35 protein-coding genes are annotated in these 44,740 nt (G+C 63.4%); 22 read left to right on the top strand and 13 right to left on the bottom strand.

What is annotated here, in order from left to right; all coding sequences use genetic code 11:
- Positions 1-184 precede the first annotated feature (184 nt).
- The gene (locus tag ACVOLV_RS11880) at positions 185-2,281 is read right to left on the bottom strand and encodes a M13 family metallopeptidase (RefSeq protein WP_481554580.1); all 2,097 of its coding nucleotides are present in this window, start codon (positions 2,279-2,281) and stop codon (positions 185-187) included.
- 169 nt (positions 2,282-2,450) lie between these two features.
- Between ACVOLV_RS11880 and ACVOLV_RS11875 the strand changes: the two genes are divergently transcribed.
- Positions 2,451-4,058 carry a phytoene desaturase family protein gene (locus ACVOLV_RS11875; RefSeq protein WP_481554578.1) on the top strand — a complete coding sequence of 536 codons (1,608 nt, stop codon included), beginning with the start codon at positions 2,451-2,453 and terminating at the stop codon, positions 4,056-4,058.
- A 22-nt stretch (positions 4,059-4,080) separates the two neighbouring features.
- Here ACVOLV_RS11875 and ACVOLV_RS11870 read toward each other — a convergent pair whose 3' ends face one another.
- From ACVOLV_RS11870 to ACVOLV_RS11860, 3 genes are all read right to left on the bottom strand, one after another.
- Entirely contained in the window at positions 4,081-4,890 is an 810-nt protein-coding gene (locus ACVOLV_RS11870) for a hypothetical protein (RefSeq protein WP_481554577.1), read from the bottom strand.
- 152 nt (positions 4,891-5,042) lie between these two features.
- Positions 5,043-7,049, bottom strand: a complete 2,007-nt coding sequence (locus ACVOLV_RS11865) for an alpha/beta hydrolase family protein (protein ID WP_481554576.1) — start codon at positions 7,047-7,049, stop codon at positions 5,043-5,045.
- An 87-nt stretch (positions 7,050-7,136) separates the two neighbouring features.
- Entirely contained in the window at positions 7,137-9,959 is a 2,823-nt protein-coding gene (locus ACVOLV_RS11860; RefSeq protein WP_481554575.1) for a TonB-dependent receptor domain-containing protein, read from the bottom strand.
- Between the two features lie 896 nt (positions 9,960-10,855).
- Between ACVOLV_RS11860 and apbC the strand changes: the two genes are divergently transcribed.
- Both apbC and dcd read left to right on the top strand, forming a co-directional pair.
- Positions 10,856-11,698 (top strand): iron-sulfur cluster carrier protein ApbC, encoded by an 843-nt coding sequence (apbC, locus tag ACVOLV_RS11855; protein ID WP_481554579.1) that lies wholly within the window; start codon positions 10,856-10,858, stop codon positions 11,696-11,698.
- Positions 11,699-11,875: 177 nt separating this feature from the next.
- Positions 11,876-12,448: a dCTP deaminase gene (dcd, locus tag ACVOLV_RS11850; protein WP_313173564.1), complete on the top strand. Its 573-nt coding sequence runs from the start codon at positions 11,876-11,878 to the stop codon at positions 12,446-12,448.
- Between the two features lie 72 nt (positions 12,449-12,520).
- Here dcd and ACVOLV_RS11845 read toward each other — a convergent pair whose 3' ends face one another.
- Genes ACVOLV_RS11845 through ACVOLV_RS11835 form a run of 3 tightly spaced genes read right to left on the bottom strand, consistent with a single transcriptional unit; the run spans position 12,521 to position 13,798 of the window.
- Positions 12,521-12,688: a LiaI-LiaF-like domain-containing protein gene (locus ACVOLV_RS11845; RefSeq protein ID WP_089153126.1), complete on the bottom strand. Its 168-nt coding sequence runs from the start codon at positions 12,686-12,688 to the stop codon at positions 12,521-12,523.
- Positions 12,689-12,719: 31 nt separating this feature from the next.
- Positions 12,720-13,142 (bottom strand): HIT domain-containing protein, encoded by a 423-nt coding sequence (locus tag ACVOLV_RS11840; protein WP_481554574.1) that lies wholly within the window; start codon positions 13,140-13,142, stop codon positions 12,720-12,722.
- On the bottom strand, positions 13,139-13,798 hold the full coding sequence (locus ACVOLV_RS11835) for a dienelactone hydrolase family protein (protein ID WP_481554573.1): 660 nt from the start codon (positions 13,796-13,798) through the stop codon (positions 13,139-13,141). The genes ACVOLV_RS11840 and ACVOLV_RS11835 overlap by 4 nt, the downstream gene beginning before the upstream one ends.
- Positions 13,799-14,124: 326 nt before the next feature.
- Here ACVOLV_RS11835 and rimO point away from each other — a divergent pair, with 326 nt between their 5' ends.
- Positions 14,125-15,486, top strand: a complete 1,362-nt coding sequence (rimO, locus tag ACVOLV_RS11830; RefSeq protein ID WP_481554572.1) for a 30S ribosomal protein S12 methylthiotransferase RimO — start codon at positions 14,125-14,127, stop codon at positions 15,484-15,486.
- The gene (locus tag ACVOLV_RS11825; protein WP_481554571.1) at positions 15,483-16,322 is read left to right on the top strand and encodes a DUF3025 domain-containing protein; all 840 of its coding nucleotides are present in this window, start codon (positions 15,483-15,485) and stop codon (positions 16,320-16,322) included. Before rimO ends, ACVOLV_RS11825 begins: the two co-directional genes overlap by 4 nt.
- Here the strand turns inward: ACVOLV_RS11825 and greB are convergent.
- From greB to ACVOLV_RS11810, 3 genes are read right to left on the bottom strand one after another with little or no spacing between them, the layout of a single operon-like run.
- Positions 16,303-16,809 carry a transcription elongation factor GreB gene (gene greB / locus ACVOLV_RS11820; RefSeq protein ID WP_481554570.1) on the bottom strand — a complete coding sequence of 169 codons (507 nt, stop codon included), beginning with the start codon at positions 16,807-16,809 and terminating at the stop codon, positions 16,303-16,305. The two genes, ACVOLV_RS11825 and greB, sit on opposite strands and share 20 nt — an antisense overlap.
- Positions 16,806-17,288, bottom strand: a complete 483-nt coding sequence (locus tag ACVOLV_RS11815; protein WP_481554569.1) for a hypothetical protein — start codon at positions 17,286-17,288, stop codon at positions 16,806-16,808. The genes greB and ACVOLV_RS11815 overlap by 4 nt, the downstream gene beginning before the upstream one ends.
- A complete protein-coding gene (locus ACVOLV_RS11810) occupies positions 17,285-18,790 on the bottom strand; it encodes a helicase HerA-like domain-containing protein (protein ID WP_481554568.1) in 1,506 nt (501 codons plus the stop codon). Before ACVOLV_RS11810 ends, ACVOLV_RS11815 begins: the two co-directional genes overlap by 4 nt.
- Positions 18,791-18,913: 123 nt before the next feature.
- Between ACVOLV_RS11810 and ACVOLV_RS11805 the strand changes: the two genes are divergently transcribed.
- Entirely contained in the window at positions 18,914-20,491 is a 1,578-nt protein-coding gene (locus ACVOLV_RS11805; RefSeq protein WP_481554567.1) for a transglycosylase SLT domain-containing protein, read from the top strand.
- A gap of 183 nt (positions 20,492-20,674) precedes the next feature.
- Here ACVOLV_RS11805 and asd read toward each other — a convergent pair whose 3' ends face one another.
- Positions 20,675-21,517: an archaetidylserine decarboxylase gene (gene asd / locus ACVOLV_RS11800; protein WP_481554566.1), complete on the bottom strand. Its 843-nt coding sequence runs from the start codon at positions 21,515-21,517 to the stop codon at positions 20,675-20,677.
- On the bottom strand, positions 21,514-22,161 hold the full coding sequence (locus ACVOLV_RS11795; RefSeq protein ID WP_296246047.1) for an SCO family protein: 648 nt from the start codon (positions 22,159-22,161) through the stop codon (positions 21,514-21,516). The genes asd and ACVOLV_RS11795 overlap by 4 nt, the downstream gene beginning before the upstream one ends.
- Positions 22,162-22,376: 215 nt before the next feature.
- Between ACVOLV_RS11795 and prmB the strand changes: the two genes are divergently transcribed.
- The 13 genes from prmB (at position 22,377) to ACVOLV_RS11730 (ending at position 40,737) form a co-directional block, all read left to right on the top strand.
- On the top strand, positions 22,377-23,306 hold the full coding sequence (gene prmB / locus ACVOLV_RS11790; RefSeq protein ID WP_481554565.1) for a 50S ribosomal protein L3 N(5)-glutamine methyltransferase: 930 nt from the start codon (positions 22,377-22,379) through the stop codon (positions 23,304-23,306).
- Between the two features lie 74 nt (positions 23,307-23,380).
- Positions 23,381-24,478 carry a chorismate synthase gene (aroC, locus tag ACVOLV_RS11785; protein ID WP_481554564.1) on the top strand — a complete coding sequence of 366 codons (1,098 nt, stop codon included), beginning with the start codon at positions 23,381-23,383 and terminating at the stop codon, positions 24,476-24,478.
- Positions 24,471-25,523, top strand: a complete 1,053-nt coding sequence (locus ACVOLV_RS11780) for a 2-hydroxyacid dehydrogenase (protein ID WP_481554563.1) — start codon at positions 24,471-24,473, stop codon at positions 25,521-25,523. The genes aroC and ACVOLV_RS11780 overlap by 8 nt, the downstream gene beginning before the upstream one ends.
- A gap of 81 nt (positions 25,524-25,604) precedes the next feature.
- The gene (locus tag ACVOLV_RS11775) at positions 25,605-26,630 is read left to right on the top strand and encodes an aspartate-semialdehyde dehydrogenase (RefSeq protein ID WP_481554562.1); all 1,026 of its coding nucleotides are present in this window, start codon (positions 25,605-25,607) and stop codon (positions 26,628-26,630) included.
- A gap of 116 nt (positions 26,631-26,746) precedes the next feature.
- Positions 26,747-28,615, top strand: coding sequence for a type IV pilus assembly protein FimV (locus ACVOLV_RS11770; protein ID WP_481554561.1), 1,869 nt, complete (start codon positions 26,747-26,749; stop codon positions 28,613-28,615).
- Positions 28,616-28,627: 12 nt separating this feature from the next.
- Complete coding sequence (locus tag ACVOLV_RS11765) at positions 28,628-28,987, top strand: VOC family protein (RefSeq protein ID WP_481554560.1); 360 nt, start codon at positions 28,628-28,630, stop codon at positions 28,985-28,987.
- 44 nt (positions 28,988-29,031) lie between these two features.
- Complete coding sequence (truA, locus tag ACVOLV_RS11760) at positions 29,032-29,805, top strand: tRNA pseudouridine(38-40) synthase TruA (protein ID WP_303749603.1); 774 nt, start codon at positions 29,032-29,034, stop codon at positions 29,803-29,805.
- The gene (locus ACVOLV_RS11755) at positions 29,802-30,461 is read left to right on the top strand and encodes a phosphoribosylanthranilate isomerase (protein ID WP_481554559.1); all 660 of its coding nucleotides are present in this window, start codon (positions 29,802-29,804) and stop codon (positions 30,459-30,461) included. Before truA ends, ACVOLV_RS11755 begins: the two co-directional genes overlap by 4 nt.
- 212 nt (positions 30,462-30,673) lie before the next feature.
- Complete coding sequence (locus ACVOLV_RS11750) at positions 30,674-31,363, top strand: hypothetical protein (protein ID WP_481554558.1); 690 nt, start codon at positions 30,674-30,676, stop codon at positions 31,361-31,363.
- Positions 31,363-33,363: a flotillin family protein gene (locus tag ACVOLV_RS11745; protein WP_481554557.1), complete on the top strand. Its 2,001-nt coding sequence runs from the start codon at positions 31,363-31,365 to the stop codon at positions 33,361-33,363. Before ACVOLV_RS11750 ends, ACVOLV_RS11745 begins: the two co-directional genes overlap by 1 nt.
- Positions 33,364-33,503: 140 nt before the next feature.
- Entirely contained in the window at positions 33,504-38,861 is a 5,358-nt protein-coding gene (locus tag ACVOLV_RS11740; RefSeq protein ID WP_481554556.1) for a DNA repair ATPase, read from the top strand.
- Positions 38,854-39,576 carry a hypothetical protein gene (locus ACVOLV_RS11735; RefSeq protein ID WP_481554555.1) on the top strand — a complete coding sequence of 241 codons (723 nt, stop codon included), beginning with the start codon at positions 38,854-38,856 and terminating at the stop codon, positions 39,574-39,576. Before ACVOLV_RS11740 ends, ACVOLV_RS11735 begins: the two co-directional genes overlap by 8 nt.
- Positions 39,577-39,639: 63 nt before the next feature.
- Positions 39,640-40,737 (top strand): toxic anion resistance protein, encoded by a 1,098-nt coding sequence (locus ACVOLV_RS11730; RefSeq protein ID WP_481554554.1) that lies wholly within the window; start codon positions 39,640-39,642, stop codon positions 40,735-40,737.
- 210 nt (positions 40,738-40,947) lie between these two features.
- Here ACVOLV_RS11730 and ACVOLV_RS11725 read toward each other — a convergent pair whose 3' ends face one another.
- On the bottom strand, positions 40,948-41,838 hold the full coding sequence (locus ACVOLV_RS11725; protein WP_481554553.1) for a LysR family transcriptional regulator: 891 nt from the start codon (positions 41,836-41,838) through the stop codon (positions 40,948-40,950).
- Between the two features lie 94 nt (positions 41,839-41,932).
- Between ACVOLV_RS11725 and trpB the strand changes: the two genes are divergently transcribed.
- The 3 genes from trpB to trpA are packed head-to-tail and all read left to right on the top strand — an operon-like array spanning position 41,933 to position 44,617.
- The gene (gene trpB / locus ACVOLV_RS11720; protein WP_303749611.1) at positions 41,933-43,150 is read left to right on the top strand and encodes a tryptophan synthase subunit beta; all 1,218 of its coding nucleotides are present in this window, start codon (positions 41,933-41,935) and stop codon (positions 43,148-43,150) included.
- The gene (locus tag ACVOLV_RS11715; RefSeq protein ID WP_481554552.1) at positions 43,147-43,815 is read left to right on the top strand and encodes a hypothetical protein; all 669 of its coding nucleotides are present in this window, start codon (positions 43,147-43,149) and stop codon (positions 43,813-43,815) included. Before trpB ends, ACVOLV_RS11715 begins: the two co-directional genes overlap by 4 nt.
- 1 nt (position 43,816) lies before the next feature.
- On the top strand, positions 43,817-44,617 hold the full coding sequence (gene trpA / locus ACVOLV_RS11710; protein ID WP_481554551.1) for a tryptophan synthase subunit alpha: 801 nt from the start codon (positions 43,817-43,819) through the stop codon (positions 44,615-44,617).
- Positions 44,618-44,740 lie beyond the last annotated feature (123 nt).

The following is a 44,740-nucleotide window of genomic DNA, read 5'->3' as shown; positions in this document are numbered from 1 at the left end:
AAGCCGACCAAACCCAAAGCGCCAAGAGCCAACGCAATCCAATCAATGCCAGCCGCATCATCTGCAGTGGCGTTGGGGGGGGACCCCCCCCCACAAAAAAGCACCCGGGGGGGGTTGGGGGGGGGGGGGGGGCCCCCGCCCCCCCCCCCCGGGGCCTTCTTCGGGTCTCACTGCAGGGCAGCGATTACCAGATCACTACCTGCTTGTCGCCAGCACGGACCATCGGTGAACCGGCCTTGCACTGGAACGCAGCAGCGAAGGTCGGCAGGTTCGACGGCGCACCCATGGCACGGAACTGCGCCGGGGCGTGTGGATCGGTAGCCAGACGAACCTTGGCGTTCTCGGCGGTGTACTTGGTGCGCCACACGGTTGCCCAGTTGAAGAAGAAGCGCTGGTCACGGGTGAAGCCGTCAACCTTGGCGTCTTCCTTGCCGGCCGAAGCCTTCTGCAGGGCGTCGTAAGCCGTGGCCAGACCACCCAGATCGGCGATGTTCTCGCCCAGGGTCAGCGAGCCGTTGACGCTCTGGTCGCCCACCTTGTACTCGTTGAACTGGTTGACCAGCTTGCCGGTCAGGCCTTCAAAGCCCTTGGCGTCAGCCGGGGTCCACCAGTTCTCGAAGTTGCCGGTCGGGCCGAAACGGCTGCCCTGGTCGTCATAGCCGTGGGTCATTTCGTGGCCGATGACGGCACCGATGCCGCCGTAGTTCAGCGCGTCGTCGGCGTTCGGATCGAAGAACGGCGGCTGCAGGATGGCGGCCGGGAACACGATCTCGTTCTGCAGCGGGTTGTAGTAGGCGTTGACGGTCTGCGGGGTCATGCCCCACTCGGTCTTGTCCACCGGCTGGCCGATCTTGGCCAGTGCCCACTTGTAGTTGAAGGCATTGGCAGCACGCACATTGCCCAGATAGTCATCGTGGGTGGTGCTCAGGCCGCTCCAATCACGCCACTTGTCCGGGTAGCCGATCTTCGGGGTAAAGGTTTCCCACTTGGCGATGGCCTTGGCCTTGGTTTCGTCGCTCATCCAGGCCAGGCCTTGGATGCGATCCTTCAGCGCGGCGGCCAGATTCTTGACCAGCTCTTCCATCTTGGCCTTGGACTCGGGCGAGAAGGCAACCTTGACGTACATCTGGCCGAAGGCATCGCCTGCGTCGCTTTCGATCGTGCCAAGCACCTGCTTCCAACGCGGCTTGATTTCCTTCTGGCCGTTCAGTTCCTTGCCGTAGAACGCGTAGTTCTCCTGCACGAACTCATTGCTCAGGTACGGTGCGGCGCCGTCCACGGTGTGGAAGCGCAGGTAAGCGCGCCAGGCTGCCGGGTCGGTGTCGGCCAGCATCTTGCTCACTTCCGCGTGGAAGGCCGGCATCGCCAGCGAGAACGTCGCCGGTGCGGCAATGCCCTGTGCCTGGAAGAACGCGCTCCAGCTGAAGTTCGGGGTCAGCTTGTCGGCGTCGGCCACGCTGACCGGGTTGTAGTACAGCGAGACGTCACGCGACAGCTCAACGCTGGACTTGGACGCCTTGGCAAGACGGGTCTCGAACTTGATCACTTCCTCGGCCTGCTTGGCGGCGTCGGCGGCGGCCACGCCGCTCAGCTCCAGCACCTTGGCCACATGGGCCTTGTAGGCGTTGAGCTTGTCGGCCTTGCTGGCATCGGTGTAGTACGTGGTGTCCGGCAGGCCCAGCCCGCCCTGGCTGGCGTAGGCCATGTTCATGGACGAATTCTTGAAGTCCGCTTCGGGACCGAAGCCGAACAGGAAGTTCTCGCCCTTGGCGGCGGTGGTGCGCAGGTAGTCAGCCAGTGCGGCGGTGTTCTGCAGGCCATCAATCGCAGCCAGATCGGCCTTCAGCGGGGTGATACCCAGCGAATTGATCTTGGCTTCGTCCATGCCGGCGGCCCAGAAGTCACCAACGATCTTTTCGATGCCGGTGGCGTCCTTCATTGCAGCCGCCTGCTCGGCCAACTGGTGCTGCACGGCAACCGAGCGCTCGTCGAGGATGGTGAAGGCGCCCCAGCTGGTGCGATCAGCCGGAATCTCATTGGCGTTGAGCCACTTCTCGTTCACGTAGCCGTTGAAGTCGGTACATGCGTCCTTGCTGGCGTCGAGGTCGGCAGCGGTGAAGGCGTTGTAGGCCGGCAGCTTGGACTCGTCCAGCTTCAGCTCATTGGCGGCCGGGGCGGCGGCGGTAGCGGCCGGCGGGGACTGCTCTTCCTGCTTGGGGCAGCCGGTCAGCACGGCGGCGACGGCCAGCGACAGCAGGAGAATCTGGGGTTTGCGAACGATCACGGGAAAGGCCTCCGGGCCGATTTCAGAGCATGAGTGAGGCCGCGGAGTCCGGGGCCGAAGCAGGAAGATACGCCTGAAACTGATCGCGCAGGGGTGTAGAAGGTAATGGGTGGTGGCCAGCGTATTCCTATGGGCGGCGATGGCTGGCCGATGCTATACAGCGGGAATGACCAAGACATCGAGCAGGCAGTGGGACGCGATCCTGATTGGCGGCGGCCATAACGGACTCGTATGTGCGGCGTACCTGGCCAAGGCCGGCAAACGCGTGTTGGTGCTGGAGCGACGTTCAGTGGTGGGCGGCGCTGCGGTCACCGAGGAGTTCCACCCCGGGTTCCGCAACTCGGTAGCTGCTTATACGGTGTCCTTGCTGCAGCCCAAGGTGATTGCCGAGCTGGAGCTGGAGCGGCACGGCCTACGGGTGGTCCCGCGCAAGCTCAATAACTTCCTGCCCTTGGGCAATGGCGAGTATCTGTTGGCAGGGGGCGGGCGCACTGCCGAACAGGTTGCGCGCTTCTCCGCCCGCGATGCGGCACGCTTGCCCGAGTACGAGCAGCGCTTGGAGATCTTTGCCGATGTGCTGCGTGCGCAGGCGCTGCAGGCACCGCCCAATATCAGTGGTGCCAGTTGGTTGCGTGCGGTGCCGGAGCTGTGGAAAGCGGGGCAGCTTGGCAGGCAGCTGCAGCGGCTGGATCCGGGCTTGCAGCAGGAGTTGATGGATCTGTTCACCATCTCTGCGGCCGAGTACCTGGAGCGTTGGTTCGAAAGCGCACCGATCAAAGCTTTGTTCGGCTTCGATGGCATCGTTGGCAACTACGCAAGCCCCTACGCCCCCGGTACCGCCTACGTGTTGTTGCACCATGTGTTTGGCGAGAGCAATGGCGTCAAAGGTGCCTGGGGGCATGCCATCGGCGGCATGGGTGCCATCACCCAGGCGATGGCGCGTTCGGCGATGGAAGCCGGTGTTGAAATCCGCACCGATGCCGCCGTGGAGAAGGTGTTGGTAGAGCAGGGGCGTGCAACAGGTGTTGTACTGGCCGGTGGCGAAGTGCTGCGCGGCGCGGCCATCGTTGCCAACGTCAATCCGAAGCTGCTGTACGAGCGGCTGTTCGATCCTGCGGATGTGCCGCCAGCCACGCTGGAACGCATGGCCAACTGGCGCTGCGGCTCCGGCACCTTCCGCATGAATGTGGCCTTGTCGAAACTGCCTGAGTTCAGTGTATTGCCAGGACAGGGCGACCACCTGACCGCTGGCATCATCATCGCGCCCAGTCTTGAGTACATGGATCGCGCCTATCTGGATGCACGCCAGTACGGCTGGTCACGCGAGCCCATCGTCGAGATGCTGGTTCCGAGCACCTTGGACGATTCACTGGCACCAGCGGGGCAGCATGTGGCCAGCCTGTTCTGCCAGCATGTGGCACCGCAGCTGCCAGGTGGTCGCAGCTGGGACGATCACCGCGAAGAAGTGGCGGATCTGATGATCGCCACCGTCGACAAGCATGCTCCGGGTTTCGCGGCATCGGTGCTCGGCAGGCAGATCATGAGCCCGCTGGATCTTGAGCGGACCTTCGGCTTGATCGGCGGCGATATCTTCCATGGCGCGCTGAGCTTGAACCAGCTGTTCAATGCGCGGCCGATGCTGGGCCAGGCGGGATACAGGGGGGCGTTGCCGGGACTCTATCTATGTGGCTCGGGGACGCATCCGGGTGGTGGGGTTACTGGAGCGCCTGGGCACAATGCAGCAAGGGTGATCGATGGCGACCTCGGTCGCTGAGTGCAACCGAGGTCCAAGTTGGTCAGGGTTTATCGCTTACGCCATCAACCCGTGGCATTTCGTCGCCGGCATCCGGTTCCGGGAGATCCAGTAAGGGGGCTGCTACAGGTATGCGGTTCGGGTTGGAGTCTTGCGGCAACTGCTGGGCAGAGCCGACATTGACTGTGCCTATACGAGGCTTCATCCATACCGAGTCCTGCCAGGCTTGGTATTTGTCCGGGTCCCAGTAGCGATCGTCATAGAACTTTGACCCGTCGATCTGGGTGGTGCCACTGGCGGTCGGGACGATGATCTTGAGGTTGCCGGCAAAACCGGTGCGACTACCGGTCAATGCACGCCGTTCGCGCCGCAGTTTGGTTGCCATGCGCGGCAATGCGGCCGCGTCGGCATAGCGGGCGTAGACATCCTGACCAAGGCTTACTGCCTGGGTGCGTTCGCTCTCTGAGAGCTCGTTCCAATAACGCTCACGCAGCCCCACAAAACCCTCATACCCTCGTTCGGCTGCGAGATCCATCCATGCATAAGCCAGTGGGCGATTTTGGGGTGTACCCACTCCCGTCCAAAGCATCTCAGCCACCATTCCCTGCGATGGCTTGTCTCCATAGAAAGAGGCAAATTGGAAGTGACGGAATGCTTTTTCCCGGTCGCCAGCCTTGTGCTTTTCAAGTCCCAGCAAGCGGAAGCGTAGGTCAGGATGTCCATTGAGAAAGCCAGCTGTAATCATCAGCTGGTCTTCGGTCGGATCAGCCGGAGCGGTACCTGCTTGGGCGGTCGCAACTCCAGTAAACGCCAATAGCAGGATGCTGAAGGCGATGGAATTCTTGCAGATCATGCGAGGTCCTCGTGCAATCCATGTCGGTATTACATGGTCGATGAAAGTGGCGCAGGTGCGGAAAGGCCAAAAGTCATTGGCCAAAACAATGGAGGCACTGGTGCCTCCATTGTGGTCTTACCTGGACGCAGCAACCGCGCCAATGTGACGGACTATTTATTGGTGGATACCGGCGATGCGTTGCCGACGTTGACCTTGCCGTCACCAATATGGCGCTGGAAGAAGTTCAGCATTTCGGTATAGAGGTTCACCCGCGCGTCTTCACCGTAAAAGCCGTGCATCTCACCTGACTGAATGATCATTCCTTCTGGTTTGTTGCCTGCAGCGATCAGCGCCTTGTTCATCAGCTCGGTCTGCTCGGGAACTGCGCGTTCATCGCGTGCACCTGCAGCGAGATAAACCGGGATTTTGACTTCGGCAGCACGCAGTGCGGGCGAGGTGCGGTTCCAGTCAGCGCGATCTGTGCCATGGGTGCGGCGCAGATAGCGCAAGCCCGAGTCGCGCTGTGGGATATCGCCTTTCTTGAACAGCATGTCCACGTCATAGACACCGACGTAACCGAAGGCGCATTGAAACAGGCCGGGTTCACGGATCGGTGCCATCAGCGAGGAATAGCCGCCGAAACTGCCACCATAGATGCAGATGCGATCGCGATTGACATAGCCGTTTTCGATGGCCCAGTGGGTCGCTTCCAGAATGTCGTTCTGGATGCCCTGATCCCACTGGCGGTGTCCTGCGTCCTGGAAGGCTTTGCCATAGCCACCTGAACCACGGAAGTTGACCTGCAAAGTCGCATAGCCACGGCTGGCAAACAACTGTGCCTCGGGGTTGAACCCCCAATTGTCACGTGGGCCGATGGGACCGCCATGCGGATTCACGATCAGGGGCAGGTTTCTGCCATCAGAACCATGCGGAATGGTCAGGTAACCGTAGACTCGCTTCCCGTCCTTGGTGGTGATGTTGAAGGTGCGGATGGAAGCCATCTCGTCCTTCTTGAGCTGCGGTCGACGCGACATGAGGAAGCGTGCTTTGCCCGTATCACGATCATATAGATAGAGTTCGCCCGGATTGTTGTCGCTGTAGACGCTGACGATGATCTTCTTGCCATCTTGGGTGTAGCTGGAGAAATCAACCATCTGGCCTTCGAAAGCCGAAGCCAGCGATCCATAGATCTCCGCATCGGGATGATCTTCGTTGAGCAACTTGACTGCGGGAGCGCCTGCCTCGGTGACAACGCCAATCAAGGTGTTGTCATCAGTGGACCAGATCATGTCCGAAACTTCGGCTACCGGATCTTGAAACAACTTGTTGAAGGTGCCTGTAGTCGTATCCAAAGTGCCGATGGCTGCAGGTGCCCTGTCATCGTCTTCGCTGGCATAAACGGTGCCTTCATGGGTGGTGCGAAGGACATCAATGTGCTTGCCAGCGGACTTGGACGAGTTGAGCAATGTCCAGTTGCCACCATCACGGCGATAAAGTTCGCTGCGCTCCTCGTACTCACCTTCCTCATTTTTGCTTGATGAGCAGACTGCGAAGCGTGGCATTTTTTCCGAATCGAGTGCGATGCTGCAGTTCTCCTTTGGTGCGCGGCCGAGTGAGGTGCGACGACCGGTCAAGGTATCCATCTTTACCACTTCGGTATTGCCGCCTTCTGCTGATCGATACGAGACCGACTGCATGATCACGTTCTGATCGTCGTCCTTAAGGGTGTCAAGCAGGGAAAAACCTTGATTGCCAACTGTCTTGCCGCGCTGGGTGGTGTCTTGGGCACCGTAGTGGATCAAGGGACGAGGCTGGCTACCGTCAGCATTGACCGCATACCACTCGCCGGTGGAGCTGGGTTGGGCGTAGCCACCCATCTTCTTCACGGCAGTAAACATCAGGCGATTGGGGCTGGTCCAATAAAACGCGCCGATACTCTTATTATCAGGCAGTTGGTTGACTTTGATGATCTGCAGGTCGCTGGTGCGCAGGACAGTTAATACGTCCTGGTCACCCTTGTCGACCGTGATCGCTAGGTATTCGCCGGTGGGGGAAATCTTGACGGTGCCATACGTGGCATGCCCAACAAAATCCTTGATTTGCGGCAGAGGAGCTGCCTGGACGGCAAAAACAGTGCCGGACATGGCGATTGCCAGCAAGGGCAGAATGCGTTTCAAGGGCGTTCTCCAGTTGAGGTGCTTGTGTCTAAGTGTTGGCAAAGGAAAGCCCGGCCGAGGCCGGGCTTTCCGATGCTGCAGTGCTTATCAGTTGAACTTGTAATCGAACTGGACAAACACCTCACGGCCAACCGGGCTGTAGGCGTAGAAGAAGTACGGATACTGGTTGTACGTATCGTCGCGCGGATGGATCTTGTCAAACACGTTGTTGACGTAGAAGCCAAGGGTTGCGTTGTTGGTGATCTTCTTGCGGACGTTGGTGTTCCAGATGGTATGCGCTCCGATACGGCCGGTCTCGGCCCAGTTCGGCAGAGAGCCCCAGCGGTAGCCATAGACGCTGGCAGCCCAGTCATCGCGCTCCCAGTTGAGTTCCCAGTTTACGCGGCTACGGAAGTTGAAGAACTGCTTGTTGTCGCGCTGGTTCTCAACTTGCTCGCCGGCGAAGCGCGTTATGTCGTACTTCAGCACGTGGGTCCAGGCAAGCTTGGCGCCGAACTTGCCCATGCGGTCGGTGGTGAACGTGTAATCGCCAGAGGCGTCGATGCCCGAAGTCTTGGTCTTGGCCTGATTCTGCGGGTAGGTCGCGATCTCGACGATGTCACCGTTGCTGTCACGCATCACGCGGTTGAGCACTTCGACACAGCGTTCGGACGTGCCGTCAACTGGCGCGCCATCGCGGGTGGTACCCAGACGACAGTCAGCCTCGTCACGATAGAGCCGCCCAGTCAAGTCACTGATAGCGCCGTCGAGCTCGATGTTGTAGTAGTCAACCGTCAGCGACAGGTCGTCCATGACATCCCAAACCACGCCAGCAGTGAAAGATTTGCCTTCTTCTGCTTTCAGGCGCGGATCGCCCTTGCGGGTGCCGAAGACCTGGGGGTGGTATGTAGAGCCACCACAGTCGGCGGTGCTGGTTGGGTTCAGGCCTGCTGCACGGCACGCGTACTCATCAAAAGCATAGGTGTAGAAGCCAGATTCACCTGCGTAGATGTAGTGCATGTCCGGCGCCTTGAAGCTGGTTGCATAGGAACCGCGCAGCAACAGGCTTTGGATCGGACGCCACTCCAGGCCCGAAGACCAGGTGAAGGCACCGTTGATGTCGCTGGCATCATCGAACTTGTCGTAACGACCAGCCAGATTTGCCTTCAGCGAAGAGAGCAAGGGAATGCTGAACTCGATGCCAGCGGAGTAGCGGTCGCGGTTACCCGAGCCGCCAGTCGAGGTCAGACCCATCGGTGCGTCGTTACCCGTGTAATCCAGGCGCGCGCGCGCGTCGGGGTTGACGTCGTACTTCTGGCCCGCCGCTTCGAGCACCGCAGCCATCGAGAGGCTGCCGGCTGGCATCTCGAACAAGTCACCGCTCAGCACCGCCGAACCTTGAGTGACCTGCGACGAAGACCTGTTCTTATACGAGGAGCTGATTGCCGCGACATCGCTCGAGGTCAGGGGGTTCAGCAGGCGGTCCATGTTCATCGCATAGATGCCGTAGCCGGTACCTGCATGAGTGCCGAGACGCTGACCGAAGAACAGGTCGCGGACCTTGGACTGCACCAGCCAGTTGTATTCTTCATCAGCCTGGTAGCGGGAGTGGGAGATCGTGGCATCCCAGTCAAAGCGCCCGTCGAAGATGGAACCGCGAAGACCCGCTGCGACGTCGAGGGATTGTTCCTTGTACTTGCTGGGTTGGCCGCCGCCGTTGCCGATTTCGCTCGGCGTGATGAATCGATAGACGTTGCCTACCACGGCCCCTACGTTGGGGTCGTAGAAGTTGTTCGCCCCCAGTACCGACGCGCTGCTGAAGAAGCGCGAAGAGGACGCAACCGTGGCTTGGCTGTTGCTGTAGGACAGCTGTGCCCATGCCTGGACCGAGTCATTTACCTCATAGGTACCATACAGATAGGCGTTATAGGTCTTGTCGGAGTTGCGGATCGACTGGCCAGCCGGATATCCGAAATAACCGCAGTAGGCTTGGCCGTTGACGGCGACTGGATCAAATTCGCTGAAGCGATCGCAGGTCGCATTCAGATTGTCCGCCATCAACCAGCCAAGCTTGCGGCCCGGAGCACTGGGATTGGCGGTGGGGTTGCCGTTGCCATCGACCCAGACGGTATAACGGATACCTGGGTAGGCGGTCGCATCCGCCGGATCAGTCAGTGAAGGATCGTCACGGGTGGAATCCATGAAATCACGCTGGCGAGCATAAATCGCTTCGCGACCCAGGAACTCAAAAGCGTATGTCAAGCTGGCACGCTCGGTGGTTTTGCCACCGGTCCACTGGAAGCGGCCGGTGTCACCGCCGCCGCGGGTGGTGGTGCCTGCGCGGACGCTGAGCAGGTCGCCATCGAAATTGGTCTTCATGATGACGTTGACCACGCCAGCGACTGCGTCGGAACCGTAAATTGCCGATGCGCTACCCGAAAGCACTTCAATGCGGTCGATTGCGGATGCCGGGATATTGGCAAGGTTCACCGCATTGGACTGACCGTTGTAGGGCAGCGGGTAGTCAGCAGCACGACGACCGTTGATCAGTACGAGCTGGTAGCCGGGGCCAAGGCCGCGCAGGTTCAGGAAGCTGCCGTTCGGAGTGAATCCATTTGCGTTGAGTTCGTTCTGAACCGAGCCGGTGAATTGGCTCAAGGTATTGAGGGCGTCGTATACGGTGCTGAAGCCCTGCTTCTCGATGTCTTGGGATGTAACGATGGTGACCGGCGCCGGGCCTTCCACTTCGGCGCGTTTGATACGCGAGCCGGTCACCGTCACTTTGTCTAACTCCGTCGTGGCGCGATGGCCTGCGGTGGGTGCTTGTTCAGCTGCTTCCTGCGCAAAAGCCGGTGCGGAAGCGGCGAGCGCCAGCGCGGAGGCCAATGCATAGCTCAGCGGATTGCGGCTGAGCGAGTTCCGATATGTCATTTGTATCCCCTAGGAGAAGAATCCAAAACCTGCCCCCCTTTTATCGGCGGTGTGGTCAGGCGGCCTTGGAATTGCGTATTTGTTACAGTTGCAACCGTTACAGTGCCGATGTGTTCTGATTAACACATGGTTAACCTTTGGCGTCAATCGTTCACGCTCCAGTCACGGGGGCCTTTTTTTGAGCTTGAAACTTGGCAATCGGCAAATGTTTTCGTAGTTATTCGCAAAATATGGCCGAATTTCTGTTATTTATTTTTTGTTCACATTTTGCGAGGGCAAGGTGGATCCATCATTCGAGCCAGTTCAAGGCAGTCCATGCGCGCCTGTACGGTTGAGAAATTTGCGCAGGCAGCGAGGTTGCGGATGCAGCCGCTGTTGGGCTGCACCGAACCTTCATCGCGAACATTGGTTCGAGGCCTTCGACATCGATATGTTGTATGAGTAGTCGGCTACGGTGAATCCTGCGGAGATTTATGGAGGCGCGTGGTGGCGAGTCAGGTGGTCTTGATGCCGTGGTAGCGTCACTGCGCAAGTGTTTTGGGCCTGAGCATTGGGGCGCGTTGCCGCTGTAAAGGCCAATACCACGAAGCAGATCGAACGTATGGGTCGGGACCGAGGGCCATAAGGTCCCGGGTTTAGGCATCGCCCCTCTCGCTTCGCTGGCTACGAGAGGGAAAAAGGGGGCGGCGCGCCAGGCGCTCGATCACCATCAACCGCCGCTTCACGAGCGTATTCAATGGCAAAGCCGGTGTTCATCATCGCGAGTACATCCAGTTGCCAACATGCGTGTATCGCGCGCCAACATTTCTGTTGAGAGCGAATGCTTGGGGTGCATTCGGCACCTCGCGTTATAGTTCGCGTCTGAGAAAAAGCAGAGGTTGCAAGTGAGTCGGTCGATTTCGCTGGGCGGTGCCCACAAAGTGCAGAAGGGGCTTTCCCCCCATTCACGTATCCGCAACGTCATTGCGGTTGGCTCGGGCAAAGGCGGAGTGGGCAAGTCCACGACTGCGGTGAACCTGGCATTGGCGCTGAAGGCGCTGGGTGCCAAGGTTGGCGTGCTGGACGCTGATATCTATGGTCCCAGCGTGCCGGCGATGCTTGGCCTGAGTGGGCGGCCGGAGAGCCCTGACAACAAGTCCATCGAGCCGCTGCGGGCGTTCGGGGTCGAGGCGATGTCGATCGGTTTTCTGATCGAGCCGGACTCCCCGATGATCTGGCGTGGGCCGATGGCCACCTCCGCGCTGACCCAGCTGTTCAACGACACGCTGTGGGGGGACCTGGATGTCCTGCTGATCGATCTGCCGCCTGGCACCGGCGACATCCAGCTGACCCTGTCGCAGAAGATTCCGGTGGCCGGAGCGGTCATCGTCACCACGCCGCAGGACATCGCGACGCTGGATGCGCGCAAGGCATTGAACATGTTTGAGAAGGTCGAGGTGCCGGTGCTGGGTATCGTCGAAAACATGGCCGTGCATACCTGCAGCAGCTGTGGTCACGTCGAGCATCTGTTCGGCGAGGGTGGCGGTCAGCGCATGGCCGAGCAGTACGGGGTGCCGTTGCTGGGTTCGCTGCCGCTGGACATCGGTATCCGTGAGCAGGGCGATGTGGGTGCGCCTATCGTGGTCGCGCAGCCGGAGTCGGGCGCGGCGAAGGCCTATGTGGCGGCGGCGCAGCGGATGATGGAAGAATTGGCCAAGCGCCCACGCGCCAGCATCCCGATCCTGTCCTCGCTGATCTGAGGCGGCTGCCCGGCGGGTAGCAGGAAAGGCCCGCTCTGCGGGCCTTCTCCATATATAGATAGCGTGAGTGGAACCGGTAGCAGGGCAATTGATTGCCGGCCCATTGCCGGCTCTAGGCTAGAATCGACCACCCCCGGCCGCAGGCATGCTGCGGCACAACGTGAACAGGATCATTGAATGAGCATCAAGAGCGACCGTTGGATCCGCCAAATGTCCGAACAGCAGGGCATGATCGCGCCGTACGAAGCCGGCCAGGTCAAGCAGGTGGATGGCCAGCGCATCGTCAGTTACGGCACATCGAGCTATGGCTACGACGTGCGTTGCTCGCGTGAGTTCAAGGTGTTCACCAACATCAACTCGACCATCGTCGACCCCAAGCACTTCGACCCGAAGAGCTTCGTCGATATCGAGGCCGATGAATGCATCATCCCGCCGAACTCGTTCGCGCTGGCACGCACGGTGGAGTTCTTCCGCATTCCGCGTGACACCCTGGTGGTGTGTCTGGGCAAGAGCACCTATGCGCGCTGCGGCATCATCGTCAACGTCACCCCGCTGGAACCGGAGTGGGAAGGTCATGTGACGCTGGAGTTCTCCAACACCACGCCGCTGCCGGCCCGCATCTACGCCAACGAAGGCGTGGCGCAGATGCTGTTCTTCCAGGCCGACAAGGACGATATCTGCGAAACCTCGTACAAGGATCGCGGTGGCAAGTACCAGGGCCAGACCGGGGTTACCCTGCCGCGCACCTGAGTGCGGTCTGGGCTGGAATGAAAAAGGCGCCTTTCGGCGCCTTTTTCTGTATGCAGGATCCGTTGGAGTGGCTTACTTGCCACGCCCGAACAACATGCCGATGCCAACGGCGACCAGGATGGCTGGCCACCAGGTGGCGAGCATGCTGCCGATGTTGCCGTTGATCCAGCCAAGGTTCTTGGCCAGGAAGAACAGGCCAACGATGATCAGGATCAGGGCGGCGATCAGATTGGAGCGCATCGGCTTGCGGAGTCCGTAAAGAGGAAGGTGCTTATCGTAGCCGCTGGCGCCAGATTTCGACACGTTCGGCCAGCACTTCCGGATCGAAACGCTGCGCCTTGCCGCTGCCCCAGACCGGGCCGGGCCAGGCGGCATCGTTCTCGTTGCGGCCGATCAGGTGCACATGCAGCTGGCGCACGATGTTGCCCAGCGCGCCGATATTGATCTTGCTGACATTGGGCTTGTGCTTCAGGTGCTGGGAGATCTGGTTGATCTCGGCCAGCAGCAGGCGCTGCTGGGCACCGTCCAGATCGATCCATTCGCTGGCATCAGGTACGCGTGGCACCAGCACGACCCACGGAAAGCGATCGTCGTTCATCAGGCGGATCTGCGACAGGGGGCCATCAGCAATCAATACGCTGTCGGCGGCAAGGCGGGTATCAAGGGCGAAATCGGACGTCACAGCTTCGGTCATCGCAGGTTCTCGCTGAAGAAGGCCAAGGTGCGTTCGCGCGCCAGGTCGGCGCTGGCTGGGTGGTAGTGCATACCGACCTCGCGGTTGAAGGCGTGGTCGGCTGGATAGACATATACAGGCAAGTCGGGTTGCTTTTCACGATGCGCTGCAACGGCTGCTGCCGGGATCGAGGCGTCCTGGTCGCCAAAGTGGAAGATGGCCGGGGCTTTGAACGCTGTATCCAGGAACGGCACATTGCGCGCGCCGTAGTAACTGGACGAGGGCAGGCCCAGCCGTTGCGCGGCCAACAGGGCGATGCTGCCGCCCCAGCAATAGCCAACCGTGCCGACCTTGCCGTACGGCGCCAACGCAGCTGCGGCGGCTTCGACCACAGTGACGGCGCGGTCCACGCCCAATTCGTCGACCAGTGCCTTGCCGCGGCTGACGCCAGCCGCGTCATAGTCCAGCTGCAGGTCCGGTTCGATCAGGTCGAAGAAGGACGGCGCCAGCACCGCATAGCCCTCGGCGGCGTACTGTTCGGCCACATGGCGGATGTGCGCGTTGGCGCCGAAGATTTCCTGTATCACCACCAGGCCGGCGCGCGGGGTGCCCAAGGGCAGGGCCTGCCAGGCGCGGACGGGGCCAAGTGGGGTGGGCAGGGTGATCCAGTTGGGCATGGGGGAGGCTCCGGATTGATGGGGCGAAAGGCGGTGTTCCTTCTCCCGCCAGCGGGAGAAGGTGCCCCGAAGGGGCGGATGAGGGGAGCTGTTAAAGCGACGGGTCTGCTTGCTAGAAGCTTCCCCTCACCCCAACCCCTCTCCCGCAAGCGGGAGAGGGGCTTAAGCAAGGCATTGCCGCGACAGTTCGGCACTGTCGCAATGAGACTGATTATCAGCTCTCCCACGTATTAAGCCAGCCGCAGGGCGTCGCGGCCGTGGCCCGGTATACTGCCCGGCTTTCCGGCCCCGCTGCCATTCCGGCCCGGCCCCAGGATTTCCAGATCATGTCCCAGCTGAACCCCAAAGTCGGCTTCGTCAGCCTTGGCTGCCCGAAGGCCCTAGTCGATTCCGAGCGCATCCTCACCCAGTTGCGGGTGGAGGGCTATAGCATCGTGCCGTCCTATGACTCGGCCGATGTGGTGGTGGTCAACACCTGCGGCTTCATCGACTCGGCCGTGGCTGAATCGCTGGATGCGATCGGCGAGGCGATGAACGAGAACGGCAAGGTCATCGTCACCGGCTGCCTTGGCAAGAAGGGCGACATGATCCGCGAGCATTACCCGGACGTGCTGTCGGTGTCTGGTCCGCAGGACTACACCACGGTGATGGAAGCGGTGCATGCCGCACTGCCGCCCAAGCACGATCCGTTCGTGGATCTGGTGCCGGATTACGGCATCAAGCTGACCCCACGCCACTACGCCTATCTGAAGATTTCCGAAGGCTGCAACCACCGTTGCAGCTTCTGCATCATTCCCTCGATGCGTGGCGACCTGGTGTCGCGCCCGGTCGATGAGGTGCTGCGTGAGGCCGAGCGCCTGGTCAAGGGCGGCGTGCGCGAGTTGTTGGTGGTGTCGCAGGACACCTCGGCTTATGGCGTTGATCGCAAGTACGCGCCGGGTACCTGGCGCGGCAAGGAATACGCCACGCGGATGAAGGCGCTGTGCGAAGGCCTGTCCGAGCTCGATGCCTGGACCCGCCTGCACTATGTCTATCCGTACCCGCACGTCGACGACGTGGTGCCGTTGATGGCCGAGGGCAAGATCCTGCCGTACCTGGACATCCCGTTCCAGCACGCCAGCCCGCGCATCCTCAAGCTGATGAAGCGTCCAGGTGCAGTCGACAAGACCCTGGAGCGCGTGCTGCGCTGGCGCGAGATCGCGCCGGACATCACCGTGCGTTCGACCTTCATTGTCGGCTTCCCGGGCGAAACCGATGCCGAGTTCGAGCAGCTGCTGGACTTCCTCGATACCGCTCAGCTCGACCGCGTCGGCGCCTTTGCCTATTCGCCGGTGGAAGGTGCAACGGCAAACGAGTTGCCGGATCCGGTGCCGGAAGAAGTGAAGCAGGAGCGTCTGGCCCGTTTCATGGAAAAGCAGGCGGCCATTTCCGCTGCCAAGCTCGAAGCCAAGGTCGGCAGCGTGCAGCAGTGCCTGGTCGATGGCATCGAAGACGGCATCGCCGTGGCGCGCTCCAAGGCCGATGCGCCGGAGATCGATGGTCTGGTACATATCCAGAATGCTGTTGAGGCCAAGCTGCGCGTCGGCGACTTCGTCAACGTCGAGATCACCGACAGCGATGAGCATGATCTGTTCGGCGACGCCCTGATCGAAACCAAGGCTGCGCCGTTCGATATCAAGGTGCTGTGACCGCAGCACCTGCCGCAGACGATGCCGGCACTGGCCGGCGTCGGTTTGTAGCGCCGTTGCGCGGACAGGTTGATCTGTGCGTTTTTGACCATCCGCTGTTCGCGGATTTCAGCGATTTTGCCACGTTGCTGCGTGCTCCCGGTTGGCCGGGTATCGATGTACTCAACGCGCAGTTGCCAGTGCAGGGAAAGCAATTCGTTGCTCAGGACGATGTCCTGCTCGGCGACGGCCTGCACTACGAACAGCGCATCGCACAGGGTGGCATCGCCACCCGCGCGCAGAACTGGCACGACCTGTTCAACGCGATGATCTGGGCGCGTCAGCCCGGCATCAAGCGCGCGCTCAATGCGCAGCAATGCCAGCATATCGCGGTGATGGGGGCGAGCCAGCGCAATCGCGCGCAGGCCGCGCTGACCCAGTTTGATGAGACCGGGCTTATCGTGCGTGTGCGCGATGCAGGCGTGTTGATCGCGTGGGACCAGCACGATTGGTCGGCGCTGTTCAATCCGGCCGGTTGGCGCGATGGTGATATCGCGGTGTCTGCGGTCATCGGCCACGCGCTGATGGAGCAGGCCTTGTTGATTGAACGCTTGCTGGTTGGCAAATGTGTGGTCGTCGTTGCTGAAGATGACACAGCCAGTGTTACGGAAGTCGCAGCTGCAATCGCGGAGGGGAGCTTGCTTTCGGATCCTGCCGAGCTGCGGCCACTGCCGCTGGCGGGTATTCCCGGCTGGTACCCGCATCAGGACCAGGCCTTCTACCAGCAGGCCGATTACTTCCGCCCGCTACGCGCGGGCCGAAGCTATCCGCCGCCGCTCAGCCTTCGCCGTAGCTGACGTCGATGATCGCGAAGCGGGTCATTCCGCTGGGCAGTTCAACCGCGAACTCATCGTCGATGCGCTTCTTCAACAGCGCCCGTGCCAAAGGCGAGTCGATGCTGATCCAACCAGCCGGCGCATCGGTTTCATCGGGGCCAACGATCCGGTAGGTCACAGTCTGCCCGGAATCCACGTTCTCCAGTTCCACCGTCGCGCCGAAGAACACGGCCTCCGGATCGCTGGGCGTGGTGTCGACCACGCGCAGGGCTTCCAGCCGTTTGCTGAGGTAGCGCACGCGGCGGTCGATCTCGCCCAGCTGCTTCTTGCGGTAGGTGTACTCGGCGTTCTCCGAGCGGTCGCCTTCGGCGGCGGCGGCGGCCAACGCCTTGACCACTTCCGGCCGTCGTTGCCGCCACAGTTCGTCCAGTTCGGCTTTCAGCCGGGCATGGCCCTGAGCGGTGATCAGGGCGGTGCTTTTCTCTGCAGGAGGGCGCCAGCGGCTCACTTCTTCACTCTGTCCAGGGTGCTGCGGAAGTTGGTTGGGCTGCCGTCGGCATTGAGCAGTACCAGGACATCTGCGGATTCAAGGCCGAACAACAGGTCTTCGGTCTGTTGGTGGTCGTGGTGCAGGCGCAGGTGTGTGCCGCCGTGTTCCAGCGACCATTTGCTCTCTACGAGGTCCCAGACCACACCGCCTTTCAATGCGTAGCGGCCGTCGGGACCGAGCTCGAGCGTGCGTGTTTCCACGCCACCGACGATGAAGGTCCCGGGCAGTGCTTCCGGGTCGACCGCGACGTAGGTCGGTGCGGGTGCGTTGGGCGCAGCATCGTTGCCACTGGCAGCATCTGGCGGCACAGCTTGCGTCGGTGCTGCGACTGCCGACTGGGCGGTTGCCGCCGGCTGCGATGCATTGCAGCCGGCCAGCAGGGCGGTCAACAGCACACTGCTGGCCAGTCCGACGTGGACAGTACCGTGCCTGCTCAACGCTTGCCGCCGAAGATGCTGCCGAGGATGCCGCGCACGATCTGATTGCCGAGCTTGGTGCCGACGGTGCGGGTGGTCTGCTTGGCCATGGTCTCGATCATGCCCTGGCGACGCTTGGTGCCGAAGATCGCGTCCTTGATGCTCTGGCCGAAGCCGCCTTCCTGTTCCTCATCCTGCTGGCGGGTGCGTGCGGCCGGGGCCTGCGCCTGTGCGGTCGCTTTCTCCGCGCGCTGTGCCAACAGCTCCGCTGCTGATTCGCGATTGACGGCGGTGTCGTAGCGGGTGCCGATCGGGCTGCCGGCGCGCACCTGCGCGCGTTCGGCGTCGGTGATCGAACCCATCCGGCAACGTGGCGGCGCGATCAGGGTTTTCTGCACCGGCGAGGGAATGCCCTTGTCCTGCAGCGTGGAGACCAGTGCTTCGCCGGTGCCCAGCTGCGACAGGGTTGCAACCACGTCGAGCTTGGGGTTCTGCACGAAGGTCTCAGCTGCGGTCTTGACTGCCTTCTGGTCACGCGGGGTGAAGGCGCGCAGCGCATGCTGCACGCGGTTGCCGAGCTGGCCGAGGATGTTGCCGGGCACGTCATCCGGGAACTGCGAGCAGAAGTAGACGCCAACGCCCTTGGAACGGATCAATCGCACCACCTGCTCGATGCGCTGCACCAGTGCTGGCGGGGCATCGTCGAACAACAGGTGGGCCTCGTCGAAGATGAAGACCAGCTTTGGTTTCTCCAGATCGCCTACTTCCGGCAGCTGTTCGAACAGCTCGGACAGCAGCCACAGCAGGAAGGTCGAATACAGGCGCGGCTTGAGGATCAGCTGCGCGGCGGCAAGGATGCCGACTACGCCACGGCCGTCATGGTTGACCCGCATGATGTCGGCCAGTTCCAGCGCCGGCTCGCCGAAGAAGGCTTCTCCGCCGTCCTGTGACAGGCGCAGCAGCGAACGCTGGATCGCTGCCACCGACTGCGCGCTGACCAGGCCATATTCGGTGGAGATGTCCTTGCGCTCCTCGGCAACCAGGCCGAGCAGGGCGCGCAGGTCATCCAGGTCCAGCAACAGCAGACCGCGGTCGTCGGCCAGCTTGAACACGATGTCGAGCACGCCGGACTGGGTGTCGTTGAGTTCGAGGATGCGGGCGAGCAGGGTAGGGCCCATCTCGCTGACGGTGGTGCGGACCGGGTGGCCGAGCTTGCCGTACAGGTCCCAGAACACCACCGGGCTGGCAGCCGGGGCAAAGCCGTCGACGCCGATCTCGGCGGCGCGCTGGGCCAGCTTCTCGCCGCCTTCGCCGGCAACCGCAAGGCCGGCCACATCGCCCTTCACATCGGCCATGAACACCGGCACGCCCAACCGCGAGAAACCCTCGGCCAGCGTCATCAAGGTCACCGTCTTGCCGGTGCCGGTAGCGCCGGCCACCAGTCCGTGGCGGTTGCCCAGGCGCGGGAGCAGGGTGACGGCGATGTCGTCGGTGACGCCTTTGCCGAGCAGGATCGGGTCCATGGAGGCACTCATTGATGAATGAAGGAAGGATTCTAACGGCCGACTGTATCGCTGCGGTGGCAATGTTGCCCCCGGGTCTGTCTGCCAGCTACCCTGCCTCACCTTTGTCATGCAGTGCTGCTGATGCCCGTATCCCTGTTATCTGCTCGTCGTTGGTCGCTGTTGCTGGCGACCTCGTTGTTGGCCGTGGTTCCTGCTGCCCAGGCGATCTCCGCCCGCGACAAGGTCAAGGTCGATGCCATCGAGGCGCGGATGACGGCGGCCGAGAAGCGTTACAGCGATGCGCTGGTGCTGGTTGCCAACGCCGACCCCAAGGGCACCACCGAGGGCGACGCTGCGCTGGAAGACATGGAAGACGTGATCAGCGCCTGCATCGCGCAGAAGGGCTGCCAGGTCAGTAATCTGCTGGCGACCTACAAGCGCCTGCTCAAGCAGCGCGCCGATGCCAGCGGTGAGGCGCAGGACGAGGATGGTGGCCCGCTGGAGGCTGATCCGGACCATATCGCGCCCCTGGTGGCCGATGTGCCCGAAGCCGCCCGTGCTGCGGCGCTGCTCAATGATCACCGCCACGCCTTCGATGACATGGTCGAATACAACCCGGCGATCCAGGCGGGCATCCGACGTTGGCTGACCGATATGCGGCCCTCGCTGCTGACCAGCTACGAGAACTACATGAACCTGCGTGGTGTCATGTGGCCGGAGTGGGAGAAGGACGGCCTGCCCGAAGCGCTGTTGTTCGGCATCATGGCCAAGGAATCCAATGGACGTGTGCATGCCTCCTCGCGCGTGGGCGCGGCCGGCCTGATGCAGTTCATGCCGGCAACCGGCCGCCGCTTCGGGCTTGGCCCGGACGGCACCGGCTTCGATACCCGCTTTGATCCGCGCAGCGCAGCCAGTGCCAGCGCCGACTACATGAATGAGCGCATGCGCGGGCTCAACAAGAACATCGAGTACGCCCTGGCGGCCTATAACGGCGGCGAAGGCCGTGCTGCGCGCATTTACCGCGAAACCGGCGGCCAGAGCTTCTGGACCGATACCTCGTACAACCAGTTCCCGGGCGAGACCAAGGACTACGTGCCGATGGTGATCGCAGCGGCGTGGATCTTCTTGCACCCGCAGCAGTACGGCGTCGAGTTCCCCAAGCTCAACGCGCAGCCAGCGACGATCCGCCTGGCCAAGTCGACCACTATTTACGAGTTGACGATCTGCCTGGGCAGCACCGGTACGCGTGACGGTTACATGCGCGCGCTGCGCAACCTCAATCCGCGCTACGAGGCGGATGGCTGGATTCCGGGTGGCACCACCATCAATGTCACCACCCGTATTGCTGGCTTGTACAACCGCTATTGCGTCAGCGGCCCACGAGCCGATCTGGCGCGTGCCTTGATCACGGCTGATCTGAATGCGGCGATCAAGCGGCCGTCAGCGGCAACGGTTACCGGCAGTGTGGCGGTGGGTGATGTACAGGCGATGCAGGCAGCGCAGGCTGCTGCACCTGTCGTGGCACCGGCGCCGCGCCCGGCCGCACCGGCACGGCGGGCAGCGCGCAGCTACAAGGTTGCCCGCGGTGACACCTTGGGGGCCATCGCCAACCGCTTCCAGTGCGAAGTGCCGGCACTGGCGCGCGCCAATGGCCTGCGCGCACCGGCCTATGCCCTCAAGCCAGGGCAAAGCCTGAAGCTGGAAGGCTGCGGTCGTTGAAACAAAGAGGGCGCCGAAAGGCGCCCTTCTTGTATGTGCTGGTGGTGCTTGTGTGGGAGCGGCGTAAGCCGCGAAGCAGATGGATCATCAGATTGCAGAAGCTGGGATCGCTGTAACTATCCGAGCTTCGCGGCTTACGCCGCTCCTACAGAATGACGCCGCCCCACCGCGGATGCGCGGCTGTCAGCGCAGCTTCGCCAGCGGCTGGCCCAGCTGTACCGGGCTTTCCGCCTTCAACGACGGATCGAAGTCGGCCACGCCCGGCGGCAGCAGCATGATCACCGTCGAGCCGTAATTGAAGCGCGCCATCTCGGCGAAGCGTTCCAGGGTGATGCCCTTGCCACGCCAGTCCTTGCGGGTGATGCGGTCGCCATAGGCGGGGATCTCCTCGCCGCTCCATACCGTCTCTACGCCGCTGACCAGCAGCGCGCCGACCATCACCTGCACCATCGGGCCGAAATCGGTGTCGAAGTGGCAGACCAGGCGCTCGTTGCGGGCAAACAGGCGCGGCACATTGGCCACCGCATCGGTGCCGACGCTGAACAGGCGACCCGGCACATGCACGGTTTCACGCAAGGTGCCGGTCCAGGCCATGTGCACGCGGTGGTAGTCGCGCGGTGAGAGGTACACGGTGGCGAACAGGCCGTTGTTGAAAGGGACAGCGTCGGCCGCATCACCGAGCAGCTCGGCGGCGGTGAAGGACTGGCCCTTGGCCTGGAAGATGCGGCCATCTTCGATCGGACCAAGCTGGCTGATGCGGCCATCGGCGGGCATGGTCAGCGTGCGCGGGTCGGCTGCGGCCACGCGCGCGCCCGGCTTCAGGGCGCGGGTGAAGAAGCTGTTGAAGCTGGGATAACTGCGCGGGTCCGGATTGGCCGCTTCGGCCAGGTTGACGTTGAACTTGCTCGACACCGTGTCGATCAGCCAGCGCGAGATGCGCGGGTTCTGCGAATAGGCCAGCGAGCGGGCCATCGACGACAACAGGCGGTGCGGCAATACATAGGTGAGGCTTGTAACCAGACTCATGGTGCGGTTTTCTCGGTGAGCTTCTTCAGGTCGCTGGCAATCGCCTGCGGGTTGAACGGGGGGCGCATCAGGCCGGCCAGCCGACCCTGCGGGTCAAGCACGGCGATGCTGGCAGAGTGGTCCATGCTGTAGTCGTCCGGGTTCTGCTCGAAGTGCTTGCCCGGTGCCTTCTGGAACACCATGCCCAACGAGGTCGCAAAGCGCTCCAGCGACGGCACGTCGGCGGTGGCGGCAATGGTGTCCTTGTGGAAGGCGTGGGCGTACTCGCCCAGGCGGTTCGGGGTGTCACGCTCGGGGTCCACCGAGACCAGTACCACGCGCGGGCGCAGGCTGTCGGGGATGGTTTCCCACTGCTTCTGGGCCTGGGCCAGTTCGGTCAGGGTGGTCGGGCAGACGTCCGGACAGGAGGTGAAGCCCAGGAACACCAGGGTCCAATGGCCGCGCAGCTCCCCCGGGATCAGGCGGGTGCCGTCGGACTGGGCCAGGTCGAACTCCGGCAGGGTGCGCGGGGTGCCATAGAAAATGATGCTGCTGGTGCCATCCGTGCCCTTGTTGGACGGCCCGAAGACCTTCTGCGCCAACAGCAGGCCGAGGCCGGCGGCCAGGGCGATGGCCAGGATGATGCCGGTATTTCGATTGAACATGCGCGCGGGCTTCCGTTCGGATACGGCGGCGGGACGGGTCGTTCGCCGTGGGCGGGATACGGGAGTGTAGGGGATTGCAGACGTACACCCCGGCGGTTTGGCGGGCGTTTGCGCCCCTTTGGAGGGCCATTGCCGAAGTTTCGGCTGCAACTTGGCAATCAATATACCGGCCAGGTGCCTATAATCGCAGACCTTTCAAGTATTTCCGTATTGCCATGACTGCCGAAGCGGCCGCTGAACTCCAAACGATCGTCGATCTGATCCGCTACGGCGCAAGCCGTTTCAATGCTGCTGGCCTGACCTTCGGCCACAGCTATGACAATGCCTTGGACGAGGCGACCCAGCTGACCCTGCACAGCCTGCACCTGCCGCCGGACCTTGGCCCGGCCTATGGCACGGCGCGGGTGTTGCTGGAAGAACGGCAGCAGGTGCTGGCGCTGTTCCAGCGCCGTATCGACGAGCGCCAGCCGGCAGCCTACCTGACCGGTGAGGCTTGGTTTGCGGGTTTGAGCTTCAAGAGCGACGCGCGTGCGCTGGTGCCGCGTTCGCCGATCGCCGAGCTGATCCTCAGCGGCTTCGAGCCGTGGCTGGCCGGTCGTGACGTCAACCGTGCGCTGGACCTGTGCACCGGCTCGGGTTGCATCGCCATTGCCATGGGCCATTACTACCCGAACTGGCAGGTGGACGGCAGCGACGTCAATGATGCCGCGCTGTCGCTGGCGGTGGAGAACAAGGAGCGCCTGCTCGCCCACAACGTGGAGCTGGTCAAGAGCGACCTGTTCGCCGGTCTGCAGGGCCGCGTCTACGACCTGATCGTGACCAATCCGCCCTACGTCACCAATGACGAGACCGATGCACTGCCGAAGGAATACCAGCACGAGCCGGACCTGGCGCTGCGCGCCGGCGACGACGGCCTGGACCTGGTGCTGAAGATCCTGCGCGACGCGCCGGACCATCTGACCGAAGACGGCCTGTTGATCTGCGAAGTAGGCGATTCCGAGCAGCACCTGATCAAGCTGCTGCCGGAGGTCTACATGTCCTGGATCGAGTTCAAGGTCGGGCAGATGGGCATCTTCGCTGTCGAAGCGGCTGAACTGCGTGCGCACCATGCGCGCATCGCCGAGTTGGCTGCAGCACGTTCCTGAGTCACGCTGTTGCCGTCACTCCGCCTCTGCGGAATGACGGCAACGGCCGGCGTAACCGCAAGAGCACAACGGCATTGAATACATTCGGACAACTCCTCCGCGTCACTACCTTCGGTGAATCCCATGGGCCGGCTATCGGCTGTGTGATCGATGGTTGTCCGCCCGGTCTGGAAATCAGCGCCGAAGAATTCGCCCACGATCTGCAGCGCCGTGCCACCGGCAAGAGCCGCCACACTTCCGCGCGCCGTGAGGCTGACGAGGTCGAGATCCTGTCCGGGGTCTATGAGGGCCGCACCACTGGTACGCCTATCGCGCTGCTGATCCGCAACACCGATCAGCGCAGCAAGGATTACAGCAACATCGCCCAGCAGTTCCGCCCGGGCCATGCCGATTACAGCTATTGGCAGAAGTACGGCATCCGTGACCCGCGCGGTGGTGGCCGTTCCTCGGCGCGCGAAACCACCATGCGCGTGGCCGCTGGCGTGGTCGCCAAAAAGTGGCTGCTGCAGCGCTTCGGCGTCAGCGTGCGTGGCTACCTGTCGCAGCTCGGCGAGATCACCCCGGCTGGTTTTGACTGGAATGTGATCGAAGACAACCCCTTCTTCTGGCCCGATGCCAAGCAGGTACCGGAGCTGGAATCCTATATGGATGCGCTGCGCAAGTCCGGTGATTCGGTCGGTGCGCGCGTGACCGTGGTTGCCGACGGCGTACCGCCAGGGTGGGGCGAGCCGATCTACGGCAAGCTCGATGGCGATATCGCCGCCGCGCTGATGAGCATCAATGCGGTCAAGGGCGTGGAGATCGGCGACGGTTTTGCCAGCGCCGCGCAGAAGGGCACCGAACACCGTGACCTGATCAGCCCGCAGGGCTTCCAGTCCAACCATGCCGGCGGCATCCTCGGTGGCATCTCCACCGGCCAGCAGATCGTCGCCTCGATGGTGCTCAAGCCCACCTCCAGCCTGCGCCTGCCCGGTGCCACGGTGGATACGGCCGGCAATGCGGTCGATGTCATCACCACCGGTCGCCACGATCCCTGCGTTGGCATCCGTGCCACACCCATCGCCGAGGCGATGCTGGCGTTGGTGTTGATGGACCAGGCCATGCGCCACCGCGCCCAATGTGGCGATGTCGGCGAGATGAGCCCGCGTATCCCGGGCCAGCGCAATGACTGATCGTCGTCCCCGCGTCTGGGTGTCGCAGCCGCTGTTCGACGACACCGTCGCGCAGTTGGCGCTGCACTGTGATGTGGTTTCAACGTCCACGGTCACCAAGCACGACAGTGCCAGCCTCAGTGCGAATCTGGCCGGCATGGATGGCGTCCTGATCACGCTCAACGAGCGGATCGGTGCGGCGGAAATCGCCAATGCGCCCGCGTTGAAGATGATCGCCAACGTTGGCGTCGGCTATAACAATCTTGATGTTCCTGCGTTGAATGCAGCCGGCATCGTTGCCAGCAACACGCCGGACGTACTCACCGAAACCACGGCCGATCTCGGCTTCTCGCTGCTGATGGCGGCCGCCCGCCGCATCGTCGAGTCCGATCGCTGGCTGCGTGACGGCAAGTGGGGGCAGTGGTCGTTCACCACCATGCTCGGCGCCGATCTGCATGGCAGCACCCTGGGCATCCTCGGCATGGGCCGGATCGGCCAGGCCATTGCCCGCCGTGGTCATCATGGCTTTGGCATGAAGGTGCTGTACCACAACCGCTCGCAGCTGCCTGCCGAGCAGGAGCAGGCGGTTGGTGCCCGCTACGTCGGTTTCGATGAGCTGCTGGCCAGCGTTGACCACCTGGTGCTGGTGCTGCCGTATACCGCGCAGAACCACCACATCATCAATGCCGCCGCGCTGGCGAAGATGAAGCCGACGGCGACGCTGGTAAACATCGCCCGTGGCGGCATCGTCGACGAACTCGCCCTGGTTGATGCGCTGGCCAATGGCCGCCTGGCCTCGGCCGCACTGGACGTCTACGAAAACGAGCCGAACGTGCGCCCGGAACTACTGGCGCTCGATAACATCGTGCTGACCCCGCATATCGGCAGCGCCTCGCTGGCCACGCGCCGGGCGATGGTGCAGGTGGCGCTGGACAACCTGTTGGCCGGCCTGGGCATCGGCGCGGACGCCGGCCACCCGGTCAATGCCATCAACGCCGAACTGATCAGCAACGGCACCGCGCGCATTGCCGTGGCCGGCAAAAAAATCGACGACAAAAAACGATAGGGAGCCTCGACAGCCGCGCGCTGGAGGTTCCCCGAACCTGGCTCGATACGTGTCTCCCCCTCCAAACTTTCGAGTATCCCCATGAGCAATGAAGCCCGTCGTTTCCACGTAGCCGTTGTTGGCGCCACCGGCGCTGTCGGTCAGACCATGCTGTCCATCCTCGCCGAGCGCAATTTCCCGATCAGCACGCTGACTCTGCTTGCCTCCGAGCGTTCGGCCGGCCAGCAGGTCGATTTTGAAGGCAAGAAGATCACCATCCAGGACCTGGCCACGTTCGACCCGGCCGGGGTCGAGATTGCCCTGTTCTCGGCCGGTGGTGGCATTTCCAAGGAATTCGCGCCCAAGTTCGCCGCAGCCGGCGCCGTGGTGATCGATAACTCGTCCACGTTCCGCTATGACGACGACGTGCCGCTGGTGGTGTCCGAGGTCAACCCGGAAGCAGCGAAGAACCGCCCGCGCGGCATCATCGCCAACCCGAACTGCTCGACCATGCAGCTGATGCCGGTGCTGGCCCCGATCCATCGCGAGTACGGCATCGAGCGCATCAACATCGCCACCTACCAGTCGGTGTCCGGCGCTGGCCAGACCGGCATGGAAGAACTGGGCAAGCAGACCGCGCAGCTGCTCGGCTTCCAGGAGATCGAGCCGAAGAAGTTCCCGATGCAGATCGCCTTCAATCTGATCCCGCATATCGATGAGTTCCTTGACAACGGCTTCACCAAGGAAGAAATGAAGCTGGTATGGGAAACCCGCAAGATCCTCGGCGACGACAGCATCCTGGTGAATCCCACTGCGGTGCGCGTGCCGGTGTTCTACGGCCACTCCGAGGCGGTCAACATCGAGACCAAGAAGAAGATCACCACCGAGCAGGCCCGCGAACTGCTGGCCACCGCGCCTGGCGTGAAGGTGGTGGATGAGCGCAAGGCTGGCGGCTATCCGACCCCGGTCACCCACGCCTCGGGCACCGATCCGGTCTATGTCGGCCGCATCCGCGAGGACATCTCGCACCCGCGTGGTTTGAACATGTGGGTGGTGGCGGACAACATCCGCAAGGGCGCCGCACTGAACGCAGTGCAGGTCGCCGAGCTGGTCGCCAACGGCGGCTGATGCCGCCAACGACGCCGGCTTGCTGCCGGCGTCGTCGCATCTGGGCGGTACAGCGGTATTCGAAAGCCGGGTCAGCCGTTATATTGGCCGCCATGAAACCATGGGGCAGGGGCGCGATGCGCTCATTACAAGCTGTGCTGGTCCTCGTCCTGGCGCTGTTCAGCAGCGCCGCGATGGCGCTGGGACTCGGCAACATCCGCGTACTGTCCAAGCCGGGGCAGCCCTTGCTGGCTGAAATCCCGGTCATTACCAGTGATCCTGGCGAACTGGACAACGCCAAGGCCGGGCTGGCATCTGCGGCCACCTTCGAACGCGTGGGTCTGGCAGCGCCGACCGGACTGGTAGGAGAACTGCAATTCCAGTTTGCGCAGGACCGTGACGGTCGCGCCGTCATCCGCGTCACCAGCGCCGCGCCGGTGCAGGTGGCGTCGGTGGGTTTCCTGATCGAGGTCGATTGGGGCCAGGGCCGGTTGGTGCGCGAATACTCCGCGCTGGTGTCCGCACCCGAAGCCGCAACCGCAGTGGCCGAACCGGTCATCGAAGCGCCGGCGGCGGCCCAATCCAATCTGATCGTGCGAGAGCCCGAGCCGCTGCCTGAGTTGCCGGCCCCTGCCGCGCCTCCAGCAACGCCTGCGCCGGCTCAGCCGGTTGCCGCAGCACCTGCATCGCGACCGGCAATGGCGCCGGTGATGAACAGCGAAGGCCAGCTTGCCACCGTGCAGCGTGGCCAGAGCTTGTCGCAGATCGCCCGCGAGCTGTCGCGCGAGAGCGGCGCTTCCTTGAACCAGACCATGGTCGCGCTGATGCGCGCCAATCCGGAAGCCTTCATCCGCGGCAACATCAACCTGCTCAAGCAGGGCGCGGTGCTGCGCACGCCTGCGCAGGAAGAGCTGGCGCGGGTGGATGCCGCCGAGGCGCGCGCCATCGTGCGTGACCAGACCTCCCAGTGGCGGCAGGCCCGTGCGCCGATCCCGCAGCCTGCGGTAGCCGATGCAGCGGCCGCTCCGGCCAGGCCGGGCACTCCGGTGGCGGCTGCAGCGAGCCCAAGCGGTGCGCGCCTGGAAATCGCCCCGGCCGCGGCCGGTGCACAACAGACTGCAGGAATGACGACCGGCCTCGATGCCGGTGGCGAGGGTGACATGTTGGCCAACGAACAGCTGCAGCAAGCCAAGGAAGAACTGGCAACCCGCGATGCGGAACTGCAGGAGCTGCGCGATCGCGTCGGCGAACTCGAAAAGCTGCAGAAGCAGCAGCAATCGCTGATTGCGATGAAGGATTCGGACCTGGCTGCCGCCCAGAAGAAGCTGGGCGAGGCGGCCAAGGGCGATGCGGGAGGCTCGTTCGGCTGGGCCTGGCTGGGCCTGGCACTGCTGGTGCTGGCTGCGCTTGGTTGGGTACTGAGCCGTCGCCGCAAGCCGCTGCCGGCCGCACCGCGCAATGATTTTGGTGCCGGTGACTTGGCTGCCGCGCTGCCGGTGATGGGCGCTGCCGCCACAGCGCATGCGCTGCAGGCAGAGCAGGCAGAGCAGGTGCAAGCATTCGATCCGCTGGACGAGGTTGACGCCGAGTCGTTGGCAGCGGCGCCCGTACAGCCTGAGGCCTACGAGGAGCCGATGCCGGCCTGGCTGAAGTCCAGCCCGCCCGCGCGCGTGGAGCCGGTAGTGCCGGCGCCGATCAGGCCGGTCGCAGAGGTCACGCATAAGCCGGTACTGCTGTTCGAAGCCTCGCGCCAGGTTGATGCCGTCCCCGAGCCAGCGCAGCCCGAGCCGGCTGCTGCCGACGAGGCCGATTGGCTGGCCGGCGATGTCGCAGCGATTGCGCCATTGAATCCGACACCCGCCGGCCGCGAGCGGCTGGAGCTGGCAATCGCCTATCTGGACCTCGGCGATGCCGAGACAGCGCGCACCCTGCTCAATGAAGTCGCTGCCAGCGCCGACCCGCAGGCACGCGGCGAAGCGCTGGAGCTGCTTGGCCGTATGGCTTGATGGAGAACCACAATGAAGCGTGAGCGCCGGATTGATTATGTGGAGTTCGCTTCGCGCGACCCGGCAGCGAGCCGTGGCTTCTTCGAGCGCGTATTCGGCTGGACATTCGAGGACTACGGCCCGGATTACACTGCGTTTGATGACGGCGAGCTGCAAGGCGGTTTCTTCCGTGGCACACCGCTGACCGCCGGCGCTGGTGCGCCGCTGATCGTGCTGTATGCCGCACAGCTGGGGCCCCTGCTTACGGAGGTCACCGCGCAGGGCGGCGAAGTGGTCAAGCCGGTCTTCACTTTCCCCGGTGGCCGCCGCTTCCAGTTCCTTGAGCCGGGCGGCAACGAGCTGGCGGTCTGGTCCGAACGCGACAGCGACTGAGTTGTCCGCGGGCTCCGCGGCTCCAACAAACAAGAGGTTCAAACATGCGTTACGCGCTGGGCGTGGAATACGACGGCAGCGAATTCAAGGGCTGGCAGCAGCTCGGGGAGACCGGCTGTGCCAGTGTGCAGGCGACCTTGCAGGACGCATTGTCCTCAGTCGCCAATGCGCCGATCAGCGTTGTGTGCGCAGGCCGCACCGATGCCGGCGTGCACGGCGAATGCCAGGTCGTGCACTTTGACAGTGACGTCGAGCGCGCACCGCGAGGCTGGGTGCTGGGCACCACCACGCGATTGCCGCCATCGATCTGCGTGCGCTGGTGCGTGCCGGTGGTGGATGAGTTCCATGCGCGCTTCTCGGCCAAGGCGCGCCGTTACCGCTATCGCATCCTCAACCGCCAGGTGCGGCCGGCGCTGTACCGGCAGATCCTGAGCTGGGACCGGCGTCCGCTGGATGCCGATGCCATGCACCGCGCAGCACAGTCGCTGTTGGGTGAAAACGACTTTGGTGCGTTCCGCAGTGCGCAATGCCAGGCGCTGCACGCACGCCGCGAGATGCAATCGATAGCGGTGCGTCGTCAGGGCGAGGTGGTGGAAGTCGAAGTCCAGGCCAATGCCTTCCTGCACCATATGGTGCGCAATATCGTCGGCTCGCTGCTGATGGTGGGGGCAGGGGAGAAGCCTGAAAGCTGGATCGGGGAGTTGCTGGCAGGCCGTGATCGCAATCTGGCAGGTCCAACTGCGCCGCCGCAGGGCCTGGTATTCGTCGGACCGCTGTATCCTGAGCTCTGGAAGCTGCCGGACGAGGTGACACTGTGAGCCGTACGCTGTTTCGCACCCGTATCAAGTTCTGCGGCATGACCCGTGCCGGCGACATCCGCCTGGCCACCGAGCTGGGCGTGGATGCCATCGGTTTCATCTTCGCCAAGGGCAGTGCCCGCCGGGTAGCGCCGTCCGAGGCGCGCGCCATGCGCCAGGCCATCGCGCCGATGGTGGAAGTGGTGGCCTTGTTCCAGCAGAACAATCGCGAGGAAGTGCGCGAGGTGCTGCGCGCGGTGCGGCCGACCCTGTTGCAGTTCCATGGCGACGAAGACGATGCGTTCTGCCGCAGTTTCAACATGCCGTACCTGAAGGCGATTGCGATGGGTGGACGCAGAGACGTCACCGCGCGCGGCCTGCAGCAGATGTACCCGCATGCCGCGGGGTTCCTGTTCGACAGCCACGTGGCTGGTGGCAGCGGCGGTACCGGTGTTGCGTTCGACTGGTCGCAGATTCCGCCCGGCGTGCACCGGCCGTACCTGCTGGCCGGGGGTATCCGCCCGGAGAACGTGCATGACGCCATTCTCGCAACCCAGCCCTGGGGCGTGGATGTGTCCAGCGGCATCGAGCTGTCGCCGGGGATCAAGGACGGTTACAAGATGCGCCAGTTCGTCGAAGAAGTGCGCCGTGCCGACCTCCATGTCGAGCAGGACTGAATACGCTCGCTGAGCATGGCGACGCATTGCACGGGTGCAGCCCGGGCTGTCGCACTTTTGGGATTCGGTCGCAGGGCATGTCCAGGCTGATTCCCTTATGATGGTGTCCACGGCGACAAGCACGGATGCCTGCGGGAAACGGATGTTGCTGTCACAGCTGGCATGCTGGGGCAGCTCCCGCTGAGCAGCTGGGCGCCACAAGGAAAGTGTGCATGGCGGAGTTTCTGGAAGTAGCGCTGTCTTACCCGACGTTGCCTTACAGCATCGTGTTCGCCTTTGCTGTCATCTACTGGTTGCTGGCAGCGACCGGTATCGTCGATGACGGCGGCATTGGCAGCGGCGACGGCGCCGACTTTCATTCCCATGGCGGTGAACACGGCGCGACCGGCATTGCCGCGATGTTCGCGCGGCTCGGCCTCGGTGGTGCGCCGACCATGCTGGTGGTGTTGCTGCTGGCCTTTTTCGGTTGGACCATCACCTATCTGGTTCAACTCTTCTTCCTGCAGTCGTTGCCGGCGTCCCTGCGCTGGGGTGTAGGCACGGTGGTGGCCATTGCCGCGCTGGTTCCCGGTGCGGTGGTGTCGGCCTGGGTGCTGCGGCCAATCCGCCGACTGCTGCTCAAGCTGCGGCCGGTTGCCCAGGAGTCCATCCTCGGCCGGCTTGCCCAGGTCACCTCGCCGGAAGTCACCGCCACGCAGGGCTATGCCAGCATGGACGACGGTGGCGCCGGCCTGATCCTGCATGTGCGTGTACGCGATGGCAGCCGTTTGTCGCGTGGCCAACGCGTCAGGCTGGTGGAATACCTGCCCGACAAGAATCACTACCTGGTGGTCGCCGATACCGACCTGCCGGGCTTGGACGTTTTCCCTTCTGATGTATCAGGCGACAAGGAGATCCACTGATGAGTACTGCTGCGCTGGCCCCTTTCATTATCGGGGTTGCTGCCCTGCTGGTGTTTTTCCTTGGTTTGGCGGGTCTGTTCAAGGCCTTCTATAAAAAAGTCGATCAGGGCACCGCGTTGATCGTCAATGACATGAGCGCGCAGCCCAAGGTGCACTTCACCGGTGCCTTGATCATTCCGGTGCTGTACCGCGCCGAACACATGAAGATCAGCCTGATCACCCTGCAGGTTGATCGCCGTGGCAAGGAAGGCCTGATCTGCCGCGACAACATGCGTGCCGATATCACCGTGGCGTTCTACCTGCGCGTCAACGAAACCCAGGCCGATGTGCTGCGCGTGGCCAAGGCCATCGGCGCAGATCGCGCCTCGGACAAGAACGCGGTGGATGACCTGTTCAACGCCAAGTTCTCCGAAGCCTTGAAGACGGTGGGCAAGAAGTTCGACTTCACCCAGCTGTTCGAGAAGCGCCAGGAATTCCGCGACGAAATCATCGCGGTGATCGGCAATGACTTGAACGGTTACGCGCTGGAAGACGTCGCCATCGACTATCTTGAGCAGACCCCGAAGTCGTTGCTCGACCCCAGCAACATCCTCGATGCCGAAGGCATCCGCAAGATCACCGAGCTGACCGCCGCGCAGAACGTGATCACCAATGAGTTGGCGCAGAACGAGCGCCTGGCCATCACCAAGAAAAATGTCGAGGCCAAGGAAGCCACGCTGGCGCTTGAGCGGCAGCAGGCTGAAGCCGAGGCGCGCCAGCGCCGCGAGGTGGATACCATCCGTGCCCGCGAGGAGGCCGAAACCCTGAAGGTGCAGGAGGAGCAGCGCCAGCTATCCGAGAACGCCCGCATCGAAGCCCAGCAGCTGATCGACATCCGCGACCAGAACCGCCTGCGCGAAGTGGAGGTGGCCGAACAGAACCGTCAGCGTGCGGTTGCCATCGAAGTCGAGCGCGTTGCACGCGCGCGCCAGCTCGAACAGGTCACCACTGATCGCGAAGTGCAGTTGCAGGGTGTGGAGCGCGACAAGGTGGTTGAGCAGGGCAAGATGGACGTGGCCAACATCACCCGCGAACGCATCTCCATCGACAAGACCGTGGCGCAGGAAGAAGAACGCATCAAGGAAGTGCGCCAGGTGTCCGAGGCCGACCGCCTGAAGCAGGTGGCCATCCTCGAAGCCGAGGCGCAGGCGCAGGAAGCCATGCTCAAGCAGGTCAAGGAAGCCGAAGCCAGCGAAGCCGCAGCCAAGCACCGCGCGGTGGAGATCACCACGCTGGCGCAGGCCGAGTTCGACGCCGCCGGCAAGCAGGCCGAAGCCAAGAAGGCCTTAGCCGATGGTGTGCGCGCCGAGCGTGCCGCGCCGGGTCTGGCCGACGCCCAGGTCAAGGAAGCCGGTGCGCTGGCCATCGAGAAGGTCGGCATTGCCGAGGCCCGCGTGGTCGATGCAATGGCCGATGCCAACCTCAAGCAGGGCACGGCCGAAGCCAAGGTGCTGGCCGAACAGCTGGCCGCACGTGCACAGGGCGAGGAGCAGATGGGCCGCGCCAAGGCGACCGCAACCGAAACGCTGGGCTTGGCGGAAGCAACGGTCATCGAGAAGAAGCTGCTCGCCGAGGCGGACGGTTTGACCCGCAAGTTCCAGGCCATCGATTCGCTGGGCGATACCGCACGCGGCCACGAAGAATTCCGCATGACCCTGGAAACCGGTCTGCGTCAGGCCCTGGCGGCGATCGACGCGGGCAAGGAAGTGACCAAGGAGAATGCCGAGGTCATCGCCAGCGCGCTGCGCAACGCCAAGATCGATATGGTCGGTGGCGACGGCGGCATGTTCGAGAACCTGGTCAAGGCGGTGTCGCTGGGCAAGTCGATCGAAGGCCTCACCGACAAGAGTCCGATTGTGCAGGACCTGATGCAGCGCTACCTGGGCGTGGACATGTCCGCGCGTGGCTTGCCGGCGCGCCGTATCGCCGACACGTCTGCAGCGGATTCGGACGCAGGCTGAGTGAAGCCATGCCCCGCGCGGTTGTACCGCGTGGGGCGTTGATGCGCCGCCTGGTTGAAGCCGGTGGCACACGAGGATGAGGGCGTCAGGGGTTCCGTCCCGAGGGCGGAATCTGCCGATGTCAGAGCAGGGAACAACCGATGGCCGATACAAATCTGGACGCCGCCACCACGCCGGAGGGCGGTTCCATCGCCGATCAGGCAGTGGCGCAGGGCGGTGCCTATGAAGTGCTGCGCAAACGTCTGAGCGATCAGGGTGTACGCCTGCGGCAGGTGGTGGACGCGCTGAACCAGCGCCGGTTGCAGGAATTCGGCGACAGCCGGATGGAAGTGATCGGACGTTTCCGCATCCGCAGCGAGAACAACTGCGTTGGCCGCGATGTGGTGCAGGTTGGTGATGACCTGCTGTTGTTCGGCTACAACGTCTTCATCGGCTTGAAGACCCAGACCCGCATCGAGGACGTGTTCGGGCTCTATCGCCTGGTCGAAGGTGCCGAAGGCTACGACGTCACCCCGGTGGATCTGAAGAGCAGTTTCCTGTCGCAGGCTGGCTTCGTCCATGACTTCGGCGAGCTCTATGCGTACTACAAGAATGCGCGCCTGCTGCAGCTGATCGTGCGTGACGGAAAGCTGCTGGCCGCGTTCCAGATCGGCGAGCGTAGCACCGACGTGCGTGTATTCCGTTGGGCGATGGCGCCCAGCGGCGAGCTGACCTATATCGATGCACGAGGCGAGCGTGATATCGCGCTGCCGCCACCGTTCGATTTCGAGTGGGTGCGTGCCGGTCGCGATATGTTGATCAGTGGCCGTTTCCCACACCTGAACATCCTCGACACGATCTTCGTCGAGACCACCGGCGGTGACCTGACCATCAAGGTGGAGAACAACACCGAGACCGGGCAGGGCGTCTACAGCGAGCCGGTCGAGGACAGCACCCAATCGGTGGACGATGCCACCATTGATTTCGCCAAGGTCGGCTCGCTGATCCTGCTGAAGATCCAGCCTTACCGCGAGGACACCTGGCGCGGCCTGATCTACAACACGCTGACCGGCAAGGTGGTGCGCAACGACGCCATTGTCCAGGCCTGCGTGCAGCTGCCCGATGACCATGGCGTCATCTTCCCCGGCGGCTATTACCTGCAAAGCGGCGAGCACAAAGCCTTCGACGCATCGATGCAGGGTATGCGCTACAAACGCTCGATCCGCTCGCCCAATGGCGAGGACATGTTGTACATCTTCTACGAACGTGAGGCCGGCAAGTCGGCGCTGTTCGTCTACAACAGCATCCAGCGCGTGCTGCAGAACCCGGTGTTCGGCATGGGCTATGCCTTCATGCGCGATGGCCGCATGGTGCTGTTCAACGCCGAGAACGAAGAACCCACCCGCGTCCACCCGATGCAGGTGTGGCAGACCCCGTTCAGCAGTGATGAGTTTGCTGCGCACACGCCGACTGGCACCAGTTTCATGGCCCGCATCGGCAATGCCGAGCTGGTGCGAGGCATCTCCAATCTGCTTGATCTCGGTCGTGAGATCGATAGCCGCGAGGTGTCGCTGCCGCGCTACGAGCTGCTGACCCACAATGCGCGTCGTCTGTTCGATACGCACCATTGGCTGGATGACGCCAATTGCGACGGTGCGGCAACGCTGCTGCGCGAGATCAGCGCGACCGGCGAGTCGATGCTCGACGAGTACGAAAAGGTCGAGAGCATCCGCAAGCAGTCAGCGCAGGCAATGGCCGAGGTCACTGCTGCGCACAAGACACTGCTTGGGCGCCTGCAACCGCAGAACTGGACGAAGATCGGCGAGTTCGTCGAATCTCTGGGCGACATCGGCAAGCTGCGTGGGCGCCTGCTGACCGTGCGCGACTTCCGCTACGTCGACGTTGCATCCATCGATGCGATGAACGTGTCGTTGCAGGAAGCACATGACCGGGTCGGCGTGGCTGCGGGCGAGTTCCTTGGCAGTGACAAGGCCCTGCAGCCGTTCGCCGACCGATTGCAGGAACTGGATGCCGCCGCGCAGGTGGCGCAGACCGCCAAGCAGCTGTCCGAGCAGATTGCGCAGATGCAGGTGATGTCGGGTGACCTGGACATGCTGTCGGAGTTGATGGCCAGCCTGAAGGTGGATGACGCCGCGCAGCGCACGCGTGTGGTCGAGGCGATTTCGGCCATCTACGCCAAGCTCAACCAGGCACGTGCGCGCGCCGATCAGCGTCGCCGCTCGCTTGGCTCGGCCGAAGCCGTGGCTCAGTTCGGCGCACAGTTCTCCTTGTTCAGCCAGGCCATCACCAGTGCATTGGGGCTGGCGACCGATCCGGAACGCGCTGACGAGCAGTTGTCGCGCCTGATGGTGCAGCTGGAGGAACTGGAGAGCCAGTTCGGCGAGCACGAACAATTCCTTGGCGACATCCTCAACAAGCGCGAGGAGCTGCTCGATACCTTCGAGTCGCATAAGCAGACCCTGCTGGATGCGCGCCAGCGCAAGGCACAGTCGGTACTGGACGCAGCCAACCGCATCCTCGATGGCCTGGCCAAGCGTACCGAACGCTTCACCACTGTTGATGAGCTGAACGCATTCTTCGCTGGTGACCCGCTGATCCTGAAGCTGCGCGAGCTGGCCGAGCGCCTGCGCGACTACAAGGACAGCGTCAAGGCCGATGACGTCGAGGCGCGGCTCAAGGGCGTGCGCGATCAGGCGGTGCGGGCGCTGCGTGACCGCAGTGACCTGTTCGAAGGCGGCGGCAATATCATCCGCCTTGGTCGGCACCGTTTCAGCGTCAATACCCAGCCGCTGGACCTGACCATCCTGCCGCGCGGCGAAGGCCTGGCGGTGCACTTGACCGGCACCGATTACTACGAAGCCATCGTCGATCCGGAGTTGGAAGAACTGCGCGACTACTGGCCGGTGACGCTGGATTCTGAATCGTCAACACTCTATCGCGGTGAGTACCTGGCTGGTTTGCTGCTGGATGCGGCCATCAATGGACGCGAGGGCTTGAATGTCGAGTTGCTGTTGCGCGAAGCCGCGCAGGCCGACGCGCTGGCCAAGCGGGTGCGCGATTTTGCCGCGCCGCGTTACCGCGAAGGTTATGAGAAGGGTATCCACGATCACGACGCCACGCTGATATTGCAGGCGGTGCTGCCGCTGTATCAGGCTGCAGGTTCGCTGGTGCATGCGGCGGGTCCGCGTGCGCTCGCGCTATTGTTCTGGGCGCGCGAGGGCAAGCGCGAAGAGGTCAGTCAGTGGCTGGAACGTGCAGCCGGTGCGTTCGCCATCGCCAAGCTGTTCAATGTGCGGGACGGGCTCGAAGCCTTGCGCGCGGAGATCGCAGTGGCATTGGCAGCCTTCCAGGAAGAGCATGGCTTGCCGTTCGACAGCGGTGTGCCGGCCTTGGCCGCCGACTACCTGTTGGCTGAACTTGCCAATGGCGAGCCGAGCTTTGCGTTCAGTGGTTACGCACGGCAACTGCTTACCGGTCTGCGCGAGCAGCTGCAGGCCGCCGGTCAGGCCGATGCCTTCGACCGCAGCCTGCAGCGCTTGAATACCCGGCTTGCCCTGCAATGGGCGCAGGCCGTGCAATGGTTGCAGGCCATGTGCGGACAGCCGAAGTTTGCCGCCATGGCGGGATACGTGCCGGAAGCGGCGGCGATGCTGCTGGGTGAGCGTTCCCTGCGCAGCCAGGTGCGCGAGGTGACCTTGATTGCCGATGTCGGCGGCTTGCTCGGTGAACATGCGCGCATCGCCCAAGGCCATCTGCAATTGGCGGTGGATGATTTCCTGCAGCGCTGGCAGTCGCATCGCCGCCAGTTTCAGCCCGGCTTCGAGCGCTACCAGGCGCTGCGCCACCGCATCAGTGCGCGCGAGCGTGACGCGCTGCGCCTGAGCGAGTTCCAGGCGCGGCCGCTGAGCTCGTTCGTCCGCAACAAGCTGATCAACGATGTCTATCTGCCCATCATCGGTGACAACCTCGCCAAGCAGATGGGTACGGTGGGCGAAAACAAGCGCAGCGACCTGATGGGTCTGCTGATGATGATCAGTCCGCCCGGTTACGGCAAAACCACGCTGATGGAATACGTGGCCAACCGGCTGGGCCTGGTCTTCATGAAGATCAATGGCCCGGCGTTGGGTCATGAGGTGCGCTCGCTGGACCCGGAGCAGGCGCCGGATGCCACCTCACGGCAGGAGCTGCACAAGCTCAACCTCGCGCTGGAGATGGGCAACAACACCATGCTGTATGTCGACGACATCCAGCATACCCATCCGGAGTTCCTGCAGAAGTTCATCTCGCTGTGCGATGGCACCCGTCGCATCGAAGGTGTCTGGAAGGGCCGCACCAAGACCTACGATCTGCGCGGCAAGAAGTTCTGCGTGGTGATGGCCGGCAACCCCTACACCGAGTCCGGCGAAGTGTTCAAGGTGCCGGACATGCTGGCCAACCGTGCCGATATCTACAACCTGGGCGATGTGCTCGGCGGCATGGAAGAGGCCTTCAAACTCAGCTACATCGAGAACAGCCTCACCTCCAGCCAGGTACTGGCGCCGATGGCGACCCGCGACCTGGCCGACCTCTACCTGCTGGTCGACAAGGCTGGCGGCAAGGACGTGTCGACCAATGCGCTCAGCCACGCTTACAGCGGCGCGGAGATCAACGAAATCGTCGCTACCCTGCAGCGTTTGATGCAGGTGCGCGAGGTGGTGCACCGGGTCAACCAGCAATACATCGCCAGTGCCGCGCAGGCCGACAAATACCGTGTCGAGCCGCCGTTCCGGCTGCAGGGCAGCTACCGCAACATGAACAAGCTGTCGGAGAAGATCTCACCGGTGATGAATGCCGCCGAGCTGCAGCAACTGGTCACCGATCATTACCTGGGTGAATCGCAGCTGCTGACCAGTGGCTCCGAGGAAAACCTGCTCAAACTGGGTGAGCTGCGCGAGGTATTGGATGCAACGCAGTTGGCGCGCTGGGAGCAGATCAAGCGTGACTTCATGCGTGACAAGGCGATGGGCGGCGACGATGCTGATACCGGCGCGCGCATGGTGGCGCAGCTGGCCGATATCGCCAGCGGCCTGCAGGGTTTGCGTGGCGAAGAGCCCACACCGGTTGCACCGGTCGCGCCGCAGGTCGAGGCCCCGTGGGAGCAGATCGTGGCCTTGTTGCAGTCGGTTGCAGAGCGCCCCGCAGCGGTGCTCGCACCGATGCCCGCAACAGCGGCCCCGGTTGCACCAGTGCAGGATCTGACCCCGCTGTTGCAGGTGCTGGCCGCCGCACAGCAGCGGCAGGGCGAAGTCGGCGAAGCCCTGGCCGGGCTGGCTGCACAGTTGCAGGAGTGGTTGTCGAAGGAAGCCGGCAGCAGCAAGCCGACGCCACGCGTGCGGCGTGCACGCACACCGGAGGAAAAGGCGCTGGATGAAGCACTGATGCGGCATTTCTACGGTGGCAACGTGGTGGTGCCGGGGCAGCAGGGCAGTCGCGGCAATGAAGCAGCGGACGATGCCTGATCCAGCGCCGTCGCTGTTGCCGCTTCCGCCGCAGCCAGCATTGCTGGCCGATGACGCGCTGGCCGTGGCCAGCTACGGAGCGGAACTGCTGACTGCAGTCGAGCAGTTGCTTGGCCCCGCAGCGGCCGGCACCGCCGCCGCACGGCTGGTCGCGGAGATGAACAACATCCGCGAAGCGATGTCGGCGGCCGATGGTCGCCATATCCGCCGTTCGGTGGGTTTGCTCGGTCGATTACTGGGGCGCGATGTCGAGGTACAGGCACGGGCCGAGCAACTGGCGAGCCAGCTCGACGTCTGCATGCTGCGTGCCGATGCCTGTGTACAGGCCTTGCAGCAGGAACTGGGCGAGCATCTGCAGCAGGCGACCCGGGTGCAGATGGCGGTGGCTGCCATCGATGACTGGGCAGCTGCCGGCGAGGCGGTTCGCTCGCCGGACGAGCCGATGGCGCAGGCCGCGCTGCAGCGACGGCTGCAGCATCTACGTGGGCTGGCCCGCTTGCGCGAAAGCGAGGCCGGGCAGCTGCGCTTGCTGCATGCGCAGGGCGTGGAGCTGATCGAGCGTTACCTGCGTATCCGTGATGTGCTGTTGCCGCTATGGCGGCAGCAACGCCTGGCCGGTCACGCCGCCGACAAGCAGGCCCAGCTGGCGCAGGCCAATGAGGTGCAGGCCCGGATTCTCGACGAGGTGACGGCGATGCAGGCTAGACTGCGCTGAGAACCATCCTGCACATGATTGCTCGCGCGCCGCGTTGCGCCACTTGCTCAAGGAGAACTACTGATGACCCAGGACACGCTGCCACTGCCGGCCGGCCCTTCTGCCGATGTTGATGGCACCACGCTGGTCGCCTTGGGGCTGAGCGAAGCCGATCGCCCGCAGATAGCGCAGATCGTGCGTACACTGGACGACATCAGCCCGGGCAACCTGCATGTGTTCGGCCGCGAGGCGGCGGGCAAGAGTGCGGCCTTCTCCAGTCAGCTGTTGGACCACGTGCGCAACCGCGACCTGGATGCCTCGGGTGAAAAACTCGGCGAAGTGGTGCGCATCGCACGCTCGCTGAAACTCGACGGTTTGAACGAGCGCTCCAAGGTGCCGGTGATCGGTGGCCTGATCGACCGCATGCGCGCCTCCAAGGGCGAGCTGGTGCAGAAGTTCAGCGATACCAACCAGCAGATCGAACAGTTGCTGCGTGATGTTGGCGCGCAGCAGGCACAGATGGGCCAGCGTGTCGGTGAGTTTGATCGTATGCATGCCATTGTCCGCGACGAGCGCCAGAGTCTTGGCCTGCACATCGCTGCCGGCAAGCAGCGGCTGGCCGAGCTCAACAACGAGCTGCACGCACTGGTCGGCTTGGAAGATCCGCAATCGCGCATCCGTCGTGGTGAGATCGACAACGCGATCCGCCTGCTCGACAAGCGCGTGGGGGATCTGACGGTGATGCAGCATGCGGCTGACCAGTCGCTGCCGATGATCCGTCTGATCCAGGCCAATGCGATCCAGCTGATCGAGAAATTCAACGCTGTACGCGACATCACCATCCCGTCGTGGAAGCGCCAGTTCGCTATCCAGCTGTCGCTGGGCGAGCAGAAGAACGCGGTGGATCTGTCCAATGCCATCGACGATGCCACCAATGAACTTATGCGCCGCAATGCCGACCTGATGCGGCAGACCTCGGTGGAAACGGCCAAGGCCAACCAGCGTGCGGTGATCGATGTGGCGACCCTGCGCCATGTGCATGAACAGCTGATCGCCACGGTGGAAGAGGTGCGCAGTATTCACCGCGAAGGCATGCAGCAGCGCCAGCAGGCGGAAGTCGAGTTGGCGCGTCTGCGCGAAGACGTGCAGCAGCGGCTGGCGCAGCCGACACAGGGCAGCTGAATGTAGGCGCGGCACAGTTGGCAGTTGTGGGAGCGGCGTCAGCCGCGAAACCACCGCAGCATCAGATACCGCAGGCTTCGGTGCTGCAGCTCCCTTCCTTTGCCGAAGGGCAGGCTTGTCTCCCTCCCTTTCGCGCAGCAAAGGGGAGGGTTGGGGAGGGTAAGCTTTCAGGCCTTTCAAGCACCACCAGCTTCGCGGCTTACGCCGCTCCTACAAAAGCTGCCTGCGCAGCCAATCTGCCAGTGCAGCCACACGCGGGTCCTGCTGCTCGCCGGCAGTGCACAAGGCCCAGCAGCCTTCCGTCTCAACAAAGCCCCATGGCGCGATCAGACGCCCGTTGACCAGATCGTCAGCAACCAGGGGCTCCGGAGCAATCGCGATGCCCAATCCGGCGACTGCAGCTTCCAGCATGTAATACAGGTGTTCCAGGCCGGTTCCATAAGTCAGCGCATCCGCATCGATGCCATTGCGCGCCGCCCAGGTCGGCCAGGCCTGGGGGCGCGATCGCGTATGCAGCAGCGAGTGGTCGCGCACCGCTTCGACAGGCTGCCGGGCCAAGACATGCGCGCCATGCATCGAAGGGCTGAATACCGGGCCGATCCGTTCCGGCGCCAGCGCATGCACCTTCCAGCCGTTGGGCCAAGGTGCCTGGCCCAGCATCAGCGCGGCATCCAATCCATCCAGGCGCGGGGCGAAGTCGCCATCCTGTGCCGCCAGGTGCAGGGTCAGGCCGGGCAGGTCGCGCTGCAGGTCCTGCAGGCGCGGGATCATCCAGCGTGCCAGCAGGCTGCCAGGACAGCCAAGCACGAAGGCATCGGTGCGCTGCGGTCGGCGTAGTGAGGAAATGCAGTCACGCAGCTGCGAAAACGCGCCGGAAGTCGCTTCCAGCAAACGATGACCGGCGGCGCTGGGGCGGATGCCGCGGCCATCTCGCTCAAACAAGGCCAGTCCCAGCTCTTCCTCCAGCGCCCGCAGTTGCCGGCTCACCGCGCCATGGGTGACATGCAGTTCGGCGGCGGCCTGGCTGACGCTGCGCAGCCGTGCGGCGGCCTCGAACGCGCGCAAGGCATTGAGCGAGGGCAGGGATTGACGGCTTTTCATGTGAGTTTTTCTAACATGTGATCTCCAAATTATCCATTTTTATGTCATCGGCCCTGCGTTAGAGTGTTGGCCTGTTCCTTGTAGCCGTGACGTCATGACTGATCCGTCGATCTCCGATTTCCACGCCTTCCCCGATGCGCGTGGGCACTTTGGCCGCTTTGGTGGCAGCTTTGTCGCCGAAACCTTGGTGGGGCCGCTGCAGGAACTGGCAGCCGCCTACGATCAGGCGCGGATTGATCCGTCCTTCATCGCCGCCTACGACAAGGACCTGAAGCATTACGTGGGTCGCCCCAGCCCGATCTACCACGCCGAGCGCCTGAGCAAGGACGTCGGCGGGGCGCAGATCCTGCTCAAGCGCGAGGACCTGAACCACACCGGCGCGCACAAGGTGAACAACACCATCGGCCAGGCCTTGCTGGCCGCGCGCATGGGCAAGACCCGCATCATCGCCGAGACCGGTGCCGGCCAGCACGGCGTGGCCTCGGCCACGGTTGCCGCGCGCCTGGGCCTGGAATGTGTGGTGTATATGGGCGCCACCGATATCGAGCGGCAGAAGATCAACGTCTACCGGATGAAGCTGCTCGGTGCCACCGTGGTGCCGGTCAGTAGCGGCTCGGCCACACTCAAGGACGCGCTCAACGAAGCGATGCGTGACTGGGTCACCAATGTGCGTGACACTTTCTACATCATCGGCACCGTCGCCGGCCCGGACCCGTACCCGCGCATGGTGCGTGACTTCAACGCCATTGTCGGTCGTGAAGCGCGCGCGCAGATGCTGGAGGACTATGGTCGCCTGCCCGATGCGATCACTGCCTGCGTTGGTGGCGGCTCCAATGCCATCGGCCTGTTCCATGCCTTCCTCAATGATCGCGAGGTCAAGATCTACGGTGCCGAGGCTGCTGGCGACGGCATCCATACCGGCCGCCACGCCGCGTCCATCTCGGCCGGTCGCCCTGGCGTGCTGCATGGCAACCGCACCTATGTGCTTTGCGATGACGACGGCCAGATCACCGAAACCCATTCGATCTCGGCTGGCCTGGATTACCCCGGCGTCGGCCCCGAGCATTCCTTCCTGTCCGATACCGGCCGTGCGCAGTACGTGGGCATCACCGATGAGGAAGCGCTGGCCGCCTTCCATCGCCTGACCCGCATCGAAGGTATCCTGCCGGCGCTGGAATCCAGTCATGCGGTTGCCCATGCGATCAAGCTGGCGCGCGAACTGCCGAAGGACGCGCTGGTGCTGTGCAATCTGTCCGGTCGTGGCGACAAGGACGTGCATACCATCGCCGCGCGCGAAGGGTTGGTGCTGTGACGGCCGGTTCCCCGCGTACGCGTTTGCTGCGCACGCCATTGCTGCTGGGCCTGGCTGTGGCCTTGGCGGCATGCGCGCCCACCGCCCCTGCGCCGGCGGCGGTTGCTCCTGTACCGCCGCCGGCGGTGCCCGTTGCGCCCGCCGCAGCAAAGCCATCCCCGGCACCAGTTGCGACGCCTGCTGCCGCCGTATCGGCTGGACTGGGGCAGTTGGGTGAGCTGCGCATCGGCGCGCCGTTCGGCAAGGCGCCCGGCGACAAGGCCTTCGTCTCGCAAGGCATGCGCGAGGCAATGGAGGGTGACTGCGAGTACTACGACAAGGGCTCCTTGCCCGACAACATCTCGATGATGGTGATCGCCGATCGCATCGTGCGTTTCGAAGTGAATGCACCCTTCGAGCCGGGCCAGCTGGTCACCGATCCCGCGCCGGGTGCGGTGGTGACACCGTTCTATCTGTGGGTGGGCATGACAGTCCCCAATGCAAAAAAACGTCTGCCGGGCGTGGTGACCAGTCCGCATGCGTACAACTCGCCCAATGGCGATTACCTGACCTGGACCGACAAGGCCGCCAACCTGGCGCTGCGCCTGGAAACACTCGATGGCCTGATCACCGCCATTTACTGGGGTCAGCCTGATGCGGTCGAACTGATTGAAGGATGTGCCTGAGATGGCTGTTACCCGAATTGACGAATGCTTCGCGCGGCTGCGCGCCTCCGGCCGCAAGGCGCTGATTCCCTTCATCACTGCCGGCGATCCATCGCTGGAGGCAACCGTGCCGGTGATGCACGCGCTGGTCGAGGCTGGCGCTGATGTGATCGAGCTGGGTGTGCCGTTCTCGGACCCGATGGCCGATGGCCCGACCATCCAGCGCAGCTCCGAGCGCGCCCTGGCGCGCGGGGCAGGGCGGCAATACGTGCTCGATACCGTGGCGCAGTTCCGCCAGGCCGACGCGACCACCCCGGTGGTGTTGATGGGCTATCTCAATCCGGTCGAGATCCGTGGTTATGCGCGCTATGCCGAAGAGGCTGTGGCGGCAGGCGTGGACGGCATTCTGCTGGTCGATCTGCCGCCGGAGGAGGCCGACGAGCCACGCGCGGTATTCGCCGAAGCCGGGCTGGCCTTGATTTTGTTGGCTTCGCCGACCAGCAGCGACGCCCGCCTGGACAGGCTCTGCCAGGCGGCGCAGGGCTATCTGTACTACGTCAGTTTTGCCGGCGTCACCGGTGCCTCCGAGCGCCTGGACAGTTCCGCGGCCGGTGAGCGTCTGCGACTGCTACGGCGCCGTTCCAGCGCGCCGGTGGTGGCTGGTTTCGGCATCAAGGATGCGGCCAGCGCGGCGGCGATGGCGGTGGATGCCGATGGCGTGGTGGTCGGTAGTGCATTGGTCTCGGTAATGAGTGAGACGACGGACCCGGTGGCTGCGGCAACTGCGTTCCTCAAGCCGCTGCGCGAAGCCCTGGGTCGCTGAGCGGCGTTCCCTGTAGTGGGGGGGGGGGGGGGGGGGGGGGGGGGGGGGGGGGGGGGGGGGGGGAGGGGGGGGGGGGGGGGGGGGCGGGGGGGGGGGGGTGGGTTTTGGGGGGGGGGGGGGGGG

The organism is Stenotrophomonas sp. STEN023 (assembly GCF_056760135.1).
Note: the sequence above shows the minus strand (reverse complement) of the source record. Positions and strands in the feature narration are given on the sequence as shown.

Excerpts from the sequence above, each read along its gene's own strand:
- ACVOLV_RS11860 (WP_481554575.1), bottom strand. The coding sequence starts at position 9,959 with ATGACATATCGGAACTCGCTCAGCCGCAATCCGCTGAGCTATGCATTG.
- ACVOLV_RS11870 (WP_481554577.1), bottom strand. The coding sequence starts at position 4,890 with ATGATCTGCAAGAATTCCATCGCCTTCAGCATCCTGCTATTGGCGTTT.
- ACVOLV_RS11725 (WP_481554553.1), bottom strand. The coding sequence starts at position 41,838 with ATGAAAAGCCGTCAATCCCTGCCCTCGCTCAATGCCTTGCGCGCGTTC.
- truA (WP_303749603.1), top strand. The coding sequence starts at position 29,032 with ATGCGTTACGCGCTGGGCGTGGAATACGACGGCAGCGAATTCAAGGGC.
- ACVOLV_RS11805 (WP_481554567.1), top strand. The coding sequence starts at position 18,914 with ATGCCCGTATCCCTGTTATCTGCTCGTCGTTGGTCGCTGTTGCTGGCG.
- ACVOLV_RS11845 (WP_089153126.1), bottom strand. The coding sequence starts at position 12,688 with ATGCGCTCCAATCTGATCGCCGCCCTGATCCTGATCATCGTTGGCCTG.
- ACVOLV_RS11780 (WP_481554563.1), top strand. The coding sequence starts at position 24,471 with ATGACTGATCGTCGTCCCCGCGTCTGGGTGTCGCAGCCGCTGTTCGAC.
- ACVOLV_RS11840 (WP_481554574.1), bottom strand. The coding sequence starts at position 13,142 with ATGACCGAAGCTGTGACGTCCGATTTCGCCCTTGATACCCGCCTTGCC.
- ACVOLV_RS11745 (WP_481554557.1), top strand. The coding sequence starts at position 31,363 with ATGAGTACTGCTGCGCTGGCCCCTTTCATTATCGGGGTTGCTGCCCTG.
- ACVOLV_RS11775 (WP_481554562.1), top strand. The coding sequence starts at position 25,605 with ATGAGCAATGAAGCCCGTCGTTTCCACGTAGCCGTTGTTGGCGCCACC.
- ACVOLV_RS11795 (WP_296246047.1), bottom strand. The coding sequence starts at position 22,161 with ATGTTCAATCGAAATACCGGCATCATCCTGGCCATCGCCCTGGCCGCC.
- ACVOLV_RS11750 (WP_481554558.1), top strand. The coding sequence starts at position 30,674 with ATGGCGGAGTTTCTGGAAGTAGCGCTGTCTTACCCGACGTTGCCTTAC.
- trpB (WP_303749611.1), top strand. The coding sequence starts at position 41,933 with ATGACTGATCCGTCGATCTCCGATTTCCACGCCTTCCCCGATGCGCGT.
- rimO (WP_481554572.1), top strand. The coding sequence starts at position 14,125 with ATGTCCCAGCTGAACCCCAAAGTCGGCTTCGTCAGCCTTGGCTGCCCG.
- dcd (WP_313173564.1), top strand. The coding sequence starts at position 11,876 with ATGAGCATCAAGAGCGACCGTTGGATCCGCCAAATGTCCGAACAGCAG.
- ACVOLV_RS11735 (WP_481554555.1), top strand. The coding sequence starts at position 38,854 with ATGCCTGATCCAGCGCCGTCGCTGTTGCCGCTTCCGCCGCAGCCAGCA.
- ACVOLV_RS11875 (WP_481554578.1), top strand. The coding sequence starts at position 2,451 with ATGACCAAGACATCGAGCAGGCAGTGGGACGCGATCCTGATTGGCGGC.
- prmB (WP_481554565.1), top strand. The coding sequence starts at position 22,377 with ATGACTGCCGAAGCGGCCGCTGAACTCCAAACGATCGTCGATCTGATC.
- ACVOLV_RS11740 (WP_481554556.1), top strand. The coding sequence starts at position 33,504 with ATGGCCGATACAAATCTGGACGCCGCCACCACGCCGGAGGGCGGTTCC.
- ACVOLV_RS11765 (WP_481554560.1), top strand. The coding sequence starts at position 28,628 with ATGAAGCGTGAGCGCCGGATTGATTATGTGGAGTTCGCTTCGCGCGAC.
- ACVOLV_RS11730 (WP_481554554.1), top strand. The coding sequence starts at position 39,640 with ATGACCCAGGACACGCTGCCACTGCCGGCCGGCCCTTCTGCCGATGTT.
- asd (WP_481554566.1), bottom strand. The coding sequence starts at position 21,517 with ATGAGTCTGGTTACAAGCCTCACCTATGTATTGCCGCACCGCCTGTTG.
- ACVOLV_RS11770 (WP_481554561.1), top strand. The coding sequence starts at position 26,747 with ATGCGCTCATTACAAGCTGTGCTGGTCCTCGTCCTGGCGCTGTTCAGC.
- trpA (WP_481554551.1), top strand. The coding sequence starts at position 43,817 with ATGGCTGTTACCCGAATTGACGAATGCTTCGCGCGGCTGCGCGCCTCC.
- ACVOLV_RS11810 (WP_481554568.1), bottom strand. The coding sequence starts at position 18,790 with ATGGACCCGATCCTGCTCGGCAAAGGCGTCACCGACGACATCGCCGTC.
- ACVOLV_RS11835 (WP_481554573.1), bottom strand. The coding sequence starts at position 13,798 with ATGCCCAACTGGATCACCCTGCCCACCCCACTTGGCCCCGTCCGCGCC.